The sequence below is a fragment of the Burkholderia sp. AU31652 genome (assembly GCF_002223155.1).
Classification (GTDB): Bacteria; Pseudomonadota; Gammaproteobacteria; order Burkholderiales; family Burkholderiaceae; genus Burkholderia.
On the sequence record NZ_NKFG01000003.1, the window covers coordinates 507,874 to 563,167 of the forward strand.

A 55,294-nucleotide genomic window follows, 5' to 3' on the forward strand; every position below is an offset into this window, starting at 1 on the left:
ACGCGCGTAAAGTACGGCCGCGAGGCCGACGACGATCGCACCGAGCCAGAACACGCCGTACTGGCGCCAGATCCTCAGCGAACGACGGGTGAGGGCGGGAAACAGGGCGGGAAGGGCGGGGCGTGGCATCGGCGCGGGCCGGCAGGCAAAGATCGAATTATAAAAAGAACCGGATGCGGGCGGGGAGCGAGAATGTTCCCGAAAGGAGATGCATTTTGTTGCAAAAGTAATTTCACGTAATGTCTGCGCATGTAACCATCGTGAGCATGCCAAATTGACTGGCTTATCTCCACACATCGTGAAACGTATCCTCATCGTGAAAGTGACGTCGCTCGGCGACGTAGTCCAGACGCTACCCGTCGTCGCGGATCTGCATCGCGCCTTTCCCGGCGTAACGGTCGACTGGGCAGTGGATGAATCGTGCGCGGAGGTCGTGCGCTGGCATCCGGGCGTCAGCCGTGTCCTGGGCGCGCCGCTGCGCCGTTTCAAGAAGATGCGCAATCGCGGCGACCTGAAGGCGATCACGGCGTCGATCGGCGCGCTGCGGGCGCATCGCTACGATGCGGTGATCGACCTGCACGGCGTCTACAAGAGCGCGATCATCTCGGCGCTCGCGCGCGCCGCGCGCCGGGTCGGCTACCAGACGCAGGATCTCGGCGAAACGGGCGCACGCTTCGCGTATTCGCATCGTTTCGGCCCGCGGCCGAACTGCGACGCGTGGCACGGGATGCGCGTGAGCGCCGGCGAGGCGCTCGGCTACGCGCCCGAGGGTATCGCCACGTACGGCATCGCCCCGCCGCGGGACGTGAACCTGCCGGCCGCCGTGACCGATGGCGCCCCATTCATGCTGCTGTTCCATGCGACGTCCAACCCCGACAAGAAATGGCCGGCCAACCACTGGGCCGCGCTCGCCACGCAGATGATGGCGCGTGGCCTACGCGTGCTGTTGCCGTGGGGATCGGCTGCCGAGCATGACGATGCGCAGGACATCGCCGCACGCGCGCCGGGTTCGGTCGTGCTGCCCGCGATGACGGTGCGTGAGCTCGGCGCGGCGCTCGGCCGCGCTGCGCTCGTGGTGGGGGTCGATACGGGGTTCGTACACATGGCGCACGCGCTGCAGCGGCCGACCGTGATGATTTTCGTCGCGACGTCGCGCCATCATTGCGGCATCGGCGGCGCGCCGAATGCACTGTCGATCGGCGAGCCGGGCATGATGCCGTCGGTCGACGAGGCGCTGGACGCGATCGATACGGTCGGCCCGGCCTACGGCGCGCTGCGCGCGCGGATGACCGCCTGACGAAGCGGGGTGTGCCGGTTCAGGCGAGCAGCGCCTCGACCGTGAGGACGGCGGCGACGGCCGCCAGATTCGCCAGCAGTGCCTCGAACACGAGGCCGCGCCAGGTCTGCGGCCGGAAGCGCATCGCGAGCAGGATCGCGCCACCCAGCGCGAGCGCGAGGATCAGGACGAGATCGGCATTGCCGAGGCGGATGTTCATGGCGGCGGCTCCTTCAGGGCGGGATCCCGGGCGCGCGCAGCGGCGCACCCAGGATCGAGTATAGGCAGCGCCGGCTTGCGCACAACCCGGGTCGCCCCGGAGTTTCAGACGAGCGATGCGTCGCGCGTCTCGCGCATCAGCAGCACGCCGATCAGGCTGATTGCCGCCGCAACCGACACATAACCGCCGACCCACGACAGCCCGCCGCGCGCCGCCAGCAGTTGTGCGATATACGGCGCGATCGACGCGCCGAGGATCCCGCCGAGGTTGTACGCGACGCCCGCGCCCGTGTAGCGGACGTTGGTCGGGAACAGCTCCGGCAGCAGCGCGCCCATCGGCGCGAACGTCACGCCCATCAGGAACAGCTCGATCGTCAGGAACAGCGCGACGAGCGGCATCGAGCCGCTACCGAGCAGCGGCTCCATCGCAAAACCCGACAGCAGCGCGGCGATCGCGCCCACGACGAGCACCGGCTTGCGGCCGAAGCGGTCCGATGCCCACGCGGACAGCGGCGTCGCGAGTCCCATGAACACGACCGCGAAACACAGCAGGCCGAGGAAGCTCTGGCGCGGAATATGCAGCGCCGACACGCCGTACGACAGCGAGAACACCGTCGAGATGTAGAACAGCGTGTAGCAGACGACCATCGCAAGCGCACCGAGCAGCGTCGGCCGCCAGTGTTGCGTGACCAGCGTCGCGACCGGCACGCGCACGCGCTCGTTGCGATCGAGCGCGGCCTGGAACGCGGGTGTTTCGGTGATCTTGAGCCGCACGTACAGGCCGAGCGCGACGAGCACCGCACTGACCAGGAACGGGATGCGCCAGCCCCAGCTGCGGAACTGCTCGTCCGACAGCGACAGCGCGAGCGCGAAGAACAGCCCGTTCGACATCAGGAAGCCGACCGATGGCCCGAGCTGCGGGAACATTCCGAACCAGCCGCGCTTGCCCTGCGGCGCGTGCTCGGTCGCCAGCAGCGCGGCGCCGCCCCATTCGCCGCCGAGGCCGATTCCCTGGCCGAAGCGCAGCACGCACAGCAGCACCGGCGCGAGCGCGCCGATCGCGTCGTAGCCGGGCACGAAGCCGATGGCGGTGGTGGACACGCCCATCACGAGCAGCGATGCGACGAGCGTCGACTTGCGGCCGATGCGGTCGCCGAAGTGCCCGAACAGGAACGAGCCGATCGGGCGAGCGATGAACGCGATGCCGAACGTGACGAAGGCGGACAGCGCCTGTGCGGTCGCGGACCCGTGCGGAAAGAACACCGGGCCGATGACGAGCGCGGCGGCCGTTGCGTACACGTAGAAATCGTAGAACTCGATCGCGGTGCCGATGAAGCTGGCGAACACGATGCGCCGGTGGCTGACGGCGCCGGCCGAACCGGTTGCGTGTGCAACGGTCGGGGGGGATGCGGACATGGATGTCTCCGTTTTGTCGTTGGGGCGGTCGGCTGAGCGTGCGGTCGGGCAGGCGGATGCCTGCCGGGGGCAGCCGAGCGGATGATGCGGTGGCGGCGTGGACGCGCGCCGTGGCGCGGACGTCACCCGCCGGTCGACGATGGAGACGTGTACGTCGCCGCCGCCCGGTGCCGGCGTGGTCGGCTCGCATGCCGGGTGGGGCGCACGAACGCGCGCGCGGCGTGATGGCCGCGCGATTGCGGAAAATTATAGCCAGCGCCGCCGCGCACCGGCAATCGCGGGGCGGCGACCGCTCAGTCGATCGATTGCGCCTGCGCCGACGCGGTGCTTTGCAACTGGAAGTGGCCGTCGTCGTTGAAGAGCCAGCCTTCCATCAGTTCGAGCCGGCCGTTGCCGTCGAGCAGTCGCGACGGTGGCGGCGGCAGCGGCGCCGAGCGGCGCAGCGATGCGAGCGCGAGTGCTTCCGCTTCGCTGTCGCCGTTGCTGCGATAGACGGACGCGTTGACGAGCCGGCCGCTGCCATCGACGGTGAAGGCCACGACGACGAGCGAGCGGAGCATGGCCTGGGGTATGCCGTGCAGCATGCCGGACGGATTGCGTTCGGCGACACGGTGCGCGACTTCGACGCGGTACTGGTCGAGGTTGCCGCTGCGGGTGATCGACGGAATCGTCAGGATCGAGTGCAGCGACGGAGGCGGCGTGATCGTGCACGCCGCGAGCATGGCGACGACGGCCAGCGCAACTGCACGCGGCCGGTTGACATGCAAACGGGGAAGGGGGCGCATGGGAGGCTAGCCGGAAGTGACTATAAAAAAATGATAGGCGCACGGACGCGAGCCGATATCGGGAGAAACGCATAACGGGCGATGCCGGATGATGCGAGCGCTGATGACGAGAAGGCGTGTGCTTGCGCAGCGCGATGTGACGTGACATGTGACAGTACGCTCGCGTGGCTGCCGCACGCGTGCATCGCGGCGTGCGTGTTGCAAGGTTGAAAGAAACACGAGGAACGCGACTGGCACGCCGGCGCGTGGCGACGGTCCGGCGCGAGTGCAGCGGGTCGCTGCAGGCAGCACCACGGGCGCGCCCGCGCCATTTTCGGCGATGCGTGCGGCCCGGTTCAGAAGCCGTGCGTGACGAGTGACAGGATCGACAGGTCGGGGTGCGTGCCGTCGATGATGCTCTTGCCGATGTGCACGGCTTCGTGGACGGCTTCATCGAGGCTCGCGAAGCTTTCCTCGCCGTCCGCATGGAAGGGCACCGCGTGGCCGGGCAAGGCGGGATTCGCGCCAGGATGGCACACGTAGCCGGTGTAGGTGTAGCGCGTGTCGTTGCCGGGCGCGACGGCCGGCACGACATGGATCTCGAAGCCTTCGTAATCGACGTGTTCCGCCGGTGTCGACAGTTCGGTCATGGCGATCTCCGTGTACCGCACGCAGGGGTGGCGCGCGCGGCATCGAGTACGCGGCGGCGGTCGTGTCGCCGTGTTGATCGAATTCTAGGTGATCGAGCGGCCGGCCGGGAGAGGGGCTTCCGGCGCGTTGCGATGTAATGGCGGGCCGCTGCCGGTGCCCGCCGCTCAGGTGGCGCGCGACGGCCGGCGCGAACGCCCGTGCCGTTTCGGCGGGCGGGCTCGTGCGCGGCGCTGCATCATTGCTTGCAGCGCGCGTCCTTGCGCTGCACGACGATGATCACCGGGTATTTCTGGCCGTGATCGAGCTCCACGCGCGCCACGACGGTCAGTGTTGCCGGATCGGAATCGTCGTACACGCTGACCTGTTCGTTCCGGAGGTAGGTCACGCCGGTGCAGTTCGACGTGCGTCCATCGTCGCCCACCTTGCACTGGAGGTCGTTGTCCTTCACGTAGTTGTAGGGCGACGGGCTCGCGAGGTATTCGCTCAGGCCGCGCGGCGAGCCGCCGACACCCGTCACGTAGGCGATCGCGCACGACGCCTGCGCGTCGCTGCCGGCGGCGGAGTCGGCCGTCGCCGGCGTGCTGACGGCAACCAGCAGTACAGCGAGCGACGAGACGATGAAGGGCTTCATGACGTGGGTTTCCCGTTTCGCGAATCGGAGCGCCGGATTGTAACGGCATCCGGCGTGACGCGTCGGAACGTGAGGGAAGGGCGTGCGCGGACCAACAAAAAACCCCGTCATTCGGTGAATGGACGGGGTTTGGCGAACTTCCTGGCGGAAGCGGTGAGATTCGAACTCACGGACAGTTTCCCGTCGCCGGTTTTCAAGACCGGTGCCTTAAACCGCTCGGCCACGCTTCCACACGAGGCGGCATTGTAACCGAAATGCCGCGTGGTTCATCCCCTCAATCGTCACGCAGGAACAATTCCTGCAGGTCGTTGAGGAAACGCTGGCCCAGCGGCGTCGGCGCGATCTGCGCGAAATCGCGCGCGATCAGCCCGCGCCGTTCCGCTTCCTGCAGCGCCGGCTCGATCGTGCTCATCGGCAGGCCCGTGCGTTCGGCGAAGCTGTGCACGGGGAAGCCCTCGACGAGCCGCAGCGTGTTCAGCATGAACTCGAACGGCAGGTCGCGCGCGCCGACTTCACGCTCTTCCTGCACGGCCGTGCCGGCCATCGCCTGCTCGATGAAGGTCGCCGGATGCTTGTAGCGTGCCTGCCGCAGGATCCGGTTCGGGAACGACAGCTTCGTGTGTGCGCCCGCACCGATCCCGAGATAGTCGCCGAAGCGCCAGTAGTTCAGGTTGTGCTTGCACTGATGATTCGGCTTCGCATACGCGGACACTTCGTAGCGCCCGTAACCGGCCTCGGCCGTGCGCGCGTGGATCCACTCCTGCATGTCGGCCGACGCGTCGTCGTCGGGCACGACCGGCGGGAATTTCGCGAACAGCGTATTCGGCTCGAGCGTCAGGTGATACAGCGACAGATGCGGCGGCGCGTACGACAGCGCGGTCTCGATGTCGGTGCGGCATTCGTCGAGCGTCTGGTTCGGCAGCGCGAACATCAGGTCGAGGTTGAAGTTGTCGAAGTGCTTCGCGGCGATTTCGACCGCGGCGCGTGCCTGCGTCGTGTCGTGAATCCGGCCGAGCGCCTTCAGGTGCGCTTCGTTGAAGCTCTGGATGCCGACCGACAGGCGATTCACGCCGCTCGCGCGGAACTGCGCGAACTTCGCGGCCTCGAACGTGCCCGGATTCGCCTCGAGCGTGATCTCGGCATCGGCGTCGAGCGGCAGCAGCGCACGCACGTCGGACAGCATCCGGTCGAGGCCGGCCGCCGACAGCAGGCTCGGCGTGCCGCCGCCGATGAATACCGTATGCACCTGGCGGCCCCACACGAGCGGCAGCGCCTGCTCGAGATCGGCGCGCAGTGCGTCGAGATACTCGGTTTCCGGAAACCGTTCGCCCTTCCACTCGTGCGAATTGAAATCGCAGTACGGGCACTTGCGCACGCACCACGGGAAATGCACGTACAGCGCGAGCGGCGGCAGCGACGTGAGCCGCACCTGGCCGGGCGACGTGAAGGTCGCGACGACGCGCGCGCCGGTTTCCGCGGCCTGGCTCATGCGACCTCCGCTGGCGAACGGGTATCGGGCGTGCTCATGCTTCCTCCGCGAGCCGCGCCAGCAGCGCCTTCAGCGCCAGCGCGCGATGGCTGTGCGTGTTCTTCACGGCCGGCTCGAGTTCGGCGGCCGTCGCGCCGAGCGACGGCAGGTAGAAATACGGGTCGTAGCCGAATCCGTGCTCGCCGCGCGGCGTGTCGACGATCTCGCCCGCCCAGCGTCCTTCGGCGAACAGCGGCTCGGGGTCGTCCGCATGGCGCACGAGCGCGAGCACGCAGCAATAGTATGCGCGCCGGTCGTCGACGCCGCGCAGCTGCTCGACGAGATACGCGTTGTTCGCCGCGTCGCCCTTGTCACGGCCCGCGCGCTGCGCGTAGCGTGCCGAATAGACGCCCGGCGCGCCGCGCAGCACGCGCACGCACAGGCCCGAATCGTCGGCGATCGCCGGCAGCCCGGTGAGCCGCGACGCGTGGCGTGCCTTCGTCAGCGCATTCTCGATGAAGGTGCCGAACGGCTCTTCCGCCTCAGGCACGGCAAGGTCGCCCTGCGGGACGATCTCGATGCCGACCGTCGAGAACAGCGCGGTGAATTCGCGCAGCTTGCCCGCGTTGTTCGACGCCAGAACGATGCGCGACAGCGGCGCGGTGGTGTGGTCGTCCGGCATGTCAGGCGCCCAGCACGTCTTTCTGAAGCTGCACGAGCTCGGCGATCCCGCCTTGCGCGAGGTCGAGCAGCGCGTTCATCTCGGCGCGCGAGAACGGCACGCCTTCGGCCGTGCCCTGGACTTCGACGAAACCGCCGGCGCCCGTCATCACGACGTTCATGTCGGTGTCGCACTGCGAATCTTCCGCGTAATCGAGGTCGAGCACGGGCGCGCCCTGGTACACGCCGACCGAGATCGCGGCGACGTGGTCGGTGATCGGCGAGCGCGTGAGCTTGCCTGCCGCGATCAGCTTCGACACGGCGTCGTGCGCGGCGACGAACGCGCCGGTGATGCTCGCCGTGCGCGTGCCGCCGTCGGCCTGGATCACGTCACAGTCGATGTGGATCGTGCGCGGGCCGAGCGCTTCGAGGTCGAACACCGCGCGCAGCGCGCGGCCGATCAGGCGCTGAATTTCCTGCGTGCGGCCGGTCTGCTTGCCGCGGGCGGCTTCGCGGTCGCTGCGCGTATGCGTCGCGCGCGGCAGCATCCCGTATTCGGCGGTCAGCCAGCCTTGCCCGCGGTCGCGCAGGAAGTCGGGCACGCGCTCGGACACGCTCGCGGTGCAGAGCACCTTGGTGTCGCCGAATTCGACCAGCACCGAGCCTTCGGCATGTTTCGTGTAGTGGCGGGTCAGGGCGACCTGGCGCAGTGCGTCGGCGCGGCGGCCGCTCGGGCGGGAAACGGAAGACGTCATGTGGGAATCGCGGAACGAGAGGAAACCCCGATTTTAGCGCCGAACGGCGGGCGTGCCCGGCGGGGTGGTCCGCAAAAATGGGATAATGCGCGCTTCCCGCCCCGCGCTTTCCGATGCGCCGGGCGCCTCGACATATCCCCGCCCGCGAGGGCACAAAGACGGCGAGACGAACCATGATCTACAGCATGACGGGCTACGCGAGCGCGACGCGCGAACTCGCGACGGCCACCGGCAACGGCGGCACCAGCGTGTCGGTCGAACTGCGCACCGTGAACTCGCGCTTTCTCGACCTGAATTTCCGGATGCCGGACGACGTGCGCGCGTGCGAACCCGCGCTGCGCGAAATGCTGATGAACAAGCTGTCGCGCGGCAAGGTCGATATCCGCATCAACCTGCAGCGCGGCGAGCAGAGCATCGGCGCGGGCGCGCTGAACCAGTCGGCGCTCGGCCAGCTCGCCGAGCTCGAGCGCTCGGTGCTCGACTCGTTCCCGGGCGTCGGCCGCCTGCGCGCGGGCGAGATCCTGCGCTGGCCCGGCGTGATCGCCGAGAGCGGCGTGTCGGCTGACGCGATCCGCGAGGCGGTGCTCGCGTGCGGCAAGGAAGCGATCGGCGAGCTCGTCGTCGTGCGTTCGCGCGAAGGCGCGCAACTGGCGACGATGCTGCTGTCGAACGTCACCGAGATGGAAGCGATCGTCGCGCGCATCACGCCGCTCGTGCCGGAGCTGATCGCGAAGCACCAGCAGAAGATCGTCGAACGGCTGCAGGAGGCGCTCGGCATCGCGGCGCCCGAAGGCAGCTCGACGATCGTCACGCGCGAGGAAGCCGCGGAGCGCATTCGTCAGGAAGTGACGATGTACGGGATCCGGATCGACATCGCGGAAGAGCTGTCGCGGCTCACCGCGCACCTGAACGAAACGCGCCATGTGATCGAGAAGGGCGGCCGCGTCGGCAAGCGTCTCGACTTCATGATGCAGGAACTGAATCGCGAAGCGAACACGCTCGGCTCGAAGGCGGCGGCGAAGGAACTCGCCGACGCATCGATGGCGCTCAAGCTGCTGATCGAGCAGATGCGCGAGCAAGTGCAAAACCTGGAGTAAAGCAACATGACGGAATCTACCCGCGACGCGCACGCGTCGCATTCGCTGCACGGCGGCGTCTATCCCGGCAACCTGTTCATGGTCGTCGCGCCGTCGGGCGCCGGCAAGTCGACGCTCGTGAATGCGCTGCTGTCGAAGGACAGCGACATCTGCCTGTCGATCTCGTACACGACCCGCAAGCCGCGCCCGGGCGAGCAGGACGGCCAGCACTATCACTTCACGACGGTCGAGGATTTCCGCGCGCGTCACGCGGCGCACGAATTCCTCGAGAGCGCGGAAGTGCACGGCAACTACTACGGCACGTCGCGCGTGTGGATCGAAGAGCAGATGAAGAACGGCCACGACGTGCTGCTCGAGATCGACTGGCAAGGCGCGCTGCAGGTGAAGAAGCAGTTCCGCAACGCGGTCGGCATCTTCATCCTGCCGCCGTCGCTCGACGCGCTCGAGGAGCGCCTGAAGAAGCGCGGCCAGGACGAGCCGAAAGTGATCACGCGCCGCCTGCTGGCCGCCGGCAGCGAGATCGCGCACGCGCCCGAAGCGGAATACGTGGTGATCAACGAGAACTTCGAGCGTGCGCTCGCGGAGCTCGAATGCATCGTCGCGGCCACGCGCCTGCGCTTTGCTTCGCAGTACGCGCGACACACGGAGCTGTTCATCGAGCTCGGCATCCATCTGCCCCACGCGGAATGACGCGGGGGACGAGGGACATAAGGTAGAATAAGGACTATATTCAGAAGGAATTACCAACATGGCTCGCATTACCGTCGAAGACTGCCTGAAGCAAATCCCGAACCGCTTCGAACTGGCGCTCGCCGCCACCTATCGCGCGCGGCAGCTCGCGCAAGGCCATACGCCGAAGATCGAAAGCCGCGACAAGCCGACCGTCGTCGCGCTGCGCGAAATCGCTGCCGGCCAGGTCGGCGTCGAGATGCTGAAGAAGGTGCCGGTGTAACGCGCATCCGGCCCGTTCCAGCCATGTAATCCACGCGCGCAACGACTCGACCTGGAGGCGAATATGAGCACCACCCCATCGTCCGCCTCCGCGGATTCGACCACCGAAGCCACGGCCCAGTCGCCTGCGCGCCAGTACATCGACGCGGTCCTCGAACAGTCCTTCCGGCATCTGTTCGGGCCGACCGCCACACCGGAGCAGCCTCGCAAGCACGGCGTCGTTTCGATCGCGAAACTGACGGGCGTGCTTGCCGAGTATCTTCCTCCGGAAGAAATCAAAGAGGTCAAGGCGGCGTTCCACTTCAGTGACGAAGCCCACCTCGGTCAATATCGCCAGAGCGGCGAACCCTACATCACCCATCCCGTCGCCGTCGCGGAAATCTGCGCCGGCTGGAAGCTCGACGCGCAAGCCGTCATGGCCGCGCTGCTGCATGACGTGATGGAAGACCAGGGCGTGACCAAGAGCGAGCTGGCCGAGCGGTTCGGCCCGAAGGTCGCCGAACTGGTCGATGGCCTGTCGAAGCTCGACAAGATGGAATTCCGCAGCCGCGAGGAAGCGCAGGCGGAAAACTTCCGCAAGATGCTGCTCGCGATGGCACGCGACGTGCGCGTGATTCTCGTCAAGCTCGCCGACCGCCTGCACAACATGCGCACGCTCGGCGCGGTGCCGATGGAAAAGCGCCGCCGCGTCGCGCGGGAAACGCTCGACATCTACGCGCCGATCGCGCACCGCCTCGGGTTGAACAACACGTATCGCGAGCTGCAGGACATGAGCTTCGCGAATTTCAACCCGCATCGCTACGCGACGCTCGAGAAGGCCGTGAAGGCCGCGCGCGGCAACCGCCGCGAAGTGATCAGCAAGATCCTCGAAGCCGCGCAGCGCGCGATGGCCGATGCGAAGATCGACGCCGAGATCACCGGCCGCGAAAAGACCATCTACAGCGTGTACCGCAAGATGCGCGACAAGCAGCTGTCGTTCTCGCAGGTGCTCGACGTGTACGGCTTTCGCGTCGTCGTCGACAGCCCGCTCGACTGCTACACGTGCATCGGCGCGCTGCACGCGCTGTACAAGCCCGTGCCCGGCAAGTTCAAGGACTACATCGCGATCCCGAAGATCAACGGCTATCAGTCGCTGCACACCACGCTGGTCGGCCCGTTCGGCGCGCCAATCGAGTTCCAGGTGCGCACGCGCAAGATGCACGAGATCGCCGAGGCGGGGGTCGCCGCGCACTGGCTGTACAAGAACGGCAGCGCGGATCTCAGCGACGTGCAGAAGCGCGCGCACCAGTGGCTGAAGTCGCTGCTCGACATCCAGAGCGAAGCCGGCGATTCGAGCGAATTCCTCGAGCACGTGAAGATCGACCTGTTCCCGGATGCGGTCTACGTGTTCACGCCGAAGTCGAAGATCATGGCGCTGCCGCGCGGCGCGACGGCACTCGATTTCGCGTATTCGATCCACAGCGATCTCGGCAACCAGTGCGTGGCCGTGAAGATCAACAACGAGCTGCTGCCGCTGCGCACCGAGCTGAAGAGCGGCGACATCGTCGAGGTGATCACGGCGCCGTATTCGAAGCCCAACCCTGCTTGGCTCGGTTTCGTGCGTACCGGCAAGGCGCGCTCGGCGATCCGGCACTACCTGAAGACGATGCGCCTGAACGAATCGGTGCAGCTGGGCGAGCGGCTGGTCGACCAGAGCCTGAAGGGCTATGGTCTCGCGCTGGCCGATGTCGAGCCGGAAGTGTGGGAGAAGCTCGTGCAGTGGACGGGCAACAAGAGCCGTCAGGAAATCTTCGCGGACATCGGCCTCGGCCGCCGCGTGGCCGCGGTGATGGCCAAGCGCATCGAGGTGCTGATGAGCGGCCGCGATGCGGACGACGATCTGCCGAAGTCCGAGCGGCATCCCGCGCACCACGCGCCGCCGGTCGTGATCACCGGCACCGAAGGGATGTCCGTGCAGTTGTCCGCATGCTGCCGGCCGATTCCGGGCGACGCGATCATGGGTTACATCGGCATCGGCCTGGGGATGGCGATTCATACGACCGATTGCCGCGTGGCGCAGCGTATCCATCGCCGCGATCCGGGCCGCTGGATCGACGTCGAATGGGCGCCGCAGCCGGGCCGCCTGTTCGATGTCGCGGTGAAGGCGCTCGTGAAGAACACGAAGGGCATCTTTGCGCGCGTGGCGGCGGACATCACGTCGGCCGACGCGAACATCGTGCATATCGCGATGGACGAGGATCTGACGCACGAATCGACGGTGCTGCGCTTCGTGATCCAGGTCAGCGACCGCGTGCATCTCGCGAACGTGATGCGACGCGTGCGAACCAATCCGGACGTGATGCGGATCATGCGCGAGCGTTCGACCGACGACGGTGCGCATGCGCGCCACGACGGCGGCATGCGCATCGAGCGCGAGCGTCAGGATTACTGACGCGGCCCGTGTGGGCGGGCGATCGACGGCGGCCAATGGCCGCCGTTTTCATTTGTGCTGGCGGAGGCGTGAACGTGCGGTGTGGTCGACGTTCTTCCGAAAAAAAGCGCCACGCAACCGGACGTTGCTATGTCATGAGTAGGGAAGGGAAGGCGGAAAAGAAAAAGGGCTTTCCCGGAGGAAAGCCCTTTTAAGGTGGCGCGGCTGGCAGGATTCGAACCCACGACCCCTTGGTTCGTAGCCAAGTACTCTATCCAACTGAGCTACAGCCGCACGCAAAACGGTACTGCTTAACTGTCGGAACCTTCTGCGATGGGAAGGTTCCCAAAAAAGTGGCGCGGCTGGCAGGATTCGAACCCACGACCCCTTGGTTCGTAGCCAAGTACTCTATCCAACTGAGCTACAGCCGCACGCAACAACAAGACTTCTACTGCTTTGAACTGAAAGGGCCTTCGGTTGGGAAGGCCCTCGAAAAAGTGGCGCGGCTGGCAGGATTCGAACCCACGACCCCTTGGTTCGTAGCCAAGTACTCTATCCAACTGAGCTACAGCCGCACGCAGAAGCGGAAGTATAGCAGGGTTGTATAAAAAGGGAAGCCTTATTCGCAAATTAGGTGCCATGACCTTGCCGGGGCGCCCTTCGTGTACCCTTGGAGCATCAGTCATCCACGTTGAATCTGCATCATGAACAAGGCGTTTGTCAAAGAGTCGGACGGTGACGACGACGATCTCGACCAGGCCCAGCCCGCGATTCCGGCGGGCGCGAAGAACTACATCACGCCGGCCGGCCACAAGCGGCTGAGGGACGAGCTGCTGAGCCTGATCGACGTCGAGCGTCCCGAGGTCGTGCGGCTCGTGTCCTGGGCCGCGTCGAATGGCGACCGGTCGGAGAATGGCGACTACATCTACGGCAAGCGGCGGCTTCGCGAGATCGATCGCCGCATCCGCTTCCTGACGAAGCGGCTCGATCTGGCCGAAGTCGTCGATGCGAGCCGGCAGGAGAATGTCGATCAGGTGTTTTTCGGTGCAACGGTCGATTACGAGACACCGGACGGCGAGGATCACACGATCACGATCGTCGGGATCGACGAGGTCGATCTCGATCGCGGCTGCGTCAGCTGGATTTCGCCGGTCGCGCGCGCACTGATCAAGGCGAAGATCGGCGATACCGTCATGCTGATGACGCCGGCCGGCCCGCAGCCGATCGACGTGCTCGACGTCCGTTACCCGGCGCCGGGCAACGCCTGAGCGGCGCACGGCGCAACCCGGCAAAGAAAAAGCGCCCCGATGGGGCGCTTCGTCATCCGGCGTGCGGCGGAATGCCGGTCGCTCAGAAGCGATGACGCAGGCCTGCCGTGACCGCGATCTGCTTGTTGGTCGATGAAGCACCACCGAGGCCATTGACATAGGCGCCGATGCCCAGGCCGTCCGTGCTGACGCGCTGATAAACGCCTTGCACGTACACGTCGGTCCGCTTGGACAGTGCATAGTCGGTCTGCAGGTTGAACTGGTTCCAGCCCGGATGACGGCCGTCCAGGAAGCCGGCGGTGTACGTGTACGACCCGGCCAGCGACAAGGCCGGCGTGAGCGCGTAGCGGGCGTTTACTTCGTAGTTGTTGAAGCGGGCAAACGTGCCGTCGAGACCCAGCCCGTTCGACACGCCCGAGGCACCCGCGGAGATGCCGAGCGCCCGGTTCACGCGCGATTGCGTGAACACGAAGCCGGCCGTTGCCGGGCCGAATGTGTAGTTCAGGCCGCCGCCGAACACGCGCTGACGCTTGCCGACGAACGTATTGTCGCCGGCCACCGCGCCGCCGCTGTTGGTGACCGCCGCCGACGTGAGGCCCGAGATGTCATTGTTCAACTGCAGGTAGCCGGCGCCGATGTTGAAGCCGGCATAGGTGTACGACACGCCCGCGCTGTATGCGCGATTGTTCGAGAACTGGTTGCTGTTCGAGAAACCGTACAACGCGCCGAACTTCAGACCGCCGTAATTGACGCTCGTGTACTTGACGGCGTTATTGATCCGGAACGAATTGTTCAGGTTGTCGTTGTCGAACGGGTGGGCAAACTGGGTGCCGCCGAATTGCGTACCGGTCAGCGACAGCGGCCCGATGTAGTCGACGACGCTGTCGTACTGGCGACCGAGGGTGACGGCGCCGAACTGGTCATGAGACAGGCCGACGAACGCCTGGCGGCCGAATTCGCGGCCATTCTGGCCGAGCGTGCCGTTGGCGATGTTGAAGCCGTTTTCCAACACGAAGATTGCTTTCAGGCCGCCACCGAGATCTTCCGTGCCGCGCAGGCCCCAGCGGCTGCCGTTGATCTGGCCGCTGCGTTCCGACCATGAGCTGTGGCCACCCTGGTTGTTCGTATAGGTGATGCCTGCGTCGATCAGGCCATAGAGCGTCACGCTGCTTTGGGCGTGAGCTGCCGTCACGAATACACCCGACAACGCGGTGACGATCAGGGTTTTTTTCATGGATCTGTCTCCAAACAGGATGATGTCGATCGAACCTGCTGCGGACTGGCATGTTGTGCTTGACGTTGCGGCCGGTCCGGCAGAGCGGCGGTGCGCTTATCAAAAAGCCATCTGCAGTGTACGGAGTGCGTGGAGTGGGGGAAGAATGCGCTTTAAGCAATAGTATATTTTGGAATCCGCAAAGATCGGCAATGTGGCGCAAACGGTTGCCCATCAAGGGTTTGTGGCGGTGCAGCGAAGAAAAATGGCGATCAGGACTACGGAACGGGCGTTGCGCGGTCGCGACAGGCGGTCAGCAGGAGGCGGGGATGGCCATCATCCGATTATTGACACATCGGCAATAGAGGTTTGTGTGGAGCATGGCTAATGAAAGGTTGTTCTCTCGCTATACTGCGATCTCTGCTTTCCGAAGCAGACTTTTTCGTTGACGGAAAAGATCTCCAAACCTTTGTCGGCGCGACTTCCCAGTCGCGCTTTTTTTTTGCCCCGTTGATTCGCGCGCTATTGCGCGAACGAGCGCCGCTTGCGCTTGGCCGCGGGTGCGGCCTCCTTGGATTCGTTGGGGGGCGGCGTGTATGTCCAGTCTTCCATCACGTAGTGACGGGCATCGAGGGGCGACGAGAGCAGGTTCTGCCAGTGATCGCCGTGCCAGGTCGTATCGAATTCGGTGTCGCACGGCGCTTCGCGCGAGGACACTGACTCGGCCAGGGCGCGGGACTTGCGGTGTACGCGTCCGAGCCGGCTCGCGAAGCGCTTGATTCCGTCCAGCCACATGACCTTCTCCTTCCTTCCGACGTTAAGTGAGCATCGCAATGTCCTCGGGTTTCCGCAACCCGGAAAAAACCCGAGGAATTTACCGAGCCGATTTGTCCCCGGTAGGATTTTCTCGCACAAGATTATTAATGCTCCGATCCCGGTAATGTTGACAGGTTTTTGATGCGAATCAATTAATCAAAGGCGCCGGTGTACCGATTCCAGTGGTATTAGCTCTTTTTTGATAAAACGATCGTCAAAAATTTCCTTGACGCACCCGGATTGTCCAATTTATAAAGTCAGCACTCCGTCCTCGGGCGGCGTGCTGGTGTGGGTGCTGGCGCAATGTTTCGGGATTTCGGGAAACGGCTATAAAAATAGCTTTTTTGGATCTAATCGAGTGGGGAACGAAGACATGGATACCGGTATCGTGAAATGGTTTAACGATGCTAAAGGTTTCGGCTTTATTACGTCGGACAATGGCGGTGAAGATTTGTTTGCACACTTTTCCGAAATCAAGATGGACGGCTTCAAGACGCTGAAGGAAAACCAGCGTGTTTCGTTCGACGTGAAAGTCGGGCCGAAAGGCAAGCAGGCAGCGAATATCCAGGCGGTCTGACGCGCCACGCATTGCCGATCACGTCCGGCCCCCGCATTGCGGGGGCTTTTTGTTTTGCGGGGGCGGAACATTCCGGTTCGGGCTGGCCGCGAACCCGAATGCCGGTGCATACTCACGGAAGCATCGATTCCCAGTCTTTTCATGTCCGATTCCCCCCGTCCGTCCGATCCCGCCAGCGAACAGCCGCTCGTTTTCGTCGACCTTGAAACCACTGGTGGCTCGCCCGCCGAACACCGCATCACCGAGATCGGCGTGGTCGAAATCGGCCCGTTCGGCGTGTCGACGTGGACGACGCTCGTCGATCCGGGGCAGCCGATTCCGCCGTTCATCCAGCAACTGACGGGCATTTCGGACGAGATGGTGCGCGATGCGCCGTCATTTGCGTCGATGGCGCCGGCGTTGTTCGAGCGGCTCGACGGCAAGCTTTTCGTCGCGCACAACGCGAACTTCGACCGCGGCTTCCTGCGGGCCGAATTCGAGCGCGCCGGCTTCGCGTTCAATCCCGATGTGCTGTGTACGGTGCGGCTGTCGAAGGCGCTGTTTCCGCGTGAGTCGCGGCACGGCCTCGACGCGTTGATCGAGCGCCACGGCCTCGTGCCGGCTGCGCGCCACCGGGCGCTGGCGGATGCCGACCTGCTGTGGCAGTTCTGGCGCCTGTTGCACGATATCGTGCCGCTTGAGCGGCTGCGTGACCAGATCGCGCGCACGACGCGCCACTTCCGTCTGGGCGGCGACCTGACCGAAGCCTGGCTCGATACCGCGCCGCCCGGCTGCGGTGCGTACGCACTGTTCGGGGAGGAGGATGTGCCGCTGTATGTTGGCCGCAGCGTGCGTGTGCGGCAGCGGCTGCGTGCGCTACTGATGGGCGAGCGCCGTTCGTCGAAGGAAATGCGACTGGCGCAGCAGGTGCGGCGCGTCGAATGGCGCGAGACCGGCAACGAGTTGGGGGCGATGCTGGCCGAAGCGCAATGGATTGCCCGGCTGCGGCCGTCATACAACCGGCGCCTCGCGGCCGACGCCCGTGCCGGCGCTGCGCCGTGGCCGTTCGAAGGTGCGGTCGCATTCGAGGCGAGCGGCGAGCGCAGCCTGTTTCACGTGATCGACGGCTGGCGCTATCTCGGCGCGGCGGAGTCGCTCGACGCGGCCGCGCAACTCGCGGCCGACGGGACGGACGGTGCGTTCGAACCCTTTACCCACCGTCTGCTGCAGACGCATCTCGCACGCGGCTTGCAGCTGATTCCGCTCGCCGCGCTCATGCCTGCGGGGCAGGCGGGTTAATCAGGCGCGGTCGCGCGACCCGCGCCCGCTGTCGTCAGCCGATCGCGCTTGCGCCGCCGGCCGAGCAGACGTGCGACAGCGCGGTGTCGAGTGCCTGCGTTTGCGTCGCGTCGTAGCGCGTGAGCGACTTCCAGTTGGCGATGCTGCGCGCGAGCCGCGCCTGGCAATCAGGCGCATCCCGCAGCGGTGCAACCTGCGCGAGCCCCGCGAGCATTTTCTGCGTCAGCCGGTCGAGCGCCGGGCGCGTGCTGGTCGCGAGATCGGGCGGCGTGCCTTCCGGCGGCCGCGTCGCGCGCCAGGTCGCGAACAGCGCATTCTGCACATCCTTGCTCGCGGTGATCTGATCCTCGAAGAACGTCCGTGCGAACGCGGGATCGACACCGGCCTGTGCCGCGCGCCTCTCGACTGACACGAGCAGTTCCGCTTCGCGCGGCCGGTCCTCGATTGCCTTGTGATTCGCCCATTTCCATCGGGCGACCGGTTCGGCGAGCGCGAGGCGCTGCGACGCGAGCGCGACGATATTGGTGAGGGCCGTGTCGTCACCGTCTGCATTGGCGATGCGCGGGGACGAGAAGAGGGCGACGCCGAGCGCGGCGACAGCGAGGCTGGCACGAATGGCTTGCTTCATCGGAACGATCAGGAGAGCCGGACGGGCCGGAAGTGGAAAACCAGAAGGATAGACGAAGACAGTCGCGCGGCGTAGCGCAGCGACCGGAGAATCAGCAGGCGAGCTGATCCGGCACCGTCAGGCTGTTGCGGCCCGGGTGCGAGGCGAATTGCGCGCGATGCGCAGTGATGTACCGCACGATAGCGATGATCGACACGTGGCGGTTACAGAACCGGACAGGCGTTCACTTCGGCGAGTACAGCTTGTGCTGCTCGTCGAAGAATGCCCGCACGTGGTCGGGCAATTCGGCGAGGAATTCCACGCCGACGGGTTCCGGATCCGGGCTCATCACTTGCTCCGGCGGTGGCATGCGGGTTGGTCTTTCGTCCATGGTCATTTCTCCAGCAGGTTCGATGATTATCAACCTCGTGCTTGGATTTATGCCAGTGGCGAATCGTTAGATTTTGTCTCTGTTGTATTAACGGCACATGCGCTCTGGCGCGTGCTGCGATGCCGACTACTGCATCGTGCGGAATCGGCGGCAATCGGGCCGCTTGTTATACTTGCGCGCACTTTTTCTGGACCGCGATGAAACGAACGACGCGATGGATCGGCCTCGTATGGCTGGCGCTGGTACTGAACGTACTGTCGCCCGTCATGGGCTATGCGCGTCTTGCGTCGAGCGGCTCCGGTCAGCTCACGCTCGAGTTGTGCAGTGCAGCGGGCGCCCGCCAGATCGTGCTCGCGCAGGCGGGCGGCGATCACGACACGTCGTCGTTCGACCATGCCGGCGTGCCGCACTGCGTGTACTGCCCCGGCTTCGCGGCGAACGTGGCGCTCGGGTCGAGCCTGCCCGCCCTGCCGGGCTTCGTGCGGACGTTCGCCTATCGCGCGGCCGCGCTCGCCATTCCCGATCTTCCCCGCCAGGGCATCCGTCTCGCGCAGCCTCGCGCCCCGCCTGAAAACGCTCCGATCTGATTGATGTCGTCCGCGCGCCCCGGTGGCGCGCGTGCCGTCCGCGGCCGGGCCGCGTGCCGCGCCGTCCGGGCGCGGCGCGCGCTCGTGTCCGGCGGCGTCCGATCACGTTTTCAGGAATTCACTCATGTCCTCTCCCTTCGCCGCGCGGCCGTCGCGCGGCCGGCTCGCGCTCGCATGCGCGGTCGCTTTCACGTGGCCTGCCGCCCATGCGGCCTCGACCGACGCTGCACGCGGCGCTGCCGCGCGCGGTGGCGTGGAGCGTGCCGCCGATGCCGCCGCTCCCGCTTCGGCCGTCGCAATCGCGCCGCCGGCGCCGGCGCCGGCGGCCGGCGAAACGCTGAGCGCCGTCAGCGTGACCGCGCAGCGGCAACCGGTCGATCCGGATACCCCGGCCGTCGTCACGTCGATCACGCGTGAGCAGATCGAGTCGCACACCAACGTCACCACCGAGGACGCGCTGAAGTACGCGCCGAACCTGATGGTCCGCAAGCGCTATATCGGCGACCGCAACAGCGTGTTCGCAGGCCGCGACTTCAACGAACTGCAGAGCGCGCGCGGGCTCGTCTACGCCGACGGCGTGCTGCTGTCGAACCTGCTCGGCTCGAGCTACGCGTATCCGCCGCGGTGGTCGCTGATTCCGCCGGACGATATCGCGCGCGTCGACGTGCTCTATGGCCCCTTTTCAGCGCTGTATCCGGGCAACTCGATCGGCTCGACCGTGCTGCTCACGACGCGCCGCCCGGAAAAGCTCGAGGCGTCGCTGTCGACGCAGTTCTTCACGCAGCGCTATCACGACGGCTACGGATTCGCGGACAGTTTCGGCGGCAATCACCAGACCGCACGGATCGCGAACCGGGTCGGCCGGTTCTGGTTCGCGCTGTCGCTCGACCGGCTCGAGAACAACGGTCAGCCGATGCAGTATGCGAGCCCCAATTCGGCATACAACCCGAAGCTCGGCGCCGCCGTGCCCGTGACGGGCGCCGCGACCGACATCGGGCCCAATGGCAAGCCGCGGACGATCGTCGGCGCGCAGACGATCGAGCGGACCGAGCAGCTCAACGAGACGGTGCGGATGGGCTATGCGTTCACCGATCACGTCGATGCAACGCTCACGCTCGGACATTGGGAGAACCATTACCGGCAGCACGGCGAAACCTTCCTGCGCGATGCGGCCGGCAATCCAGTCTACGGCGGCAACGTGTCGATCGGCGGCCGGAACATGACCGTCGCGCCGAACGCGTTCGCGCCGCAGCGCGGCGACCAGGAGAACTGGCTGTATGCGCTCGGCCTGAATGGCCGGCTCGATTCCGGCTGGCGCCTGTCGGGCGTCGTGTCTGCGTACGACGTGTCGCGCGACGTGCAACGCTCGGCGTCGACCGTGCAGGGCGGCGCAGGCACGCTGTTCCAGGGCGAAGGCACCGGCTGGCGCACGCTCGACCTGAAGGCCGAGGCGCCGGAAGTGAAGGGCCACACGTTCACGTTCGGCTATCACTACGACAATTACTTCCTGCGCAACGTCACGTACAACACGGCCGACTGGCTGGCAGGGCCGACCACGTCGCTGTCGAGCGTCTATCGCGGCGACACGCGCACGCAGGCGCTGTTCGGGCAGGACGCGTGGCGCTTCGCGCCGGGCTGGCTCGCGACGCTGGGGCTGCGCTACGAGCGCTGGGATGCGTACGGCGGTGCGCTCGGCAATGCAACGGGCACGCTCGGCTATGCGGACCGCAGCGCGAATGCGCTGTCGCCGAAGGTCGCGTTGCAATGGGATGCGACCGACGTCTGGCGCTTCCGGCTGTCGTTCGCGACCGGCACGCGTTTCCCGACGGTCGGCGAACTGTTCCAGGGCACGATCTCGAACAACGCGATCGTCAACAACAACCCGAACCTGCGGCCGGAAAAGGCGATCGACTGGGACTTCACGGCCGAACGCGACGTCGGTGTCGGCGTCGTGCGTGCCAGCGTGTTCCAGAGCGACCTGCGCGATTCGATCTACAGCCAGACGACGGTGTCGGGCGCGACGACGGTGACCAACATCTCGAACGTCGATCGCGTGCGCGTGCGCGGCGTCGAGCTCGCGTTCAGCGGCGAGAACGTCGGTTTGAAGGGGCTCGCGATCGACGCGAACGTGTCGGCGAGCAATGCACAGATCCTCGCCGATGCCGCGAATCCCGCGTATGTCGGCTCGCGCTTTCCGCGGATTCCGCGCATGCGTGCGAACCTGCTCGCGTCGTATCGCTTCGACGAGCACTGGCTCGCGAGCGTCGGCGTGCGCTACTCGGGCCGCCAGTTCAACACGCTCGACAACAGCGACGTGAACCCGGACGTCTACGGCGGCACGAGCGCGTTCACGGTCGTCGACCTGAAGGCGCGCTACCGCGTCGACCGTCACTGGACTGCGTCGCTCGGCATCGACAACCTGACGGACCGCCGCTATTACGTGTTCCACCCGTATCCGGGCCGTACTTTCTATGGAGAACTGAAATGGTCGCTGTGAGATCGCTCGCGGCAGGCGGCGCGCTGTGGTGCGCGTTGCCGTCGCCAGCCGATGCCCGAGCGTTTGCGCGCGGCGCTCGAAGCGGGATGGAGAGGGGAGATGCCGCGCACCGTGTGGATCGGGCGCGATGATGCACGCGAAGCGCGCAGTGGACTGCTGGCGGCCGACATACTCGACGGCTGGTTGCGGCGCGCGAAGTGCTGAACGGGCCGGCGGCGCGCGGCGAGCGTGCCGCGCGCCGGCCTGATGCGAAAACGCGCCCGAAGGCGCGTGGAGAGAAGCGTCAGGCCGCTCGCTTGAATAGCCGGATCACGAACAGCAGGATCACCGCGCCGACGACCGCGACGATCACCGAACCGATGAAGCCGCTGCCGACGCTGAGGCCGAGTATCCCGGCGAGCCAGCCGCCGATCACCGCGCCGACGATCCCGACGATGATGTCGACGATCAGCCCGAAGCCGCCGCCCTTGACGAGCAAGCCGGCAAGCCAGCCGGCGATCGCGCCGATGATGAGCCACATTATCAAGCCATGAGTCATGGTTGTCCTCTCCTTGAGTGGTGTCGAAAGACCGGACGTCGGCTGTGCGCCGCAAGCTGAATGAAGGCGGCATCGCGACCCGCCGCGCCGCCCACGCAATGTAACGCGATAGACGGGTCGGAATCGTTAAGTAATGTTATGCACCCTTAACGGGATTTTCCAGGGAATTTGTCTACCTACGGCATGGCTCGCGCACGGGCAATACGCGACGAAATGAATTTGTAAGAAAAGACCGCCGGTGAAGCCGGTCGGCCATCGGCGTCATCGTTCGTGCATCGATGCCTGCATGCCCGTGTCGGGCAATCCGTCGCCTGCGTCGGCGATCAGCCGTGCGACGGTCGCGGGTTCGCCGATCGCTTCTATCGACAGCAGCGCGAAGCGGGCGAGAAAGAGCGACGCATCGGCTTCACCGATTCGCGTCATCGTGCGGCACAGGTCGGTGTAGAGCGTGTCGCGTTCGGTGTCCGTCATCATGCGGTCTCCTGAGGATCGGTTGATGCGCCCGGGCGAAGTGCGCGTTCGAGCGCGGCGGTTACGTCGCTCGCGCGAGCATCGTGCCAGCGGCCGAGTACGTGACCGTCCGGACGCACGAGATAGACGGTGCCGTCGCGCGCGCCGTACCTGTCGAACAGTCGGCCGTCGTCGTCATGGCCGCCGCAGGCCGGTTGCCGCGGCGCCGCATATCGCGCGAGCGTGACGAGCGCGAACGGTATCCGCGCTGCCTGCAGACGCTGTTCAAGCTCGGCGAGCGTCGGATCGGGTACGCCGTCGGACGTGAAGCAGAACGCGGTGAAGCGCGGGGCGACGAGGTCGGTCAGGTGGCCGCGGCGCATGCCGCCGCCGTGCGCCGTGTACCGCATCAGCGGACATTCGGCGAGCACCGTGCCGGGCGCAGGGCCGGCCGAAAACGTGTCGCGTTCGGCTGCGTTGAGCGACGACGTCGCATACGCGATGGCGGTCGTCTGGCGCGGATTGATCAGCGAGCGCAGTGCCGGATGCCGGACCGCGAGCGACAGCACGGCCTTGCGCATCAGGTCGAACGCAAACGACGGCGGCGCCATGAACTCGGTGCTCTTCGTGCCGTAGCGCAGGTTCTCGTGCGTCGCGAACACGCGTTCGTCCGAGTAGTTGTCGAGCAGCGTGTCCGATGCGAGCCCGCGAGTCACGTACGCGAGTTTCCATGCAAGGTTGTCGGCATCGTCGATGCCCGAATTCGCACCGCGCACGCCGAAGATCGGCACGAGATGCGCGGCGTCGCCGCAGAACAGCACGCGGCCGTGCCGATAGCGTTCGAGCGTCAGCGCATTCGCCTTGTAGATCGTGATCCAGATCGGCGACCAGTCGCCGTGCTCGCCCATCATGTCGAGCAGGTTCTGCACGCGGGGGATCACGTTCTCCGGTTTGATGGCCGCTTCGGGATCCTCATCGTCACGCAACTGGTAGTCGATTCGCCACACGTTGTCGGGCTGCTTGTGGACGAGTACCGTCGAGCCCGGGTTTGACGACGGATCGAAGTATGCGAGCCGTTCGGTCGGCCGGTCGCTGTCGAGCGCGATGTCGACGATCACGTAGCGGCCCTCGTAGCTCGTGCCCTGCAGCGACAGGCCGAGCGCTTCGCGCATCGTGCTGCGACCGCCGTCGCACGCGACGACCCAGTCGGCGTCGAGTGCGTAGCCGCCGAGCGGTGTGTCGACGTCCAGGCGCACGCCGTCCGGTTGCCGGGTCACGCCGGTGACTTTCGCTTGCCAGCGGATCTCGATGAGTTCGGGGCGGCGCAGTGCGGCGTCGAGCAGGAATTGCTCGATGTGATACTGCGCGAGATTGATCATCGGCGGCAGCTTCTGGTTTTCGTCCTGCGGCATCGTGAAATGCAGCACTTCGTCGCGACGGTAGAAGCTGCGTCCGCCGGTCCACGGCAACCCCGTGCGCAGGAAGTCGTCGAGCGCACCGAGCCGCTCGATGATCTCGAGGCTGCGCCGCGAGATGCAGATCGCGCGGCTGCCGTGGCAGACCGCATCGTCGGCCTCGATCAGCACGCTGCGGATGCCGTGGTTCGCCAGACCGAGCGCGACGGCGAGGCCGACGGGGCCGCCGCCGACGATCGCTACGCGATGCCGGTGTGGATCGATACCGTCGTCGCAGGCCGGCAGATGCGCGGGATGGCGCTCGGCGACGAACGGGTAGGGCTTGAAGTCGATATCCATCGTTGGCTTCCGGGGGAGGGCAGTTCGACGTGCACGCGCGCCGGGGCAACGCGTGCAGGCAGTCGAAGCAGTATGGAAGCCGGGCGGAAGTCCGCTGTCCCCATTCCGGGTACAGCAAGTCGACCGGGATTTACCCCGATTCGGTCATCGCAGGCCGGTTCGGTTCAGGGCTGCAGGCAGAGCGCGAACAACTGGCGCTGGCTCGAGATGCCCAGGCGCCGGTAGGCGCGTTTCTGGTACGTGACGACGCTCGACGCCTTCACGCCGATCGTCTCGCCGATCTCTTGTGCGGTCTGGCCTTCGAGCACACCGCGCAGCACGTCGAGTTCACGCTTGGACAGCGCCGGGCAGGCGCTGCGCAGCCGCGCGAGCATCCGTTGCGGGATCCCGATCTGCGCGGCACCGGCGAGCGCGTAGTGATGCTTCGCGGCCTGCGCGATCAGTGGCGCGAGCGCTTCGATCTCCGCGATCTCGCGCGGCTGGAACGCGCCGCTGCGATGCGCGCGGTACAAATTGATCGACAGCCAGCTCGCATCGTTGGGCTGCATCAGCAACGACAGCCGGTCGGACACGTCGGGGCCGCGGTAGCAGGCCGCTCGATACGCTTCATGATCGATCTCGTCGCCGGCCTGCTGGTGCAGCAGCAGGTCGTGGCGGCGCGTGCCGCGAGGTGCGCTCGACACGATCGTCTGGTTGCCGTCGAGCGCGTAGAAGTGTCGCGCGTAGGTGTCGGCGACGTCGCGCAGGTAGCGGCCGCCGCGATGGTCGGCGACGGATAGCGTGCGCGGACGGTTGCCGAACTCGTATGCGAAGATCGTGCATTGCGTGACCGACAGCGCATCGTCGAACAGCTTCAGCACTTCGGCTGCGAATGCGTTGGGCTCGTTGCCGCCGATCGCGGCGACAAGGCGCGTCGCACGTGACACGTCCAGTTGCCCGGTGAGGTTCGGTCGCTCGAGACGCCAGGTGCGCATGATGCTCGGAAAGGGCGGAGAGGTCCGGCGATTGTAATCGGCGGCGGGCGGCGCGGGAGTCGGGTGATGCCCGCAAGCGAAGCGGACGCGGGGGAAGAAGGGCAGCGCACGATTGGGCGCTTGAATGAGAAAAGGGCTGACAAGCATTGCTTGTCAGCCCTTTATAACTTGGTGCCGGAGATAGGAGTCGAACCTACGACCTTCGCATTACGAATGCGCTGCTCTACCAACTGAGCTACACCGGCATCAGAGAAACGAAATTATAAGGTGAAATCTGAGACCTTGGCAATAGGTTTTGCGAAATTTTTTCAGCTTGCTGCTGCTGTTTCGCGAAACTCATCGATTCGGCAAACTTCCCGCTTCGTTTCACTGCGATGCGACCCGTTGGGGTCACATCGAGAGCCGCGATTCTACGTACGTCGCGCGACACTGTCTAGTGCTGCAGTGCAAATTTATTGCTTTTCCTGATGGTAGCCCGTCACGCGCTCGACTTCGTTCTTCGAACCGAGGAACACCGGGACGCGCTGATGCAGGCCCGTCGGCTGCACTTCCATGATGCGCTGCGTGCCGGTCGTCGCGGCGCCGCCTGCCTGTTCGACGATGAACGACATCGGGTTCGCTTCGTACATCAGGCGCAGCTTGCCCGGACGATCGGGCGTGCGCTTGTCGGCCGGGTACATGAAGATGCCGCCGCGGTTCAGGATCCGGTGCACGTCGGCCACCATCGATGCGATCCAGCGCATGTTGAAGTTGTCGCCGCGCGGGCCGTCCTTGCCGGCGTTCAGTTCGTCGACGTAGCGCTTGACCGGGTCGTACCAGTGGCGCGCATTCGATGCGTTGATCGCGTATTCGCGCGTCTCTTCGGGAATCTGCATGTTGCTCTGCGTGAGCACCCACGAGCCGACTTCGCGGTCGAGCGTGAAGCAGTTCACGCCGTTGCCAGTCGTCAGCACGAACACCGTCTGCGGGCCGTACACCGCGTAACCGGCCGCGACCTGCTCCGTGCCGGGCTGCAGGAACGATTCCTCGGTGGCCTGCTTGCCGTCCGGGCAGCGCAGCACCGAGAAGATCGTGCCGATCGACACGTTCACGTCGATGTTCGACGAGCCGTCGAGCGGATCGAACACGAGCAGGTATTCGCCGCGCGGGTAGTTCGCCGGGATCGGGAAGAACGTTTCCATTTCTTCCGATGCCATCGCGGCGAGGTTGCCGCCCCATTCGTTCGCGTCGAGCAGGATTTCGTTCGACAGGATGTCGAGCTTCTTCTGCACTTCGCCCTGGACGTTCTCGCTGCCGGCGGTGCCGAGCGCTTCGCCGAGCGCGCCCTTCGACACGTTGTAGCTGATCGCCTTGCACGCGCGTGCGACGACTTCGATCAGCAGGCGCAGGTCGGCGGGGAGGTTGTTGGTCTCACGTTGCTGTTCGATCAGGAACTTCGACAGTGTGGTGCGGCGGGCAATGGACATGACAGACTCCAGAAGGCCAAAAGAATCCTTGAATAGCCGCAATTTTACCCGCCGCGCCTCCCGTGCCACCGGCTTTTTTCGTCCGGTTACATGACCGGGCGGCCGTCCCGGCCCGGTTTCCCGGGGTTGGAAACCGGCGGGACGCGCTTGACGCCAACGGCGGGCGGCGCGGTCGGCCCTCGCGATTGCGTGCGGTTCGAGCGGTCTTCACACCATAAAAAAGCCGGTGCCGCGACGGGCGGCACCGGCTGTATCGCGCAGGCGCGACGCGGGCGATGGCGTTACGCGAGCGCCTTCTCGACGATCTCGCGCACGTCACGCGATTTCGCGCCGGCGGCGACTTGCTCGAGCGCTTCGCGCATCCGGTCGCGCAGGGCCGGCGTGAAGCGGCGCCACAGTTCGAGCGAGCGGGCGAGGCGTGCCGCGACCTGCGGGTTGATCGCGTCGAGCGCGAGCACCTGTTCGGCCCAGAACGCGTAACCCGAGCCGTCGGCCGCGTGGAATTGCGCGGGGTTGGCCGCGCAGAAGCTGAAGATCAGCGAGCGGGCGCGGTTCGGATTCTTCAGGTTGAACGCCGGGTGCGCGAGCAGCTTGCGGACCTTCGCGAGCGTCGGCTGCGCGGGCGTGCCGCGTTGCACCGCCTGCATCGCGAACCACTTGTCGATCACGAGCGCTTCCTTCTCGAAGCGACGATAGAAATCGTCGAGCGCGTGTTCGGCCGGTTCGGTCGCGCCGGCGGCCGCGGCGGACAGCAGCGCGCCGAGCGCTGCCGCGCGATCGGTCATGTTGTTCGCCGCATCGTATTGCGCGGTCGCGAGGCGCACCGCATCGGCCGGATCCTCGAGTTCGGCGAGATACGCGAGCGCGAGGTTCTTCAGCGCGCGGCGGCCGGAGGCCTCCGGCGTCGGTTCGTAGGCGCCGGGCGTCTGGTGCTGCTCGTAGGCGGCGAGCCACTCCGCGCGCAGCGCGGTGGCGAGCTGGCGGCGCACGAACTGGCGTGCGCGATGCACGGCGGCCGGATCGGCTTCCGCCATCTGGTCGGCGAGGTAGGTTTCCGACGGCAGCGTCAGCGCGAGTTCACGGAATGCCGGCGACAGCGTCGCGTCGGTCAGCACGCGGCGGAATGCGGCAACGAAGTTCTCGCCGAGCGTGAGCGGCTCGTTCGCGGCCGCACGCGCGGCGAGCGTCAGCAGCGCGCGGGTCGCGAGGCGCTGGCCGGCTTCCCAGCGGTTGAACGGATCGCTGTCGTGCGCGAGCAGGAACGCGAGGTCGTCGTCGCTGTAGTCGTACTCGACGATCACCGGCGACGAGAAATTGCGCAGCAGCGACGGCAGCGGTTGTTCCGGCACGTCGACGAACGTGAAGGCCTGCTCGGTGTCGGTGAAGTCGAGCACGCGCGTCGTGCCTGCGGCGGCGGTTTCGCCGTCGAGACGCAGCGGCAGGTCGCGGCCGTCGCGGCCGATCAGGCCGATCGCGAACGGGATCAGCAGCGGCCCTTGCTGCGTTTCGCGCGCGGCCGGCGACCCGTCGCCGTAGCCCTGCGCGAGCGTCACCGTGTAGCGGCGCGCGGCCGCGTCGTACGCGGTGCGCACCGACACGCGCGGGGTGCCCGCCTGGCTGTACCAGCGCTCGAACTGCGCGAGGTCGCGCCCGTTCGCGTCGGCCATGGCGTGACGGAAATCGTCGCAGGTCACGGCGTGCCCGTCGTGGCGCTTGAAGTACAGGTCCATCCCCTTGCGGAAGCCGTCGCGGCCGAACAGCGTCTGGTACATCCGCACGACTTCCGAGCCTTTCTCGTAAACGGTCATCGTGTAGAAGTTGTTGATCTCGACGTAGCTTTCCGGGCGCACCGGATGCGCCATCGGGCCCGCGTCCTCGGCGAACTGCAGCTGGCGCAGCACGCGCACGTCCTCGATGCGCTTGACCGCGCGGGCCGCCGATTCGAGGTCGTCGCCCGCGGCCATGTCGGCCGAGAATTCCTGGTCGCGGAACACCGTCAGGCCTTCCTTCAGGCTCAGCTGGAACCAGTCGCGGCAGGTCACGCGGTTGCCGGTCCAGTTGTGGAAGTACTCGTGGCCGACCACCGATTCGATGTTCGCGAAGTCGGTATCGGTCGCGGTCTCGGGGTTCGCCAGCACGTACTTCGTGTTGAAGATGTTGAGCCCCTTGTTCTCCATCGCGCCCATGTTGAAGTCGCCGACCGCGACGATCATGAAGCGGTCGAGATCGAGCTCGAGGCCGAAGCGCTGCTCGTCCCAGCGGATCGAGTGGATCAGCGAGTCCATCGCATGACGCGTCTTGTCGAGATCGGCGGGCTCGACCCACACCTGCAGCAGCTTTTCCTTGCCCGAGCCGGTCGTGATCGTTTCCTCGATCGCGACGAGCTTGCCCGCGACCAGCGCGAACAGGTAGCTCGGCTTGCGGAACGGGTCTTCCCATTTCGCGAAGTGGCGGCCGTCGGGCAGGTCGCCGGAATCCACGAGGTTGCCGTTCGACAGCAGTACCGGGTACGCGGCCTTGTCGGCGCGCAGCGTCACCGTATACGACGCCATCACGTCCGGACGGTCGAGGAAGTAGGTGATCCGGCGGAAACCTTCGGCTTCGCACTGCGTGAAGAAGTTGCCGCTCGACACATAGAGGCCCGACAGCGTCGTATTCTGGTCGGGTGCGCATGCGCTTTCGAGCGTCAGCTCGAACGCTTCGGGGACGTTCTCGACCGTCAGCCCGTGTTCGTGCGCACGCACGGCGCCATGCGGCGCGCCATCCAGCCAGGCGCCGAGGAATTCGAGCGCTTCGCCCATCAGCTCCAGGTGCGGCGCGGGCGCGGCGTCCGGATTGCGGCGCACGCGCATCGTATTCCTGACGATCGTACGGGCCGGCGCGAGATCGAATTCGAGCGCGACGGAATCGATGAGGAAGGCCGGCGGCGTGTAGTCGGCGCGGCGGATCACGGTGGAGGAGGCGTTGTCGGACATGGTCGTCGAGATCGGTGGAGTGGGGGACGGGCCCGTGGCACGGGCCGGGCGAACCGGGCCATTGTACAAAGGCTGGCGGCCGCGTGCCGGGCGAACTTTTTACCGGTTCCGGGAGTCCGCGTATTATCGGCATCCCGTTACGGTTCGCGCGGTGCGACGAACGGGTGACGGATCGAAGAGGATCAACATGAAACGCGAATGGATTCAACGCGGTGCGGGCTGGGCGGCGGTGCTGTGCGTGGCGCTGCTGACCGGCTGCACCAGCTACGTGACGACCCAGGTCACGGCCTTCTCCGACTGGAGCGGCAGCGACGCGACACGCACCTATGCGTTCACGCGCACCGAGGCGCAGAAGAACAGCATCGAGCAGTCGACCTACGAGCCGATCGTCGCAAACGAGCTGTCGACGTATGCGTTCCGGCAGGTGCCGCAGGCGCAGGCGCGGTATCTCGTCGGGCTGACCTATGCGGTCGGCAGCGATCTCGTGACGGTGCCGCAGCCGGTCTATTACGATCCGTGGTTCGCGCCCGGGCCGTACTGGCGGCGCGGGCCGTGGGGCCCGTGGGGTCCCTGGGGGCCGATGCCGGCCGGCTACGTCGCGCAGACGTACCAGGTGTTCGACTACACGCTCGGCATCCGCATTACCGAGCGCGCGACGGGCAAGGAGGTGTACAACGTGTCCGCGCGCACGACCGGCGACAACGGCACGCTGCTGTACGCGATGCCGTTCCTCGCGCGCAGTGCGCTCGCCGATTTCCCGCTGTCCAACGGCGCGGTTCGCTCGGTCCGGCTGCCGGTCGACAAGCGCGGCGGCCCGGCGGCGCCGGCGGCCAACGAACGCGTGGTGCCGGCCGCGCCCGCGTCGGGTGCCGCTGCCGCGAAGTAACGCGGGATCCCTCTCGGCGCGGCCGTCCGGCCGCGCCGGCCATGCCCTTCCGTCAGACCCCGATACCCAGCAGCGCCAGCGCGCCGAGCACGACGAACAGCACGGCCGCAATCCCGTGCACGAGCTTCGTCGGCAGGCGGTGCGCGAAGCGGTCGCCGAGCAGGATCGCGGGCACGTTCGCGAGCATCATCCCGAACGTCGTGCCGGCCACGACACCGAGGTAGTCCTGGAAGCGCGCGGCCAGCGCGACGGTCGCGATCTGCGTCTTGTCGCCCATTTCCGCGAGGAAGAATGCGACGAGGGTCGCACCGAACACGCCGAGCCGTGAGCGGTTGGCATTGGCTTCGTCGGCATCGAGCTTGTCCGGCACGAGGATCCACAACCCCATCGCGATGAACGAGAACGCGAGCGCCCAGCGCATGATCGACGGTGTGACGAGCACGCCGAGCCACTCGCCGAGCGCGCCGGCGAAACCGTGGTTCACGAGCGTCGCGACGAGCACGCCGAGAATGATCGGCACCGGCTTGCGATAGCGCGCGGCCAGTACGAGGGAAAGCAGTTGGGTCTTGTCGCCGATTTCAGCGAGGGCGACGGCGCCGGTGGAGATCAGGAAGGCTTGGGACACGTATGGGGTTCCACGGGCCGATGTTGTGCGTGCGAGCGACGATCCACCGCGCGCCGGGCCCTGATGCGGCGCGCTGTGAACCATCGGTCTCGCCAGGCCTAGGTGGCTGCGTCCGCCATGGCCGTACGGCCAAGTCTGTTGACGGACGCCTCCGTCACGATGCGCGCCGGGAGCGCGGGACATCGAGCGGAGCGGCTACTCCCCAATGAGCGGCGAATTCTAGCACGGCGCGTTGCGCGCGGGAAAGCGGTTGGCGGGCGCTGTGCCCGGAGTCGGGGCGGGATCGGCGTACGGCAGTCTCGGCGGCCCGGCACGCGCGGCGGTGGAGGCCCGCGCGTGCCGGGGCGAACCCCGGCAGGTCGTTATGCGGCGGGGCGGCGTGCCGCGCCGCGCTCGTGGACGAGTTGGCCGGCCGCGTAGGTGCGGTACACCGCGCGGTCGTCGCCGAGCAGCGCGAACGCGAACAGCAGTTCCTCGAGCGAATCCGCGCGTTTCGTGCGGCGCGCGAGCAGCGGCGTGGCCTGCGGATCGAGCACGACGAAGTCGGCCTCGGTGCGCGGTGCGAGCGTGCCGACCGTATCGGCGAGGTCGAGTGCCTGCGCGGCGCCGGCCGTTGCGAGCCAGAACATCCGCGTCGCGCTCAGGTGGTGGCCCGACAGCCGCGCGACCTTGTGCGCCTCGTTCATCGTCTGCAGCATCGAGAACGACGTGCCGCCGCCGACGTCGGTCGCGAGCGTGACGGGCACGTCGTATTCGCCGGCCTTGTCGAAATCGAACAGCCCGCTGCCGAGGAAGAAGTTCGACGTCGGGCAGTGCGCGACGACGGTGCGCGTCTCGGCCATCCGGCGGCGGTCCTCGTCGTCGAGGTGGATGCAGTGGCCGTATACCGCGCGTGGGCGCAGCAGCCCGTAGCGGTCGTAGATGTCGAGATAGCTGCGATGGCCGGGGAACAGCTCGGCCACCCATTTCACCTCGTCGACGTTTTCCGCGACGTGGCTCTGCACGAACACGTCCGGATGGCGGCGCGCGAGTTCGCTGCACGCCTCGAGCTGCGCCTCGGTCGACGTCGGCGCGAAGCGCGGCGTGAGCGCGTACATCTGGCGGCCCTTGCCGTGCCAGCGGTCGATCAGCTCGGCACTGTCGTCATAACCCGATTGCGCGGTATCGCGCAGGAATTCGGGGCAGTTGCGGTCCATCAGCACCTTGCCCGCGATCATCCGCAGGTCGCGCGCGTCGCTCGCCGCGAACAGCGCATCGGCCGACTGCTTGTGCACCGTGCAGTAGACGAGTGCGCTGGTCGTGCCGCACGCGAGCAGTTCGTCGACGAAGAAATCCGCGACTTCGCGCGCATGCTCGGGATCGCCGAACTGGCGCTCGGTCGGGAACGTGTACTTGTCCAGCCACGGCAGCAGGCCCGGCGCCGGCGACGCGATCATGTCGGTCTGCGGATAGTGGATGTGCGTGTCGATGAAGCCGGGCACGATCAGCTTGTCGCGCAGGTCATGGACGATCGCGTCGCGCGCGAGCGTCGCGGCGAGCTGCGCGTACGGGCCGGCCGCGACGACCTTGCCGTCGTCGACGACCAGGAGGCCGTCGGTCTCGTAGTTCGCGGCCTGGCTCGATTGCGCCGGGTCGCCGTTGAAGGTCAGCAGCTGGGAACGGAAAGCGGTTTGCGTCATGACGAATGGTCCTGCATCAAGGTAAGGCGAACAGAAGAAAACGGGCGACGCCGCACGACGGCAAGGCGGCGCCTGGCGGGCGGTGCGGCACGCTCCGTGCCGCACGACCGGATGCGATTGCGCGGGCGAACGTGGCGGCCGAAGCCGCCAGCGAGTGGTTGCCGGCGGGCCTCGCAGCCGTTGCGCTCATGACCGATGCGGCCGCGAGCGAAACGGCGAATCGCGACGGCAGGCACGCGCGAGCGACGACGCACAGCGCCGTCGCCGCGCGCTCACGCACGCGCTCGTCCCGGCGCAAGGCCGGGTCGGTGGTCGCGAAGCGGATGCCGTTGCCGTGTTTCATCTGTCAGCGTTCCTCGATGCCGGCCGTCACGCGGCCTGCCAGTACGCGTCGAGGCGCGCGTACAGCGCGTCGCGCTGCGCCGGTTCGATGAACGACGCCTCGAAGCCGTTGCGGATCACCGCATGGACTTCGGCATCCGTGAGTTGCAGCCCTTCGGCCGTCGCGAAGTAGTTTTCATTGACGTAGCCGCCGAAATAGGCCGGATCGTCGGAGTTGATCGTCACCGCGACGCCGCGATCGAGCAGCGCCTTCAGCGTGTGCTTCGCCATGTCGTCGAACACGCACAGCTTGAGATTCGACAGCGGGCAGACGGTGAGCGCCGTGCGCGATTTCGCGAGGCGCTCGACGAGTGCCGCGTCCTCGATGCTGCGCACGCCGTGGTCGATCCGGTCGACCTTCAGCACGTCGAGCGCTTCGTAGATGTAGGCGGGTGGGCCTTCCTCGCCTGCGTGCGCGACGAGCTTCAGCCCGAGCGCGCGCGCCTTCTCGAACACGCGTGCGAACTTCGTCGGCGGATGGCCGAGCTCGGACGAGTCGAGGCCGACGCCGATCAGGCGATGGCGATAGCGCTCGAACAGCGGCAGCGCGGATTCGAACGTCGCGAGCGCGTCCTCTTCGGACAGGTGGCGCAGGAAGCACAGGATCAGCTTGCTCGACAGCCCGCGTTGCTCGGCATCGGCGAGTGCACGCTCGATGCCCGCGACCACCGTCTCGATCGGCACGCCGCGCTCGGTGTGCGTCTGCGGATCGAAGAACAGCTCGGTGTGGACGACGTTGTCGGCGAGCGCGCGTTCGCAGTACGCGGCCGTCATGTCGTAGAAATCCTGCTCGGTCAGCAGCACGCTCGCGCCGGCGTAATAGATGTCGAGGAACGACTGCAGGTCGGTGAATGCGTACGCGGCGCGCAGCGCGTCGATCGAGTCGTACGCGAGCTTCACGCCGTTGCGCTGCGCGAGCGCGAAAATCAGTTCGGGCTCGAGCGAGCCTTCGATATGGATGTGCAGCTCCGCTTTCGGCGCGCGGGCAATCTTGTCCTTGAATGTCGGGGTCATGGCGTCGTTCTTGGTCGGTCAGTAGGTAGGGGAAGCCTGCGTGGACGCGTTTGCATTCGCATTTGCCTCGACGGCCTGCAGCAATTGCGCAGCCACCGAGATCGCGATCACTTCGGGCGCCTTGTCGATGATGCCTTCGACACCGATCGGGCAGCGCATCCGCGCGACCTGGGCCGGGTCGATACCGATCGCGGCGAGGCGATGGTCGAACTGCATGCGTTTCGCGTGCGAGCCGGTCATCCCGAAGTACGCATAGTCGCCGCGCCGCAGGATGCGCTCGGCCAGCACGAAATCGAGTGCGTGGTCGTGCGTCATCACGACGAAGTACGACTGCGGCGGTGCGGCGTCGACCGCGTCGGCCGGGGCAGCGGCCGCCTCGATCGCGAGGTTGCCGATGCCGGCGAGCGCGTCAGCCGGCGGGAACACCGCATCGGGCCCGTCGATCCAGCGCACGTGGCACGGCAGCGTCGCCAGCACCTTCACGAGCGCGGTGCCGATGTGCCCGGCGCCGAACAGCACGACGGGGAACGCATACGGCGCGATCGTTTCGGTCATCAGCGACACGCCGCCGGTTTCCCACAGCAGGCAGTCGGCACGCGCGGCTTCCGATTCGGGCTCGCTCAACAGCGGCGCGCCCGGCGAGGGGCCGAATGATACGCTACGCACGGTCGCGGCGCCGGCCGCGACACGCTTCGCGAGCGACATGATCCAGCCGAGATCGCCCACATCGAGCCGCTCGAACGCGAGCACCACGGCGCCGCCGCAGCACTGGCCGAGGCTCGGGCCAAGCGCGAGCCGTTCGAGCCGGCGCGCGTGCGGCACGTGCGCGCCATCCTTCAGCAGATGCCGCGCGATCTCGATCGCCTTCCATTCCAGATGACCGCCGCCGATCGTATGGCGGGCCGTGTCGCGCGTGACGAGCATCTTGGTGCCGGCTTCGCGCGGCGCGGAGCCGTCGGTATGCGCGACCGTCACGAGCACGGCCGCTTCGCCATGCGCGAGCAGTTGCTGCAGATCGCCGAGCCAGGCTTCCATCAGCACGCTCCGTTCGGGACGACGCGGCACGACACGCGGCGCGGGCTGGCGGGCGTGGCGGCAACGATGACGGACGGGAGCGAGGCGGGCCGGCCGCACGGCCGATGCAGTGCGGCGGCAGCGCGCGAACGGCGCGCGCGGACGGCACCGCCGGATGCGCGGACGCCATGAGGGTGACGGATGCGGATGGTTTGCGTTGTCATGATGAATCCAGTCGACATTGCGGATCGGGCGCGCGTTACGCAGGGGTGGTGAGACCGCCTGGCCTCGCGCACGTAGATCGCCATCCAGTCACGAAGATAACACCGCGAGGCGACGGGAACATCGCCAGGCGGTGATCCGGGCTATCAGGAGGCGATCATGTCGATCATAGGCCCGCCGCGCGGGATCGGGGCGCCAATGCGCGCACATCGGGCCGAAACGCAGGCGTGGCGGGGCTGGGCGCGGAGCTCGCGCGATGCGCGTTCGCCCGGAGACCCGGGCGGCGGCGGGGTAGGTGTTTACGCTTGACGGGCCGGATGCGGCTCGCCGGGCTGGGCCGGCGGCGCTCCGGAGCCGGGCGGTCACCGGCCGGCGGTAGTGTGCGGCCGAGCGAACGGGCCGCGCGCAGGCCGGTGCGAAACCGGCCGGTCAGGCCACGAGCTTGCGGCGATGGCGCCAGAGGCTCGCGGCGACCGCGACCAGGATCACGGCGAAGGCGATCAGCGCCCAGCCGGGCAGCAGGATGCCGAAGATCGGCGGGTAGACCGTCTCGCACAGCCCGGCGACCTTGAACATGCCGGGGAACCACTGCGCGGGCGGCAGGCTGTCGACGATCGGCTGCAGCGTGTCGAAGCCGCAGCTGAAGCCCGGATTCATCTGGATCGACAGATGCCGGGCGGCCGTGCCGACACCGCCGGCCGCGGCGATCGCGATCAGCAGCTCGAGCACCCAGACGCCGCGCCAGTTGCGGATCCCGGCGGCCAGGAACGCGAAGATTCCGATCGCGCAGAAGAAGTAGCGCTGGATGATGCACAGCGGGCACGGATCTTCGTTCTTCACGTACTGCAGGTAGAGCGCACCGGCCAGCAGGGCGATGCACACCCATCCGAGCAGCATCAGCAGGCGGCGTTCGCGGCGGATGGCGAGCGTGTAGTCGTTCATGTCGGCGGGGTTCCTCGTGGTCGGTCCGGAAAACAATCGCGCGATTTTAGCGCGAACGGTCTGGCACGAAACTGACAGCGCGCGTGCGGCAACCTGCCGCACCGCGCGTCCTGCCCGTCGGCGCCCGGCTGGCGGCGCTCAGCGGATCGTGTTCAGCACGGCCTCGACCGCCTGGCCGATCGCGAGCAGCGCGTCGTCGCGGTGCGGTGCGGCCGCGAGCATCAGCCCGACCGGCGCCGCGTCGCGCGGATGGCAGGGCAGCGACAACGCGCACGCGTCGAGGAAGTTGAACGCGCTCGGATTGCGCAGGATCAGCGCGTTGGTGCGCGTGAAGGCATCGTCGTCCGCTTCGAGTTCGGCGATGCGCGGCGGCACGACCGGCACCGTCGGCGCGACGAGCGCATCGAAGCGCGACCAGACTGTGTGGGCCGCTTCGTCGAGCATCGCCGTGCGCGCGGCGAGCAGGTCGAGATAGTCGGCCGCGCTCGCGGGTTCGCCCTTCAGGATCCGGGTGAGCACGCGCGGGTCGTACTGGTCGCGGTGCTTGGCGAGCAGCGGGCGATGCCACGCGTAGGCCTCGATCGGCGAGAAGCCGAAGCGGTTGACGTCCGGCAGCCGGTCGAGCGCGGGGAAGCGCACTTCCGTGACGATCGCGCCGGCGGCTTCGAGATGCTTGAGCGCGGCGTCGAGCGCGGCCGCGACGTCGGCATCGACGCCGTCCGTCACGTAGTTCGTCAGCACGCCGAGCCGCACGCCTTCGAGCGGCCGGGCGGCCGGCACGTGCGGTTCGAGGCCCGCGAGCATCCGGTCGACGAGCGCGCAGCAGGCGACCGTCAGGCCGATCGGGCCGAACGAGTCGAGCGTCGTCGACAGCGGCACGCCGCCTTGCGTCGGGATCCGGCTCGCGGTCGGCTTGAAGCCCGTCAGCCCGCACAGGGCGGCCGGAATGCGGATCGAGCCGCCCGTGTCGGTGCCGAGCGCGACGGCGGCCATCCCGTCGGCGACGGACGCGGCCGCGCCGGACGACGAACCGCCGGAAATGCGCGCGTCGCCCGGCACGTCGCGGTGGTACGGCGAGCGCGGATGGCCGAAGTGCGGATTCAGCCCGAGCCCCGAGAACGCGAACTCGCTCATGTTGGTGCGGCCGACCAGCACCGCGCCTGCGCGCTTGAGCCGCGCGACCGCGACCGCGTCGGTGCGCGCGGCCGGCGCGCCGTCGAGCACGCGCGAACCCGCGCGCGTCACCTGACCCGCGACGTCGAACAGGTCCTTGACCGACACCGGGATGCCCGCGAGCGGCGACAGCACGGTGCCCGCGGCGCGCAGCCGGTCGTGCGCGTCGGCGGCCGCGTGCGCGTTGTCGGCATCGACTTCGGTGAAGACGACCGCGCCCTGGCCCGACGGATCGGCGATCCGGTCGAGCGCGGTGTCGACGAGTGCGCGGCTCGTGGTCCGGCCGGCGGCGAGGTCGGCGGCGAGCTGGGCGAGCGGGGGGAAGGGCGTGAAAGTGGTCATGGGCGGCTCAGGGGCGAAGATGTTGAAGAAGCGTGGAGCGGAACGAATCGATATGACTTTCAACGGCCGCGCGTGCACCGGCGGCGTCGCGCGCGGACAGCCGATCGAACAGTTCGCGATGCTCATGCTGGACGTCGGCGAGATGGTGAGGTTCGGACAGCGTGACGAACCAGAAGCGCAGCGAGCGCTCATGCAGCCCGCGCAGGATGTCGGCGAGGACCGCATTGCGCGCGGCCGCGGCGATCGCCTGGTGGAATGCGCGGTCGAGTTCCATCATGCCTTCGACGTCGTGCGTGTCGACGCAGGCCTGCCCGTCGTCGAGCAGCGCGGCCAGGCGCGCGAGATCGTCAGGCGTTGCGTGGCGCGCGGCGAGTTCCGCGCAGTGTGCTTCGTTGATGCGCCGCACGTCGATCACCGCGACGATGTCGTCGAGCGACAGCGGCTGCACCATCAATCCCTTGCGCGGCATCACGGACAGCAGCCCTTCGAGCACGAGCCGATGCACGGCCTGGTGCACCGGCGTGCGGCCGATGCCGGTGCGGGCGACGAGGTCGGCTTCGTTGAGGGCGGCGCCGGGCTTCAGGCGCATCGTGATGATGTCGTGCTGGATCAGCGCATATGCGCGGTCGGCGAGGCTGGCCGTCGGTGCGGCCGGGTGCTCGTGGGTGACGTCGGCGAGGACATTCATGCGGGGTGCGGCGCGGCGGCCGGACGGGGCGCGATCATGGCGCTGGCGGTCGGGAAGCGTGGACGATGCGTGGATATTATTGTGATATATCACTGATGTCCAGTACCGGCGATGCCGCATCAGCCTGGCCGGCGCGCGGGCAGGAACGCTCCCCGACGCAGTTTGCCGTCGACTTGCAACAATATCGACAGGATGTTGCAGGTTTGCCGCTCGATCGTGCGCTGAAGCATAATGAATCTTCGTTTATCCATACGCGTGAGCGACGTACCAGACCATCGTCATGAGCGAAAACACGCCTTCCCCGGCCGGTCTGCCCGGCACCTCCTCCGTTTCTTCCGATTCACCCCGTACCGATCCGGCGAAAGCGCCCGATGCGCCGGCCACCCAGGCCGCCGCGCAGAACGTCGCTGCCGACGGCGCGTCACCGGTTACGGCTGCATCCGAGCCGGGCGCGCCCGGGGCGACCGGCGCCGCCATCGATGGTGCGGCTGCTGCTGCCGCGCCGCCGAAGGCCGGCACGCCGCCACCCGGTTTCGGCGCGCAGCCTGATTTCGACACGCCGCGCCCGCCGCCCGCGAGCGCGCAGAATGCGCCGCCGGCCTATCTGAAGCAGAGCGACACGCCGTGGTCGGTATTTGGCCGGATCGTGGCCGCGCGCGCGCGCCGGCTGTTCGACCGTGCCGGCCAGCGCATCACGCAGCGCACGCTGCGCATCGGCGTGTCGGCGCGGATCTTCCATCCGGAACCGGGGGCGAAGGGGCTGAGAGGCAAGACGCTCCAGTACCTCGAGGAATCGATCGCGCACTGGGTCATGTCGCGCGACGTGCTCGTGTTCATGATTCCGACCGTCGGCCATCAGGGCATGATTCATCCGAGCAACATCCGCCTGCGCGACTACGCGAAGCATCTCGACGGCCTGCTGCTGCAGGGCGGCGCAGACGTATCGCCGCAAACCTATGCCGCGTCCGACGCCCGCCCCGAATGGCCGGGCGATCGCGTGCGCGACATGTACGAGCTCGAGCTGCTGCACGAGTTCGTCGAGTCCGGCAAACCCGTGCTCGGCGTGTGCCGCGGCTGCCAGCTGATCAACGTCGCGTTCGGCGGTTCGCTGTACCAGGACATCGCCACCGACGTGCCGACCGCGAATGCGCACGTGAGCGAGCATTACGACCAGCATCGTCACGCGATCCGCTTCCCGGATTCGTCGACGCTTGCGAGCATGTTCCCGGGGCGCAGCGAAGCGATCGTCAACTCGATCCACCATCAGGCGATCCGCGATCTCGGTCGCGATCTGAACATCGAGGCAGTGTCGGCCGGCGACGGGATCATCGAAGGCATTCGCCATCGCCGTTCGCCGTTCGTCGTCGGCGTGCAGTGGCACCCCGAGTTCCATCGGGCCGGCGGGTCGGAGCTGCTCGACTGCACGCCGCTGCTCGATGCATTCCTGCGCGCGGCGCGCGAAACCCGCCTATAGCAAGCCGCATGCTTCGCGTCGTACGAAGGCCGGCCGCATCCCGACAAATTCGAGATGCGGCCGTTTCGTTTTGAACGATAATCGCGAGTTCCGATTCGTTTGCCGGAGTCTGACGTTGGCTTTCCGAAATTTTTCCCCTGCACGATGCGCCACGTGGATCGTTGCGCTGGCTGCCTGCGCGCAAGCGGGTGCGGCCTGGTCCGCCGACGCGACGGCGCCCGCCGCCGGAACGCGTCCGGCGGTCACGAGCCTGCGCGGCGACACGGCGGCATCCGCCACGGCGGCGCCGGATGCCTCCGCACAAGGCAACGTCGCCGAGCTGACGCAGATGCTGCACGACGGCCGGATCGTCGAGATGCGCACGACGTACAACGGCAGCTACGGTGCGAGCCTGATGTTCGACCCGCGCGAGATGACGTACTACGTCGCGCTGTTCCAGGACAAGCATTTGTGGCGCGTAATCCGGTCGCAGGAAAAGACCCGCGCGGAGATGGTGTACGCGAACTTCGTTCAGCAGACCGTACAACTCGCCGATATCGAGATCCGCCGCACCGAGCTGGAGGCGCAGAAGGCGTTTCTCGAGCGCGTGATCGCGCTGCAGGCGAATCGTGCGCAGCAGTTGCAGGCCGACTTGAGCGTTGCGCGCAGCCAGCAGGCTGAAGTCGCGCAGCGGCAGCGCTCGGCGCAGGAGCAGGCGCAGGCGCTGCAGGTCGAGAAGCGGGCTGCACAGGTGCAACTGCGCGATCTGCAGGAGCAGGTGCGACAGCTCGAGAAGCAGACCGAGACGGGGCTGCCCGCGCACAAGTAACGAATCGTCAGACGGACACAGAGACGAGCAAAACCCGGCGAAGCAGGCTTCGCCGGGTTTTTTTATGGCCGGGCATCAGCGCGCGAATGCGTCCGGCGTATCGGTCAGGCGGCGGTGGGACAGCTGCGCCGTCCAGTCCACACCGGTGGCGGGCGCGTGCGATGCGCGGACAGGCTCGGTAGCGCGCAGCGCGCTCGCCATCGCGATCAGCGTGAGCGGATCATCGAGCGTGTCGCGCATGTCGCCGGTTGCACGCGGCAATGCGGCGAGCCGCTCGCGGGTGCGGGTGTCGACCGTGTTGTCGCGGATCGGCGGCCGTGTGGCCATCCGCATCACGGTTGGTGTTCGGACCGGCGCCGTCGCCATGCGCTTGCCGCTCGAACGAGGCGATGCGGCAGTGGCAGTGGCGGTCGGCGGCACGCCGGATGTTGCCTTTGGACGAAGCGATGCCGGAGGACGCGCGACCTGGTGCGTGGCCGGCAGTGGCTCGGCCGTTGTCGCGACAGGCGCGGCCATCTTGCGCTGCGGAGGCGCGCTCGTCGACGTACGCGGCTGAACCGCAGCGACCCGCACGGCCCCGGACGACGACGTAGCGTGATCCGGTACGTCACCTGCCGCGTGAATCGCGTAGGCAGGCCCGAACCCTGCAATCGGTTCATATGCGGCAATCAGCCAGCCGATGATGCCGAGCGCGCCGATACTCCAGCAGATCGCGTACTTCGCACGCCGGTCGCGAAAGCCGCCGGCGATACGGCGGGAGCACGGGGCCGCGGCGGCAGGCAGTGCCACCGGCGACCCGGCACGCGTCGGTGCCGACGCCGTGACGGACAGCGGCTTCCAGTGGCACGCGCGGTGCGGCCGGTCCACGTCGATGCAGGACGTCGTCAGTGTCGCGAGGCAGTGCTTGCCGGGCCGCGCACCGGGGGCGCCGCGGAAGGTCCAGTCGCGGCCGAGCGACGGCACGTGATCGAGCGGAGCGACGCGGGGGCGGGCGAGTGCGCCTGCAACGGGGACGAGGGGCGATGGGGTCATGAGGGCGGTGCGCCATGCGACACGGGCAACCGTGCCGGTGCGGCGCGGATATGTCGTCGCAAATCGAGACATTGTCGTCAGCCGGCGAAGGCCGGTCGATCAGATCAATCTGATTTTTGCTGCCGTTTCGGGACGACTCGTACGAGGAGAGCGCCGCGACCGCACCGGCAGGGGCGACACAAGGCAAATGTCGGGTTGGCGTGGCATGATGCGCGAACCATGCCGGTGCGCGCGTCGTTGCGCGGTGCGCCGCTGGCGGGCAGCGATGCCCGTGCGCGCCGGCCCGGCGCCGCGTGCGTCGTCGGATCCATGCGGCGCGGATTCGCGCCATCCGAGCTGAGCGAGAAAAACATGTCCACAGCGTCACACGCCATAGCGCAGGAATCGAAATTCCGCACCGTGTTCCGGGTCGTCAGCGGCAACTTCCTGGAAATGTACGACTTCATGGTCTACGGCTATTACGCGTCGGCCATCGCGAAAACCTACTTCCCGAGCGGCAATGCATTCGCGTCGCTGATGCTGTCGCTGTCGGTGTTCGGTGCGGGCTTCCTGATGCGGCCGGTCGGCGCGATCGTGCTCGGCGCGTACATCGACCATCACGGCCGCCGCAAGGGGTTGATCCTGACGCTCGGGCTGATGGCAATCGGCACGCTCGCGGTGGCCGCGATACCCGGCTATGCGACGATCGGCGTGCTCGCGCCGGTGCTCGTGCTGCTCGGCCGGCTGCTGCAGGGCTTCTCGGCCGGCGTCGAACTCGGCGGCGTGTCGGTCTACCTGTCGGAGATCGCGACGAAGGGGCACAAGGGGTTCTATACGTCGTGGCAGTCGGGCAGCCAGCAGGTGGCCGTCGTGTTCGCCGCGCTCGTCGGCGTGCTGCTGAACCGCGCACTGCCGGCCGAGGAGATGACCGCGTGGGGCTGGCGCATTCCGTTCCTGATCGGCTGCCTGATCGTGCCGTTCCTGTTCCTGATCCGTCGTTCGCTGAAGGAGACCGACGAGTTCCTCGCGAAGCGTCATCGTCCGACGATGGGCGAGATCATGCGTTCGATGCTCGACAACTGGGGCATCGTGGTGGCGGGCATGGGGATGGTGATCATGACGACGGTGTCGTTCTACATGATCACCGCCTATACGCCGACGTTCGGCAAGGAAGTGCTGCACCTGTCGTCGCTCGATGCACTCGTCGTGACCGTCTGCGTGGGGATCTCCAATCTCGTATGGCTGCCGCTGTCCGGTGCGTTGTCCGACCGCATCGGTCGCCGCCCGGTGCTGATCGCGTTCACGGTGCTGACGCTGTTGACGGCCTACCCGGCCGTGCTGTGGCTCGTCGGCGATCCGTCGTTCCTGCGGCTGCTCGCGGTCGAGCTGTGGCTGTCGTTCCTGTACGCGTCGTACAACGGGGCGATGGTCGTCGCGCTGACCGAAGTGATGCCGGCCGACGTGCGCACGGCGGGTTTCTCGCTGGCGTACAGCCTGGCGACGACGATCGGCGGCTTTACGCCTGCGATCTCGACGCTGCTGATTCATCAGACCGGGAACAAGGCGGCGCCGGGGTTGTGGCTGAGCGTTGCCGCGATTTGCGGGCTGATCGCGACACTCGTGCTGTATCGCACGGCCGAGGCGCGCAACCAGTACAAGGCGGCCTGACCGGCAGCGGTATGACGCGCGGCGCCGGCCGCACACCATGCAATGAAAAAGGGAGCGCGGCGCGCTCCCTTTGTTCGTCTGCGTTCAGGCTTCGCGCAGCATGCCGGCGACCGCGGCCGCCACGTCGTGCCATTCGCCCGGCGCGGGCTGGCGGGCGAGCCTGGCCTGCGGATACCACGGGCAGTCGTCGCCGGTGAACCAGCGCCAGTCGGGCGCGAACGGCAGCATCACCCACAGCGGCTTGCCGAGCGCGCCGGCCAGGTGCGCGACCGCCGTATCGATCGTGACGACGCCGTCGAGCCGATCGATCAGCGCGGCCGTGTCGGCAAAGTCGTTCAGCCGGCCGTCGAGCCGATGCACGCGCGGATGCGCGTCGACGCGCGCGCGTTCGTCGTCGTCGAGTGCGGGCTGCAGCACGATCCAGTCGATGTCCGGCAGCGCGAGCAGCGGTGCGAGCGCGTCGAACGGCATCGAACGGTTTTCCTGCGCCTGCCGGCGCCCCGACCACGCAAGGCCGAACTTGCGCTTCGACTGGCCGCCGAGCGAGCCGCGAAAACGCCGGCCGGCGCCGTCGGGCGCGTCGAGGTAGCGCGAGCCCGCGACGATGTCCTCCTTCGTCTGAAGCCCGAGCAGGAACGGCAGGCTCATCAGCGTGCACGCGACATCCGCGGCAGGCGGTCTTGGCGCGCCCAGCGCGACGAGCGTCACGCGCCAGCGCGTCGCGGCCGGCGCCAGCAGCGTAACCAGTTCCGGCTGGACTTCGAGCACGACGCGCGCGCAGCGTGCGCGGGCGAGCGGCACGAAGCGGACGAACTGCAGCGTGTCGCCGAAGCCCTGTTCCGCGCGGATCAGCAGCGTGCGCGACGCAATCGGCTCGCCTTGCCAGCGCGGCAGCGTGCCGAGCGGCGTCGCGCCGGGCGTGTCGTGGCGCGCTTCGTAGGCGGGCAGGCCGCGCGTGAAGTCGCCGAGCGTCAGCAGCGTGACCGCGCGGTGCAGCCGTGCCAGTGTGAGATCGGGGGCGACGCGCAGTGCCTGGTCGAACGCGCGCAGCGCCATCTCGTGCGCACCGAGCGCGTGATGTGCGTTGCCGAGATTCAGCCAGGCCAGGCTGAACGACGGGTCGAGACCGACGGCACGCTCGTAGTAGGGCAGCGCGTCGCGGTGGCGGGCCTGCGCGCTCAGTGCGTTCGCGAGCCCGAACAGCGCGAGCGGAAACGGCGGATGCAGCGCGAGCGCGGCTTCGAACGCGGCGGCCGCCTCCGCATGCCGGCCGACCGCATCGAACGTGTTGCCGAGATTGAAATGGGCGGCGACGAAGCGCGGCTGCGCGGCGATCGCGGCCTGGAAGTGCGCGATCGCGTCGTCGGCGCGGCCCATCGCGTTCAGCGCCATCGCGAGGTTGTTGTGCGCGCCCGCATGCCCGGGCCGCAGCTCGAGCGCGCGACGGAACGCGGCGAGCGCGTCGTCGTGGCGGCCGAGCGCGTTCAGCGCGTTGCCGAGATTGTTGTGGATCGATGCATCGTCGGGCGTGAGCCGCAGCGCGCGGCCGAATGCATCGATCGCATCGTCGTGGCGCTGCAGCGCCGCATACGCGTTGCCGAGGTTGTAGTGCGCGAGCGGAAATTCGGGCGCGAGCGTCAGCGCGTTGCGAAAGCGGTCGACTGCTTCGTCGAGCCGGCCGAGCGCCTTCAGCGCGTTGCCGAGATTGAGCTGCAGCGCGGCATCGCCCGGCCGCAGCGCGACGGCGCGGCCGACGAGATCGGCCGCCTCGGCGTGCTGGCCCTGCTGGTGCCGTAGCACGCCGAACAGATGCAGCGCGTCGGCGTCGGCGGGATTGGAGGCGAGCGCGTTGCGATAGCCGTGCTCGGCCTCGGCGAGGCGGCCCGCGCGGTGTGCGGCATACGCCCGGTCGAATGCGGAATCCATAACGCGAAAACTGGCGGAAAGCGCGTATTTTCCCACACCGCGCGATGATGCCGCGCGTCGGCCGATCGGCATATGGCCCCGTCACGCGGAGCGGCGTAGACTTGCAGGGTCGCGTGTCATCGAGGTTCTCATGGCTGACACACTGCCCGATATCCCGCCCGTGCTGATCGTCGGCGCGGGGCCGACCGGCCTTGCCGCGGCGATGAGCCTCGCGCGAGCCCGCGTGCCGGTGCGCATCATCGATCGGCTCGCTACGCCCGCGCCGTATTCGCGCGCGATCGGCATCCAGGCGCGTACGCTCGAACTGCTGGAGCAGCATCGCGCGGTCGAGCCGTTTCTCGCGCTCGGTCATCGTGCCCATGCGGCCGAGTTGCATGCCGACGGCCGCGTGATCGCGCGGCTCGATTTCGATCCGTTGCAAACGCGCTATCCGTACTTGCTGTTTCTCGACCAGACCGTCACCGAGCGCCTGCTTGCCGAACATCTGGCCCGGCTCGGCGTGACGGTCGAGCGCGGCGCGACGCTGACCGCGTGCGATGCGAGCGGTGCGTCGCTCGACGTGTCGATCCGCCGCGCCGACGGCCGCGACGAATCGTTCGCGCCGTCGTACCTGATCGCCGCCGACGGCGCGCACAGCACGGTCAGGCATCTGCTCGGCCTGGGCTTCGCCGGGCATGCGTTCGAGCAGACCTTCCTGCTCGCCGATTTCGCGGCGATACCCGACTGGCCGGACGAAGAGATCCATCTGTTCACGACATCCGAAGGCATCGCCGGCCTGTTTCCGATGGGCGGCGGCCGTTACCGGCTCGTGGCCGACCGGCCGCCCGGCGGCGACGCGTCGCCCGATGCGCCGACCCCGTCGCTTGCGGAATGCGACGCGATCGTGCGTGCCCGTGCCGGCGCGTCGATCTCGCCGAGCGATCTCGCGTGGTCGTCGTATTTTCATCTGCACAGCCGGATGGTCGACCGGTTGCGTCACGGCCGCGTGTTCTTCGCGGGCGACGCCGCGCATGTTCACAGCCCGGCCGGCGCGCAGGGCATGAACACCGGCATCCAGGAGGCGTTCAATCTTGGCTGGAAGCTCGCGCGCGTGCTCGGCGCGGGCACGCCCGAGCGGCTGCTCGACACGTATCACGCGGAGCGTCATCCGATCGAGCGCGACGTGTTGCGGCAGACCGGTTTCGTCACGCAGATCGTCGAAGCCGAGCGCGGCGCGATGAAGCTGCTGCGCGATCACGTCGTGCCGGTGCTGGCGTCGTTCGGGCCGATGCGCGATGCGGTGCGGCGCACGGTCAGCGAGCTCGGCGTGCAGTACCGGAAGAGTCCGCTGACGCTCGAGCGCGTGCTCGATGGCGGGCCGCGCGCAGGCGAGCGGGCACCCGACGCGCGCGTGCGGGTGCTCGACGGGCCGCTCGGTCAGGCGCCCGGAACGGCGCGGCTATACGACCTGCACGATCCGGCGAGCTTCACGTTGCTGTTGCTGGAAGAGCCGGAGAATGCCGACACCGGTGCGGTGCCGCCGATGCCGACCGATGCGCAGGCGCTCGTGCAGGGGCTCGAGCGGATCATGCCGGATGCGGTGCGCGTCTGGCGCGTCACCGATGCCGACGGCGGCGATGCCGGGCTCGCGCAGGAATACGGCCGCTCGCGGCCGTCGTTTTACCTGCTGCGGCCGGATGGTTACGTCGCCGTGCGCGGGCGCACGGCGACCGATGCGAACGCGCTGCTGCGCCACTGCGAAAGCTGGTTCGCGGGCCTGTCGCGGCCCGCGTAGCGGTGCCGTCAGGCGCTCGCCGTGGCGGGTACGAGCGACGCGCGGTGCACGGCGATCGCGTCGCGCACGATCGGTGTCGCACGTTGCCCGGCCTCGCTCGACGGATCGTCGAGCGCCGCGAGAAACGCGCGGCGCATCCGCGGCTCCCAGAAGCGCCGGATATGGTCGGCGATGCCGGTCAGCGCTTCGTCTCGATCGGGCATCGATTCGAAGAATGCGCCGATCTGGTTGGCCATGTCGATCAGGTGTCCGTTGTCCATCGCGTCCTCACTTGCCTGTCGTCACGCCGGCGGTCGCGGCGACGCGGCGCTCGAGCAGGTCGAGCTGCTCCGCGTTGAAGCGCGCATACGCTTGCTGCCAGTCGGACGGCTGCGCGACGGGCAGCACCTGCACGGCCGTCACCTTGTACTCGGGGCAGTTCGTCGCCCAGTCCGAGCTGTCCGTCGTGATCACGTTCGCGCCCGATTCCGGGAAGTGGAACGTCGTATAAACGACACCCGGTTGCATGCGTTCGGTCACGAGCGCGCGCAGCACCGTCTGCCCCGCACGCGATTCGATGCCGACCCAGTCGCCGCTGCGGATACCGCGATCCTGCGCGTCGTGCGGATGGATCTCGAGGCGATCCTCTTCGTGCCACCGCACGTTCTCGGTGCGGCGGGTCTGCGCGCCGACGTTGTACTGCGACAGGATGCGGCCCGTCGTCAGGATCAGCGGATAGCGCTGCGTGACCTTCTCCGGCGACGCGATGAACTGCGTGATCACGAACTTGCCCTTGCCGCGCACGAATGCGTCGATGTGCATCGTCGGCGTGCCTTCCGGCGCGTGCTCGTTGCACGGCCACTGAATGCTGCCGAGCGTGTCGAGCTTCGCGTACGACACACCCGAGAAGGTCGGCGTGAGCCGGGCGATCTCGTCCATGATTTCCGACGGATGCGCATAGTCCATCTCGTAGCCGAGCGCGCGCGACAGCATCAGCGTGACTTCCCAGTCCGCGTAGCCCGCGAGCGGCGGCATCACCTTGCGCACGCGCGAGATGCGGCGTTCCGCGTTCGTGAACGTGCCGTCCTTCTCGAGGAACGACGAGCCGGGCAGCAGCACGTGCGCGTATTTCGCGGTCTCGTTCAGGAAGATGTCCTGCACGACGATGCATTCCATTGCCGACAGCGCGGCCGCGACGTGCTGCGTATTCGGGTCCGACTGAACGATGTCCTCGCCCTGGCAGTAAAGCCCCTTGAAGCTGCCGTCGAGCGCCGCGTCGAACATGTTCGGGATGCGCAGCCCCGGTTCCGGTTGCAGCTTCGCCGACCACGCCGCTTCGAACTGCGTGCGCACGACTTCGTCGCCGATGTGCCGGTAGCCGGGCAGTTCGTGCGGGAACGAGCCCATGTCGCACGAGCCCTGCACGTTGTTCTGGCCGCGCAGCGGATTGACGCCGACACCTTCGCGGCCGATGTTGCCGGTCGCCATCGCGAGGTTCGCGATGCCCATCACCGTCGTCGAGCCCTGTGCGTGTTCGGTCACGCCCAAGCCGTAATAGATCGCGGCATTGCCGCCCGTCGCATAGAGGCGCGCGGCTTCGCGTACCAGATCGGCCGGCACGCCCGTCACGTCGGCGCTCGCCTCGGGCGAGTTGTCGGCTCGCGAGACGAACTCGCGCCATTGCTCGAATGCGCGCGTGTCGCAGCGCTCGGCGACGAATGCATCGGCGACGAGCCCTTCGGTGACGATCACGTGGGCGAGCGCGTTGACGATCGCGACATTGGTGCCGGGGCGCAGTTGCAGGTGGTGCGTGGCCTTTACATGCGGGCCGTCGACGACGTCGATGCGGCGCGGGTCGATCACGATCAGCTTCGCGCCTTCACGCACGCGCCGCTTCAGCCGAGAGCCGAACACCGGGTGCCCGTCGGTCGGGTTCGCGCCCATCACGACGATCACGTCGGCCTGGCCGACCGATGCGAACGTCTGCGTGCCGGCCGATTCGCCGAGTGTCGTCTTGAGGCCATAGCCCGTCGGCGAGTGGCACACGCGTGCGCAGGTGTCGACGTTGTTGTTGCCGAACGCGGCGCGCACCAGCTTCTGCACGAGGTAGGTTTCCTCGTTCGTGCAACGCGACGACGTGATGCCGCCAATGGAATCGCGGCCGTACTTGTCCTGCAGCTTGCGGAATTGCGTTGCCGCGTAGGTGAGCGCTTCGTCCCAGCTGACTTCGCGCCACGGGTCGGTGATCTTCTCGCGGATCATCGGCTTCGTGATGCGGTCCTTGTGCGTCGCATAGCCCCACGCGAAGCGGCCCTTCACGCATGCGTGACCTTCGTTCGCGAGGCCGTTCTTGTGCGGCGTCATGCGCACGACCTGCGTGCCCTTCATCTCCGCCTTGAACGAGCAGCCGACGCCGCAGTATGCGCAGGTCGTGACGACCGAGTGTTCGGCCTGCCCGAGTTGCACGATGGATTTTTCCTGCAGCGTGGCGGTCGGGCAGGCGGCGACGCACGCGCCACACGACACGCATTCCGACGCCATGAACGATTCGCTTTCGCCGGCCGCGACGCGTGATTCGAAGCCGCGTGCGGCGATCGTCAGCGCGAACGTGCCCTGCGTTTCCTCGCAGGCGCGCACGCAGCGGTTGCAGACGATGCACTTCGACGGGTCGTACGTGAAGTACGGATTCGATTCGTCCTTCTTGTCGCGCAGGTGATTCGCACCGTCGAAGCCGTAACGCACCTCGCGCAGCCCGACCACACCGGCCATGTCCTGCAGCTCGCAGTCGCCGTTGGCGGGGCAGGTGAGGCAGTCGAGCGGGTGGTCGGAGATGTACAGCTCCATCACGTTGCGACGCAGCGACTGCAGCCGGTCCGACTGCGTGCGCACCTTCATGCCGGCTTCGGCAGGTGTCGTGCACGACGCCGGATAACCGCGCCGGCCTTCGATTTCGACGAGGCACAGACGGCACGAGCCGAACGGTTCGAGCGAATCGGTCGCGCAGAGCTTCGGGACGTTGACGCCGGCTTCGATCGCCGCACGCATCACCGACGTGCCGGCCGGCACCGTGACCGGCTGGCCGTCGATTTCGAGCGTGACGTCGGTATCGGCATGCCGTTGCGGCGTGCCGTAGTCGGTATCGTCGAACGGATCGAGGGCACGCGCCTGCGCGGTGCTCTTGCACGCGCATTGGCCCGAGCCGCAGCCGCCTTGGCGGACGTTGTTCGTGTCGAGGGACATGCAGGGCTCCTTCTGGGTCAGGCCGCAGCCTTGACCGGACCCGACGCGGCAGGTTTGCCGGCAGCGAGCCCGAAATCTTCGGGGAAATGGTCGAGCGCGGACAGCACCGGGTAGGGTGTCATGCCGCCCATGGCGCACAGCGAACCGGCCAGCATCGTGTCGCACAGGTCGCGCAGCAGCGTGACCTGCCGCTCCGACGTATCGCCGTGGCGAATGCGTGCGATCGTCTCGACGCCGCGCGTCGAACCGATCCGGCACGGCGTGCACTTGCCGCACGACTCGATCGCGCAGAACTTCATCGCGTATTCGGCCAGCTCGGCGAGGTTCGACGTATCGTCGTGCAGCACGATGCCGCCGTGGCCGACCACCGCGCCAATCGCCGTATACGCTTCGTAGTCGAGCGGCACGTCCCACTGGTGGTCGGGCAGGTAGGTGCCGAGCGGGCCGCCCACCTGCGCGGCACGTGCGGGCCGGCCGCTGGCCGTGCCGCCGCCGAAATCGAACAGCAGCTCGCGCAGCGTGACCCCGAACGCGAGTTCGACGAGGCCGCCGTGGCGGATGTTGCCGGCGAGCTGGAACGGCAGCGTGCCGCGCGAGCGGCCCATCCCGTAGTCGCGATAGAACGCAGCGCCGCGCGCGAAGATCACGGGTGCCGTGGCGAGCGTGATCACGTTGTTGATGACGGTCGGCTGGCCATACAGGCCGGCGAGCGCGGGCAGCGGCGGTTTCGCACGCACGACGCCGCGCTTGCCTTCGAGCGATTCGAGCAGCGCCGTTTCCTCGCCGCACACGTACGAGCCCGCGCCTTTCGCGACGTGCAGCTCGAACGCGTGCGCGGAGCCGAGCACGTGCTCGCCGAGCCAGCCGGCTTCGCGTGCGCGGACGATCGCGGCTTCGAGCGTGGCGATCGCGTGCGGGTATTCGCTGCGCACGTAGATGTAGCCGACCGTCGCGCCGGTCGCGACGCCCGCGATGATCATCCCTTCGATCAGGCAGTACGGATCGCATTCCATGATCAGGCGGTCGGAGAACGTGCCCGAATCGCCTTCGTCCGCATTGCAGACGATGTACTTCTGCGTGGCGCGTGCTTGCCGGACCGTGCGCCACTTGATGCCTGCGGGGAACGCTGCACCGCCGCGGCCGCGCAGCCCCGATTCGATCAATGTTTCGCACGCGGCATCGCCGTCGAGCGCGAGCGCGTTCTTCAGGCCGGCGAGGCCTTCATATCGCAGGTAGTCGTCGATCGACAACGGGTCGGTCAGGCCGATCCGGGCGAACGTGAGGCGTTGCTGGCGCGCGAGATAGGGCAGTGCGTCGACGAGGCCGACGCCGCTCGGATGCGCGCCGCCTTCGAGCCAGTTTGCATCGAACAGGGCCGGGACGTCGGCGGCCGACAGGTTCGCATAGCCGACGCGGCCGGCGGCCGTGCCGACCTCGACGAGCGGCTCGAGCCACAGCAGCCCGCGCGAACCGTTGCGGACCAGTTCGATGGCGATGCCGCGGCGTTCGGCTTCCGCCTCGATCGCGGCGGCGAGCGCGTCGGCGCCGAGCGCCAGCGCGGACGAATCGCGCGGGACATAGACGCGGGTCGTCATGCGGCCTCCGGGGTGCGGGCGACCACGTCGGCAAGCAGCGCGTCGAATTTCTCCGGCGTGACCTTGGCATGCAGCACACCGTTGACCGTCAGCGACGGCGACTGCGCACACAGTCCGAGGCAGTAGACCGATTCGAGTGCGACGTCACCGGGCGCATGCGCGTCGGCCGCATCGCCGTGCACCGCGTCGAACCGGCAACCCGTGCGGGCTTCCGCATGCGCGGCCAGCGCTTCGCAGCCCATGCTGCGGCACGCTTCGGCGCGGCACATCTGGATCGCCACGCGGGCGGGCGGCGCGGTGCGGAAGTGGTGGTAGTAAGTCAGGACACCGTGCACTTCCGCGCGCGACAGGTTGAGTGCGCGGGCGAGCGGCGCGACGCAGCCTGGCGGCACGTAACCCGCGTCGTCCTGGATCGCGTGCAGGATCGCCACGAGCGACCGGCCGGCGCGCGCATGGCGCTCGACGAGCGCGTCGGGCGCTTGGGAATTCGGGGACATCCGTTGTGCTCCTCCAAAGTCTCATATGCGCTCGAGATTCATATAGTGCGCACCGCGACTTCGTTCTGATTGATTTCGCCCAACGATAAGCGGAAGATTTGGCGGTCGCAATAGGAAATCGGAGTGCATAATTGATTCGCATCGAATGCGACGCGTATCTGACCGTACGCGACACGGAAGGCCGTGCGGCCAGTCTGTCGGATGTGGCGCCGTTGCTCGAACTCGTGGCCGACACGGGCAGCATTGCGCAGGCCGCGCAAGCGAAAGGGCTGTCTTATCGGCACGCGTGGGGCATGCTGCGTGCGCTGGAGGCGTGCATCGGCGGGGAACTGATCGAAACCGCGCGGGGCAAGGGCTCGACGCTGTCGGCGCTCGGGCAGGCCGTCGTCGATGCGCAGCGCCTCGCGCGCAGCCGGCTCGACGGGAACCTGCGCACGCTGGCCGCCGAAGTGGCGAGCGACCTGAATCGGCGGCTCGCGCAGCGCGACGGCGCCGTGCGTATCCATGCGTCGCACGGCTACGCGGTCGCGACGCTCGTCTCCGCGCTGGTCGATGTGCAGGCGGCTGTCGACATCAAGTATCGCGAGAGCGTCGAGGCCGTGCAGGCGCTTGCCCGCGGCGAGTGCGACCTGGCCGGCTTCCATCTGCCGCGCGGCGCGTTTCGCGCGCAGTGCGCGCAGATCTACCGGCCGTGGCTCGACGATACGCGCCACGTGCTGATCCACCTGACACGGCGCCAGCAGGGGCTGTTCATTCCGCGCGGCAACCCGAAGCAGGTTCGCGGGCTCGCGGATCTCGCGCGCAATGACATCCGCTTCGTCAATCGCCAGCCGGGGTCGGGCACGCGCATGCTGCTGGATCTCGCGCTGCGCGCGATCGGCATCGATCCCGAGCGCATCGACGGCTACGCGTCGGCCGAGCTCACGCATTCGGCGATCGCGGCGTTCGTCGCGAGCGGGATGGCCGATCTCGGTTTCGGCGTAGAGCCGGCCGCCCATCATTTCGGGCTCGATTTCATCCCGGTCGTCGACGAAGACTATTACTTCGCATGTGAGCGCGCGCGGCTCGACGCGCGACCGCTTGCCGGCGTGCTGGCGCTGCTGCGCGATGCGCGCTTTGTCGAGCGCGTCGCGCATCTCGACGGCTACGATCCGGCTGCGTGTGGAACGCTGGCGAGCATTGCGTCGGGGCTGGCCGGCGGCGACGGCGCGAGCGTGCCGGCGGGCAATGCCCGGTAACGCGGACGCAATCGAACCGCGATGCAGCAGCAGGGGATTTGCGCTACGCTTGCCGCTTGACCAACGTTCCAACAAGTACGCCGTTCAAGCGTCATCCCGCCATGAAATTTTCCGTTCCCCTCACCGCGGCAGTGTTGTCCGCGGGGCTGCTGGCCGCTGTTTCGCCGTTTGCGCTCGCGCAGAATTCGCCCGGTGTGCCCGGCGGTATCCTGAGCGAACAGTTTCGCCTGAACGAGCATCCGCAGATGCCGTTCGCGGCGTCCGCGCCGTCGCAGAAATACCAGAGCGGCAAGAAGTCGACCTTGCGCCGCAAGGGTGACCTGGGGGACCCCAACGGCTGCAATCTGAAGTGCCCGATGGATAGCCGGTAACCTGGCTGACGGGCGCGTCCGCAGCACCGATTCGACTGACGGGTGTTGCGCGCGCGTGCCGATCTGGCTGTGTGATCGGTGGCGGCAGGCGTCCCGTGCGATTCCGATTTTGTCCGAGCCCCGCGAAGCGTTGCCGCTTCGCGGGGCTTTTGCTTTCCGTCGAATCGTCATGTGATTCGATGCCGGGTGATTTAGGGTTAACCCGTAAATCAGAAAGGATGTCTTCCAAAAACCTGCCTTATTCTTAAGCATCCGCCTACATAAACTTCGGGTTGTCAGCGATGAACAAGGTGTTCACCGCGAACACAGACAAATCTGGAGGTAGGTCATCATGAAATCGCTCGTTCAAGCTGTTGTCGTTGCTGCCGCTCTCGTTGCCCCGGTCGTGTCGTTCGCCCAGTCGGGTTCGACGATCACTCGCGCGCAGGTTCGTGCCGAACTGGTCCAGTTGCAGCAGGCTGGTTACAACTCCGCTCGCGGTGAAGATCCGCACTACCCGGAAGCGATCCAGGCTGCCACGGCGCGTGTTGCAGAGCAGCAGCGCGCCGCGCTGGCGCAAGCGCAAGGCGCCGACGCCAGCGGTTACGGCGCACAGGCACAGGGCGCATCGGCATCGGGTTCGCGTGCGATGGGCGTGCGTCCGGCCACCGCTGAAGAAATGAAGTCGCTGTATCGCGGCAGCTAAACCGCGTATTGCCCGGTGTGCGTGAATGCCGGGTGCGACGACGCGTCGCGCCTGGAGCCGCAGCACCCGGGCGGGCCGCTGCCGGCGCGATCGATGAGCGCGCGGGCACGGCAGGCTATCCGTCACCTCCTGTCGCCGGAAGTCCGGTGGCATTCCGCCCGGCCCACCCGTGGCTGGGCGCTTTTTCGGAAGGAGAGGGCGAGTGCGTTTCGCCGGCAACAAAAAACCCCGCAGACTTGCGTCATGCGGGGTTCGTGCGGCGAGCGCGGAATTTGGTGGAGGCGGCGGGAATCGAACCCGCGTCCAGAAGCGCTCCACGACTAGTTCTACATGTTTAGTTCAGTCATTTGATTTAACCGCAGCGACGCGGACG

The 55,294-nt window shown here is 67.2% G+C and carries 51 protein-coding genes, 5 tRNA genes, 1 other RNA gene, 1 pseudogene and 1 riboswitch (2 of these 59 running past the window's edge); of the genes and pseudogenes, 19 read left to right on the forward strand and 39 right to left on the reverse strand.

Annotation, left to right across the window (positions count from 1 at the left end):
- Positions 1–129 carry the 5' portion of a chloride channel protein gene (locus CFB40_RS04995; protein ID WP_089430742.1) on the reverse strand. Its footprint begins 1,431 nt before the window's first position, so 129 of the gene's 1,560 nt are visible here — the first part of the coding sequence; its start codon is at positions 127–129; its stop codon lies off the left edge, out of view.
- A gap of 169 nt (positions 130–298) precedes the next feature.
- Between CFB40_RS04995 and waaC the strand changes: the two genes are divergently transcribed.
- A complete protein-coding gene (waaC, locus tag CFB40_RS05000) occupies positions 299–1,297 on the forward strand; it encodes a lipopolysaccharide heptosyltransferase I (protein WP_089430743.1) in 999 nt (332 codons plus the stop codon).
- Between the two features lie 19 nt (positions 1,298–1,316).
- On the opposite strand, the gene CFB40_RS05005 is transcribed toward waaC, so the two are convergent.
- The 9 genes from CFB40_RS05005 to rph form a co-directional block, all read right to left on the reverse strand.
- Entirely contained in the window at positions 1,317–1,496 is a 180-nt protein-coding gene (locus tag CFB40_RS05005; protein WP_089430744.1) for a hypothetical protein, read from the reverse strand.
- Between the two features lie 104 nt (positions 1,497–1,600).
- Entirely contained in the window at positions 1,601–2,911 is a 1,311-nt protein-coding gene (locus tag CFB40_RS05010) for an MFS transporter (RefSeq protein WP_089424740.1), read from the reverse strand.
- 293 nt (positions 2,912–3,204) lie between these two features.
- Positions 3,205–3,696 carry an energy transducer TonB family protein gene (locus tag CFB40_RS05020; RefSeq protein ID WP_089424741.1) on the reverse strand — a complete coding sequence of 164 codons (492 nt, stop codon included), beginning with the start codon at positions 3,694–3,696 and terminating at the stop codon, positions 3,205–3,207.
- Positions 3,697–4,031: 335 nt separating this feature from the next.
- The gene (locus CFB40_RS05025) at positions 4,032–4,325 is read right to left on the reverse strand and encodes a hypothetical protein (RefSeq protein ID WP_089424742.1); all 294 of its coding nucleotides are present in this window, start codon (positions 4,323–4,325) and stop codon (positions 4,032–4,034) included.
- A gap of 236 nt (positions 4,326–4,561) precedes the next feature.
- Positions 4,562–4,957: a hypothetical protein gene (locus CFB40_RS05030; RefSeq protein ID WP_089430745.1), complete on the reverse strand. Its 396-nt coding sequence runs from the start codon at positions 4,955–4,957 to the stop codon at positions 4,562–4,564.
- A gap of 142 nt (positions 4,958–5,099) precedes the next feature.
- A tRNA-Ser gene (locus CFB40_RS05035) sits at positions 5,100–5,187 on the reverse strand.
- A gap of 44 nt (positions 5,188–5,231) precedes the next feature.
- Complete coding sequence (gene hemW, locus CFB40_RS05040; RefSeq protein WP_089424744.1) at positions 5,232–6,446, reverse strand: radical SAM family heme chaperone HemW; 1,215 nt, start codon at positions 6,444–6,446, stop codon at positions 5,232–5,234.
- 34 nt (positions 6,447–6,480) lie between these two features.
- The gene (gene rdgB / locus CFB40_RS05045) at positions 6,481–7,107 is read right to left on the reverse strand and encodes an RdgB/HAM1 family non-canonical purine NTP pyrophosphatase (protein WP_039343391.1); all 627 of its coding nucleotides are present in this window, start codon (positions 7,105–7,107) and stop codon (positions 6,481–6,483) included.
- A 1-nt stretch (position 7,108) separates the two neighbouring features.
- A complete protein-coding gene (rph, locus tag CFB40_RS05050) occupies positions 7,109–7,840 on the reverse strand; it encodes a ribonuclease PH (RefSeq protein ID WP_089430746.1) in 732 nt (243 codons plus the stop codon).
- 173 nt (positions 7,841–8,013) lie between these two features.
- On the opposite strand from rph, the gene CFB40_RS05055 reads away from it, so the two are divergent.
- The 4 genes from CFB40_RS05055 (at position 8,014) to CFB40_RS05070 (ending at position 12,319) form a co-directional block, all read left to right on the forward strand.
- Positions 8,014–8,937 carry a YicC/YloC family endoribonuclease gene (locus CFB40_RS05055; RefSeq protein ID WP_011351283.1) on the forward strand — a complete coding sequence of 308 codons (924 nt, stop codon included), beginning with the start codon at positions 8,014–8,016 and terminating at the stop codon, positions 8,935–8,937.
- Positions 8,938–8,943: 6 nt separating this feature from the next.
- On the forward strand, positions 8,944–9,627 hold the full coding sequence (gene gmk / locus CFB40_RS05060; RefSeq protein ID WP_089424746.1) for a guanylate kinase: 684 nt from the start codon (positions 8,944–8,946) through the stop codon (positions 9,625–9,627).
- A gap of 58 nt (positions 9,628–9,685) precedes the next feature.
- Positions 9,686–9,889: a DNA-directed RNA polymerase subunit omega gene (gene rpoZ / locus CFB40_RS05065; RefSeq protein ID WP_006025620.1), complete on the forward strand. Its 204-nt coding sequence runs from the start codon at positions 9,686–9,688 to the stop codon at positions 9,887–9,889.
- 63 nt (positions 9,890–9,952) lie between these two features.
- Positions 9,953–12,319: a RelA/SpoT family protein gene (locus CFB40_RS05070; RefSeq protein WP_089424747.1), complete on the forward strand. Its 2,367-nt coding sequence runs from the start codon at positions 9,953–9,955 to the stop codon at positions 12,317–12,319.
- Positions 12,320–12,515: 196 nt separating this feature from the next.
- Here CFB40_RS05070 and CFB40_RS05075 read toward each other — a convergent pair.
- From CFB40_RS05075 to CFB40_RS05085, 3 genes are all read right to left on the reverse strand, one after another.
- A tRNA-Arg gene (locus CFB40_RS05075) sits at positions 12,516–12,592 on the reverse strand.
- Positions 12,593–12,652: 60 nt separating this feature from the next.
- Positions 12,653–12,729 (reverse strand) — tRNA-Arg (locus CFB40_RS05080).
- A 67-nt stretch (positions 12,730–12,796) separates the two neighbouring features.
- Positions 12,797–12,873 (reverse strand) — tRNA-Arg (locus tag CFB40_RS05085).
- Between the two features lie 129 nt (positions 12,874–13,002).
- Here CFB40_RS05085 and greB point away from each other — a divergent pair.
- Positions 13,003–13,566: a transcription elongation factor GreB gene (gene greB / locus CFB40_RS05090; RefSeq protein ID WP_089430747.1), complete on the forward strand. Its 564-nt coding sequence runs from the start codon at positions 13,003–13,005 to the stop codon at positions 13,564–13,566.
- Between the two features lie 82 nt (positions 13,567–13,648).
- Here the strand turns inward: greB and CFB40_RS05095 are convergent, their stop codons facing one another.
- Together CFB40_RS05095 and CFB40_RS05100 are read right to left on the reverse strand one after the other, a co-directional pair.
- On the reverse strand, positions 13,649–14,800 hold the full coding sequence (locus CFB40_RS05095; protein ID WP_089424749.1) for a porin: 1,152 nt from the start codon (positions 14,798–14,800) through the stop codon (positions 13,649–13,651).
- Positions 14,801–15,301: 501 nt separating this feature from the next.
- A complete protein-coding gene (locus CFB40_RS05100; protein WP_089424750.1) occupies positions 15,302–15,574 on the reverse strand; it encodes a hypothetical protein in 273 nt (90 codons plus the stop codon).
- Between the two features lie 394 nt (positions 15,575–15,968).
- On the opposite strand from CFB40_RS05100, the gene CFB40_RS05105 reads away from it, so the two are divergent.
- Both CFB40_RS05105 and CFB40_RS05110 read left to right on the forward strand, forming a co-directional pair.
- Positions 15,969–16,172 carry a cold-shock protein gene (locus tag CFB40_RS05105; protein ID WP_011351289.1) on the forward strand — a complete coding sequence of 68 codons (204 nt, stop codon included), beginning with the start codon at positions 15,969–15,971 and terminating at the stop codon, positions 16,170–16,172.
- 141 nt (positions 16,173–16,313) lie between these two features.
- Positions 16,314–17,450: an exonuclease domain-containing protein gene (locus tag CFB40_RS05110; protein ID WP_089430748.1), complete on the forward strand. Its 1,137-nt coding sequence runs from the start codon at positions 16,314–16,316 to the stop codon at positions 17,448–17,450.
- A 34-nt stretch (positions 17,451–17,484) separates the two neighbouring features.
- On the opposite strand, the gene CFB40_RS05115 is transcribed toward CFB40_RS05110, so the two are convergent.
- Both CFB40_RS05115 and CFB40_RS38545 read right to left on the reverse strand, forming a co-directional pair.
- Positions 17,485–18,078: a chorismate mutase gene (locus CFB40_RS05115; RefSeq protein WP_089424752.1), complete on the reverse strand. Its 594-nt coding sequence runs from the start codon at positions 18,076–18,078 to the stop codon at positions 17,485–17,487.
- A 223-nt stretch (positions 18,079–18,301) separates the two neighbouring features.
- Positions 18,302–18,448 (reverse strand): hypothetical protein, encoded by a 147-nt coding sequence (locus CFB40_RS38545; protein ID WP_006756195.1) that lies wholly within the window; start codon positions 18,446–18,448, stop codon positions 18,302–18,304.
- A 197-nt stretch (positions 18,449–18,645) separates the two neighbouring features.
- On the opposite strand from CFB40_RS38545, the gene CFB40_RS05120 reads away from it, so the two are divergent.
- The 3 genes and pseudogenes from CFB40_RS05120 to CFB40_RS05130 all read left to right on the forward strand — a co-directional run.
- Positions 18,646–19,035, forward strand: coding sequence for a DUF2946 domain-containing protein (locus CFB40_RS05120; RefSeq protein WP_089430749.1), 390 nt, complete (start codon positions 18,646–18,648; stop codon positions 19,033–19,035).
- Positions 19,036–19,159: 124 nt separating this feature from the next.
- The gene (locus CFB40_RS05125; protein WP_089430750.1) at positions 19,160–21,532 is read left to right on the forward strand and encodes a TonB-dependent receptor; all 2,373 of its coding nucleotides are present in this window, start codon (positions 19,160–19,162) and stop codon (positions 21,530–21,532) included.
- 45 nt (positions 21,533–21,577) lie between these two features.
- A pseudogene (locus tag CFB40_RS05130) lies at positions 21,578–21,736 on the forward strand (TlpA family protein disulfide reductase); the annotation flags it as partial.
- Positions 21,737–21,815: 79 nt separating this feature from the next.
- Here CFB40_RS05130 and CFB40_RS05135 read toward each other — a convergent pair.
- The 7 genes from CFB40_RS05135 to pepN all read right to left on the reverse strand — a co-directional run bounded on the left by CFB40_RS05135 (position 21,816) and on the right by pepN (position 29,689).
- A complete protein-coding gene (locus tag CFB40_RS05135) occupies positions 21,816–22,070 on the reverse strand; it encodes a GlsB/YeaQ/YmgE family stress response membrane protein (protein ID WP_089424754.1) in 255 nt (84 codons plus the stop codon).
- A gap of 261 nt (positions 22,071–22,331) precedes the next feature.
- The gene (locus tag CFB40_RS05140) at positions 22,332–22,544 is read right to left on the reverse strand and encodes a hypothetical protein (protein ID WP_089424755.1); all 213 of its coding nucleotides are present in this window, start codon (positions 22,542–22,544) and stop codon (positions 22,332–22,334) included.
- Positions 22,541–24,274, reverse strand: coding sequence for an FAD-dependent oxidoreductase (locus CFB40_RS05145; protein WP_089424756.1), 1,734 nt, complete (start codon positions 24,272–24,274; stop codon positions 22,541–22,543). Before CFB40_RS05145 ends, CFB40_RS05140 begins: the two co-directional genes overlap by 4 nt.
- A 164-nt stretch (positions 24,275–24,438) precedes the next feature.
- Entirely contained in the window at positions 24,439–25,248 is an 810-nt protein-coding gene (locus CFB40_RS05150; RefSeq protein ID WP_089430751.1) for a helix-turn-helix transcriptional regulator, read from the reverse strand.
- A gap of 169 nt (positions 25,249–25,417) precedes the next feature.
- Positions 25,418–25,493: transfer RNA gene (locus tag CFB40_RS05155), tRNA-Thr, on the reverse strand.
- 207 nt (positions 25,494–25,700) lie between these two features.
- Complete coding sequence (locus CFB40_RS05160) at positions 25,701–26,714, reverse strand: class 1 fructose-bisphosphatase (protein ID WP_069247404.1); 1,014 nt, start codon at positions 26,712–26,714, stop codon at positions 25,701–25,703.
- 281 nt (positions 26,715–26,995) lie between these two features.
- On the reverse strand, positions 26,996–29,689 hold the full coding sequence (pepN, locus tag CFB40_RS05165; protein WP_089430752.1) for an aminopeptidase N: 2,694 nt from the start codon (positions 29,687–29,689) through the stop codon (positions 26,996–26,998).
- A 187-nt stretch (positions 29,690–29,876) separates the two neighbouring features.
- Here pepN and CFB40_RS05170 point away from each other — a divergent pair, with 187 nt between their 5' ends.
- Positions 29,877–30,575 carry a DUF4136 domain-containing protein gene (locus CFB40_RS05170; protein WP_089424759.1) on the forward strand — a complete coding sequence of 233 codons (699 nt, stop codon included), beginning with the start codon at positions 29,877–29,879 and terminating at the stop codon, positions 30,573–30,575.
- Positions 30,576–30,627: 52 nt separating this feature from the next.
- Here CFB40_RS05170 and CFB40_RS05175 read toward each other — a convergent pair whose 3' ends face one another.
- The 8 genes from CFB40_RS05175 to CFB40_RS05220 all read right to left on the reverse strand — a co-directional run bounded on the left by CFB40_RS05175 (position 30,628) and on the right by CFB40_RS05220 (position 38,655).
- Positions 30,628–31,200: a TMEM165/GDT1 family protein gene (locus tag CFB40_RS05175; RefSeq protein WP_089424760.1), complete on the reverse strand. Its 573-nt coding sequence runs from the start codon at positions 31,198–31,200 to the stop codon at positions 30,628–30,630.
- A 78-nt stretch (positions 31,201–31,278) separates the two neighbouring features.
- Positions 31,279–31,416, reverse strand: a riboswitch (yybP-ykoY riboswitch).
- Between the two features lie 146 nt (positions 31,417–31,562).
- Positions 31,563–32,879, reverse strand: coding sequence for a guanine deaminase (gene guaD, locus CFB40_RS05185; protein WP_089430753.1), 1,317 nt, complete (start codon positions 32,877–32,879; stop codon positions 31,563–31,565).
- 16 nt (positions 32,880–32,895) lie between these two features.
- Positions 32,896–33,222: a hypothetical protein gene (locus CFB40_RS05190; protein ID WP_256976554.1), complete on the reverse strand. Its 327-nt coding sequence runs from the start codon at positions 33,220–33,222 to the stop codon at positions 32,896–32,898.
- A gap of 26 nt (positions 33,223–33,248) precedes the next feature.
- On the reverse strand, positions 33,249–34,274 hold the full coding sequence (locus CFB40_RS05195) for an adenosine deaminase (protein WP_089430754.1): 1,026 nt from the start codon (positions 34,272–34,274) through the stop codon (positions 33,249–33,251).
- Positions 34,275–34,292: 18 nt separating this feature from the next.
- Complete coding sequence (xdhC, locus tag CFB40_RS05200) at positions 34,293–35,309, reverse strand: xanthine dehydrogenase accessory protein XdhC (protein ID WP_089424763.1); 1,017 nt, start codon at positions 35,307–35,309, stop codon at positions 34,293–34,295.
- A gap of 630 nt (positions 35,310–35,939) precedes the next feature.
- Positions 35,940–36,452, reverse strand: a complete 513-nt coding sequence (locus CFB40_RS05210; protein WP_089424765.1) for a disulfide bond formation protein B — start codon at positions 36,450–36,452, stop codon at positions 35,940–35,942.
- A gap of 138 nt (positions 36,453–36,590) precedes the next feature.
- A complete protein-coding gene (locus CFB40_RS05215) occupies positions 36,591–37,967 on the reverse strand; it encodes an amidase (RefSeq protein WP_089430755.1) in 1,377 nt (458 codons plus the stop codon).
- A gap of 7 nt (positions 37,968–37,974) precedes the next feature.
- The gene (locus CFB40_RS05220; protein WP_089424767.1) at positions 37,975–38,655 is read right to left on the reverse strand and encodes a GntR family transcriptional regulator; all 681 of its coding nucleotides are present in this window, start codon (positions 38,653–38,655) and stop codon (positions 37,975–37,977) included.
- Positions 38,656–38,935: 280 nt separating this feature from the next.
- Between CFB40_RS05220 and CFB40_RS05230 the strand changes: the two genes are divergently transcribed.
- Positions 38,936–40,129, forward strand: coding sequence for a gamma-glutamyl-gamma-aminobutyrate hydrolase family protein (locus CFB40_RS05230; RefSeq protein WP_089424768.1), 1,194 nt, complete (start codon positions 38,936–38,938; stop codon positions 40,127–40,129).
- 115 nt (positions 40,130–40,244) lie between these two features.
- Positions 40,245–40,937, forward strand: a complete 693-nt coding sequence (locus CFB40_RS05235) for a DUF2968 domain-containing protein (RefSeq protein WP_089424769.1) — start codon at positions 40,245–40,247, stop codon at positions 40,935–40,937.
- Between the two features lie 75 nt (positions 40,938–41,012).
- Here the strand turns inward: CFB40_RS05235 and CFB40_RS05240 are convergent, their stop codons facing one another.
- On the reverse strand, positions 41,013–41,969 hold the full coding sequence (locus CFB40_RS05240) for a hypothetical protein (protein ID WP_089430756.1): 957 nt from the start codon (positions 41,967–41,969) through the stop codon (positions 41,013–41,015).
- Between the two features lie 351 nt (positions 41,970–42,320).
- Here CFB40_RS05240 and CFB40_RS05245 point away from each other — a divergent pair, with 351 nt between their 5' ends.
- Entirely contained in the window at positions 42,321–43,616 is a 1,296-nt protein-coding gene (locus tag CFB40_RS05245; RefSeq protein ID WP_089425864.1) for an MFS transporter, read from the forward strand.
- An 84-nt stretch (positions 43,617–43,700) separates the two neighbouring features.
- On the opposite strand, the gene CFB40_RS05250 is transcribed toward CFB40_RS05245, so the two are convergent.
- Positions 43,701–45,542 carry a tetratricopeptide repeat protein gene (locus CFB40_RS05250; RefSeq protein WP_438820230.1) on the reverse strand — a complete coding sequence of 614 codons (1,842 nt, stop codon included), beginning with the start codon at positions 45,540–45,542 and terminating at the stop codon, positions 43,701–43,703.
- A gap of 130 nt (positions 45,543–45,672) precedes the next feature.
- Here CFB40_RS05250 and CFB40_RS05255 point away from each other — a divergent pair, with 130 nt between their 5' ends.
- Positions 45,673–47,316, forward strand: a complete 1,644-nt coding sequence (locus CFB40_RS05255; protein ID WP_089430758.1) for an FAD-dependent monooxygenase — start codon at positions 45,673–45,675, stop codon at positions 47,314–47,316.
- Positions 47,317–47,324: 8 nt separating this feature from the next.
- Here CFB40_RS05255 and CFB40_RS05260 read toward each other — a convergent pair whose 3' ends face one another.
- The 4 genes from CFB40_RS05260 to CFB40_RS05275 are packed head-to-tail and all read right to left on the reverse strand — an operon-like array spanning position 47,325 to position 52,627.
- Positions 47,325–47,576, reverse strand: a complete 252-nt coding sequence (locus CFB40_RS05260; RefSeq protein WP_089430759.1) for a formate dehydrogenase subunit delta — start codon at positions 47,574–47,576, stop codon at positions 47,325–47,327.
- Positions 47,577–47,583: 7 nt separating this feature from the next.
- On the reverse strand, positions 47,584–50,535 hold the full coding sequence (gene fdhF, locus CFB40_RS05265) for a formate dehydrogenase subunit alpha (protein WP_089430760.1): 2,952 nt from the start codon (positions 50,533–50,535) through the stop codon (positions 47,584–47,586).
- Positions 50,536–50,552: 17 nt separating this feature from the next.
- Positions 50,553–52,130, reverse strand: coding sequence for a formate dehydrogenase beta subunit (locus CFB40_RS05270; protein WP_089430761.1), 1,578 nt, complete (start codon positions 52,128–52,130; stop codon positions 50,553–50,555).
- The gene (locus CFB40_RS05275) at positions 52,127–52,627 is read right to left on the reverse strand and encodes an NAD(P)H-dependent oxidoreductase subunit E (RefSeq protein ID WP_089430762.1); all 501 of its coding nucleotides are present in this window, start codon (positions 52,625–52,627) and stop codon (positions 52,127–52,129) included. The genes CFB40_RS05270 and CFB40_RS05275 overlap by 4 nt, the downstream gene beginning before the upstream one ends.
- Before the next feature lie 131 nt (positions 52,628–52,758).
- Between CFB40_RS05275 and CFB40_RS05280 the strand changes: the two genes are divergently transcribed.
- From CFB40_RS05280 to CFB40_RS05290, 3 genes are all read left to right on the forward strand, one after another.
- Positions 52,759–53,865: a substrate-binding domain-containing protein gene (locus CFB40_RS05280; protein ID WP_089430763.1), complete on the forward strand. Its 1,107-nt coding sequence runs from the start codon at positions 52,759–52,761 to the stop codon at positions 53,863–53,865.
- 101 nt (positions 53,866–53,966) lie between these two features.
- Positions 53,967–54,236: a hypothetical protein gene (locus CFB40_RS05285; RefSeq protein ID WP_089424777.1), complete on the forward strand. Its 270-nt coding sequence runs from the start codon at positions 53,967–53,969 to the stop codon at positions 54,234–54,236.
- Between the two features lie 331 nt (positions 54,237–54,567).
- Positions 54,568–54,921 carry a DUF4148 domain-containing protein gene (locus CFB40_RS05290; RefSeq protein ID WP_069247423.1) on the forward strand — a complete coding sequence of 118 codons (354 nt, stop codon included), beginning with the start codon at positions 54,568–54,570 and terminating at the stop codon, positions 54,919–54,921.
- Positions 54,922–55,194: 273 nt separating this feature from the next.
- On the opposite strand, the gene ssrA is transcribed toward CFB40_RS05290, so the two are convergent.
- Positions 55,195–55,294, reverse strand: a transfer-messenger RNA (tmRNA) gene (gene ssrA / locus CFB40_RS05295); it runs 270 nt beyond the window's last position.

What these genes read in the sequence shown, in the direction of transcription:
- CFB40_RS05005 (WP_089430744.1), bottom strand. Translation starts at nt 1,496, where the DNA reads ATGAACATCCGCCTCGGCAATGCCGATCTCGTCCTGATCCTCGCGCTC.
- CFB40_RS05010 (WP_089424740.1), bottom strand. Translation starts at nt 2,911, where the DNA reads ATGTCCGCATCCCCCCCGACCGTTGCACACGCAACCGGTTCGGCCGGC.
- CFB40_RS05020 (WP_089424741.1), bottom strand. Translation starts at nt 3,696, where the DNA reads ATGCGCCCCCTTCCCCGTTTGCATGTCAACCGGCCGCGTGCAGTTGCG.
- CFB40_RS05025 (WP_089424742.1), bottom strand. Translation starts at nt 4,325, where the DNA reads ATGACCGAACTGTCGACACCGGCGGAACACGTCGATTACGAAGGCTTC.
- CFB40_RS05030 (WP_089430745.1), bottom strand. Translation starts at nt 4,957, where the DNA reads ATGAAGCCCTTCATCGTCTCGTCGCTCGCTGTACTGCTGGTTGCCGTC.
- hemW (WP_089424744.1), bottom strand. Translation starts at nt 6,446, where the DNA reads ATGAGCCAGGCCGCGGAAACCGGCGCGCGCGTCGTCGCGACCTTCACG.
- rdgB (WP_039343391.1), bottom strand. Translation starts at nt 7,107, where the DNA reads ATGCCGGACGACCACACCACCGCGCCGCTGTCGCGCATCGTTCTGGCG.
- rph (WP_089430746.1), bottom strand. Translation starts at nt 7,840, where the DNA reads ATGACGTCTTCCGTTTCCCGCCCGAGCGGCCGCCGCGCCGACGCACTG.
- CFB40_RS05055 (WP_011351283.1), top strand. Translation starts at nt 8,014, where the DNA reads ATGATCTACAGCATGACGGGCTACGCGAGCGCGACGCGCGAACTCGCG.
- gmk (WP_089424746.1), top strand. Translation starts at nt 8,944, where the DNA reads ATGACGGAATCTACCCGCGACGCGCACGCGTCGCATTCGCTGCACGGC.
- rpoZ (WP_006025620.1), top strand. Translation starts at nt 9,686, where the DNA reads ATGGCTCGCATTACCGTCGAAGACTGCCTGAAGCAAATCCCGAACCGC.
- CFB40_RS05070 (WP_089424747.1), top strand. Translation starts at nt 9,953, where the DNA reads ATGAGCACCACCCCATCGTCCGCCTCCGCGGATTCGACCACCGAAGCC.
- greB (WP_089430747.1), top strand. Translation starts at nt 13,003, where the DNA reads ATGAACAAGGCGTTTGTCAAAGAGTCGGACGGTGACGACGACGATCTC.
- CFB40_RS05095 (WP_089424749.1), bottom strand. Translation starts at nt 14,800, where the DNA reads ATGAAAAAAACCCTGATCGTCACCGCGTTGTCGGGTGTATTCGTGACG.
- CFB40_RS05100 (WP_089424750.1), bottom strand. Translation starts at nt 15,574, where the DNA reads ATGTGGCTGGACGGAATCAAGCGCTTCGCGAGCCGGCTCGGACGCGTA.
- CFB40_RS05105 (WP_011351289.1), top strand. Translation starts at nt 15,969, where the DNA reads ATGGATACCGGTATCGTGAAATGGTTTAACGATGCTAAAGGTTTCGGC.
- CFB40_RS05110 (WP_089430748.1), top strand. Translation starts at nt 16,314, where the DNA reads ATGTCCGATTCCCCCCGTCCGTCCGATCCCGCCAGCGAACAGCCGCTC.
- CFB40_RS05115 (WP_089424752.1), bottom strand. Translation starts at nt 18,078, where the DNA reads ATGAAGCAAGCCATTCGTGCCAGCCTCGCTGTCGCCGCGCTCGGCGTC.
- CFB40_RS38545 (WP_006756195.1), bottom strand. Translation starts at nt 18,448, where the DNA reads ATGGACGAAAGACCAACCCGCATGCCACCGCCGGAGCAAGTGATGAGC.
- CFB40_RS05120 (WP_089430749.1), top strand. Translation starts at nt 18,646, where the DNA reads ATGAAACGAACGACGCGATGGATCGGCCTCGTATGGCTGGCGCTGGTA.
- CFB40_RS05125 (WP_089430750.1), top strand. Translation starts at nt 19,160, where the DNA reads ATGTCCTCTCCCTTCGCCGCGCGGCCGTCGCGCGGCCGGCTCGCGCTC.
- CFB40_RS05135 (WP_089424754.1), bottom strand. Translation starts at nt 22,070, where the DNA reads ATGACTCATGGCTTGATAATGTGGCTCATCATCGGCGCGATCGCCGGC.
- CFB40_RS05140 (WP_089424755.1), bottom strand. Translation starts at nt 22,544, where the DNA reads ATGATGACGGACACCGAACGCGACACGCTCTACACCGACCTGTGCCGC.
- CFB40_RS05145 (WP_089424756.1), bottom strand. Translation starts at nt 24,274, where the DNA reads ATGGATATCGACTTCAAGCCCTACCCGTTCGTCGCCGAGCGCCATCCC.
- CFB40_RS05150 (WP_089430751.1), bottom strand. Translation starts at nt 25,248, where the DNA reads ATGCGCACCTGGCGTCTCGAGCGACCGAACCTCACCGGGCAACTGGAC.
- CFB40_RS05160 (WP_069247404.1), bottom strand. Translation starts at nt 26,714, where the DNA reads ATGTCCATTGCCCGCCGCACCACACTGTCGAAGTTCCTGATCGAACAG.
- pepN (WP_089430752.1), bottom strand. Translation starts at nt 29,689, where the DNA reads ATGTCCGACAACGCCTCCTCCACCGTGATCCGCCGCGCCGACTACACG.
- CFB40_RS05170 (WP_089424759.1), top strand. Translation starts at nt 29,877, where the DNA reads ATGAAACGCGAATGGATTCAACGCGGTGCGGGCTGGGCGGCGGTGCTG.
- guaD (WP_089430753.1), bottom strand. Translation starts at nt 32,879, where the DNA reads ATGACGCAAACCGCTTTCCGTTCCCAGCTGCTGACCTTCAACGGCGAC.
- CFB40_RS05190 (WP_256976554.1), bottom strand. Translation starts at nt 33,222, where the DNA reads ATGAAACACGGCAACGGCATCCGCTTCGCGACCACCGACCCGGCCTTG.
- CFB40_RS05195 (WP_089430754.1), bottom strand. Translation starts at nt 34,274, where the DNA reads ATGACCCCGACATTCAAGGACAAGATTGCCCGCGCGCCGAAAGCGGAG.
- xdhC (WP_089424763.1), bottom strand. Translation starts at nt 35,309, where the DNA reads ATGGAAGCCTGGCTCGGCGATCTGCAGCAACTGCTCGCGCATGGCGAA.
- CFB40_RS05210 (WP_089424765.1), bottom strand. Translation starts at nt 36,452, where the DNA reads ATGAACGACTACACGCTCGCCATCCGCCGCGAACGCCGCCTGCTGATG.
- CFB40_RS05215 (WP_089430755.1), bottom strand. Translation starts at nt 37,967, where the DNA reads ATGACCACTTTCACGCCCTTCCCCCCGCTCGCCCAGCTCGCCGCCGAC.
- CFB40_RS05220 (WP_089424767.1), bottom strand. Translation starts at nt 38,655, where the DNA reads ATGAATGTCCTCGCCGACGTCACCCACGAGCACCCGGCCGCACCGACG.
- CFB40_RS05230 (WP_089424768.1), top strand. Translation starts at nt 38,936, where the DNA reads ATGAGCGAAAACACGCCTTCCCCGGCCGGTCTGCCCGGCACCTCCTCC.
- CFB40_RS05240 (WP_089430756.1), bottom strand. Translation starts at nt 41,969, where the DNA reads ATGACCCCATCGCCCCTCGTCCCCGTTGCAGGCGCACTCGCCCGCCCC.
- CFB40_RS05245 (WP_089425864.1), top strand. Translation starts at nt 42,321, where the DNA reads ATGTCCACAGCGTCACACGCCATAGCGCAGGAATCGAAATTCCGCACC.
- CFB40_RS05250 (WP_438820230.1), bottom strand. Translation starts at nt 45,542, where the DNA reads ATGGATTCCGCATTCGACCGGGCGTATGCCGCACACCGCGCGGGCCGC.
- CFB40_RS05255 (WP_089430758.1), top strand. Translation starts at nt 45,673, where the DNA reads ATGGCTGACACACTGCCCGATATCCCGCCCGTGCTGATCGTCGGCGCG.
- CFB40_RS05260 (WP_089430759.1), bottom strand. Translation starts at nt 47,576, where the DNA reads ATGGACAACGGACACCTGATCGACATGGCCAACCAGATCGGCGCATTC.
- fdhF (WP_089430760.1), bottom strand. Translation starts at nt 50,535, where the DNA reads ATGTCCCTCGACACGAACAACGTCCGCCAAGGCGGCTGCGGCTCGGGC.
- CFB40_RS05270 (WP_089430761.1), bottom strand. Translation starts at nt 52,130, where the DNA reads ATGACGACCCGCGTCTATGTCCCGCGCGATTCGTCCGCGCTGGCGCTC.
- CFB40_RS05275 (WP_089430762.1), bottom strand. Translation starts at nt 52,627, where the DNA reads ATGTCCCCGAATTCCCAAGCGCCCGACGCGCTCGTCGAGCGCCATGCG.
- CFB40_RS05285 (WP_089424777.1), top strand. Translation starts at nt 53,967, where the DNA reads ATGAAATTTTCCGTTCCCCTCACCGCGGCAGTGTTGTCCGCGGGGCTG.
- CFB40_RS05290 (WP_069247423.1), top strand. Translation starts at nt 54,568, where the DNA reads ATGAAATCGCTCGTTCAAGCTGTTGTCGTTGCTGCCGCTCTCGTTGCC.